Source organism: Bizionia gelidisalsuginis, assembly GCF_008086185.1.
Classification (GTDB): Bacteria; Bacteroidota; Bacteroidia; order Flavobacteriales; family Flavobacteriaceae; genus Bizionia; species Bizionia saleffrena.
In genome coordinates this window covers 1-57,671 of sequence record NZ_VSKN01000007.1, presented here as the reverse complement: position 1 = coordinate 57,671, position 57,671 = coordinate 1, and the positions used below count along the sequence as shown (strand labels likewise).

Sequence of the window (57,671 nt, the reverse complement as noted above, 5' to 3'; positions counted from 1 at the left end):
AGGTAGGCTGGTATATGCGCAGTGTGTATGCAAAAGAACATTTAATTAAGGAGCAGCACAACCCTAGTTACTTAAGCTCTGTAGAGTTTCGTTTAGAGCAATTAAAACTAAGTAACGATATTAACGAAATCGCTAACTATGCCGATGTTTTAATATTTGTTATTCCCTCTGCTTTTATCTATTCAGAATTAGAAAAATTAACGGTCGACATCACCAATAAAACAGTCGTTTCGGCAATAAAAGGTATTATTCCAGAAACTGGTTTGCTTTTAGGCGAGCATTTTCATGACACCTATAATGTACCTTTCGAGAACATCGCTGTCATTGCTGGCCCTTGCCACGCAGAAGAAGTCGCTTTAGAGCGTCTTTCGTACCTCACCATCTCGTGCGACGACGCTACCAAAGCGCAATACATTGCCAACGCCCTGTCTAGCGATTATATTAAAACAAAAATTAGCGACGACGTCATTGGTACCGAATACGCCGTTATGCTTAAAAATATTTATGCCATAGCCGCCGGTATTGCTCACGGATTGGGCTATGGCGACAATTTCCAAAGTGTGTTAATGAGTAACGCCATTCGCGAAATGAAGCGTTTTATAAAGAAAAAACATAAAATGAAACGCAACATTAACAACTCGGCGTACTTAGGCGATTTGCTCGTTACTGGTTACTCTTTATTTTCTAGAAACCGTATGTTCGGTAATATGATTGGAAAAGGCTACACCGTAAAATCGGCACAAATGGAAATGAGTATGGTTGCCGAAGGCTATTATGCTACCAAAAGCGCTTACTTAATTAATCAAAATAATAAAAAGAAAACCAAAATTCATATTATAGACGCCGTTTACAATATTCTATACCAAGGGAAAGATCCTAAAAAAGAATTTATAAAACTCGCCGACAAACTCGATTAGTAACACCTTAAACCGATTTACATTTGCTTTTTGGGCGTTACCAAAGGTCGGGCTTTACGCTCCAATCTTTTGGCTCGTCCCACGCCAAAAGGATTTCTGCCGCAATCCCTAACGCGGAGATTTACGTAAAACGAGACTGTTTTAGGGTTTAAGATTATCATTAATTATTTAAAACTTATTTTAAAAGATTTAGACTTTCTTTTTAATTAGTCCTACTACTATTAAAGCAATGCCCGCCCCTAATAAAAACCCAGTAATAAAGTCGATGCCGTCACTATCGAAATAAAAGCGTACAATAGCGCCTACTACCACTAAATTAAACCCAATAGCGCTTATTTTTTTCATTCTCTGTGTTTATGTAATTTACGTAACAGCACTGCTCCCATTACTTGGCAACAACACCGCGAGCTTCCATAAGCGGCACCGCTTGCAAGGCCTCTAAATTAATAGTATTCTTTTTAAACGTGTACACCTTATCGAACATCGTGTTGTCTTTAAAATAGGTGACTTTAAATTGATTGTTTAACGTAAATAATTCTTCTTGAATCATTTCAATTTTAGCGTAACTCTTTTTTGGTAGCACCTCTACTTTCTTGCGAAACTTAGACGTTATCTTGCTTTCCGAATAGCCATCGGTAACAATAATTACCATTTCTAGATCGGCATCATTGTCATTAATAATGTAAGCGTTCCAGTCCTGCGTTTTATAAATCGCGTTGTATTCGTTGACAATAGCCACATAAACACCTTCAACTTTTGGAATTTCGATATCTTTTTTCATACTGCAAAAATACAAATTTATTCAAAATAAGGGCTAGAATACGGTACCGTTATTATCGCTCTTAAATGACAGATTATACTATGCTCTAAAATAACGTTTAAAGCCAAGGCGTTAAAAAGAGAATTTTACTTAAAAGCAAGGGCTCCAATTCTTATAAAGCACAACTCAGGAATTAATTTTATATTTATAGCTAGCCTTAGGTGTCCTTCCGCTTTAGGTTACTCTAAGCTCTATAAACACAAGAGCAAATAATAAATATTTTCTAAAGACTTCTATAGCCAAATCCACGTGTGGTAATTCCTTTTTATTGCAAACAGAAAAGAGGGTTTTAAGTATTTTACTACTCAAAACCCTCTTTTATAAATTAAAATAATAGATACACTACCCACGTTAGTGTGTTGCTCTGTAATTTCTTTAATTTCAGTTGTAAACTAATCGATTAAAACATACGCTTTGTAATTTTGGACGTTCAGAATTGAACCTTCCAAAAAATCGCTTTTCTGTTTCTTCATTTACTTATTTCCAACCGCCACCTAAAGCTTCATATAAATTAACCATAGCAATGAGTTGCTGTAATTTACTGTCTACACTATTTAATTCGGCACTTAACGCACTTTGTCTTGCCGTTAATAAATCTAAATAATTGGCATAACCGTTTTTAAGCAATTCTTCAGAATTGGCTTCAGCGTTCTTTAATGCTGCGACTTCCAATTCTCTAAATTCTATTTTTTTAGTTTCAGCTTCGTAGGTGTATAAGGCATTAGACACTTCTGTTCCTGCCACTAATAGTATTTTCTTAAATTGCAGTAAAGCTTGCTCTTGTTGGGCAATAGCCACTTCATTTTGAGTCTTTATTTTTCGCTGATTAAATAACGGTTGCGTTAAACCACCAACAAGCGATGCAAAAAGTGAGTTTGCACTTAATAACTTATCTAATTCCAGACTTTGAAATCCGCCCGTAGCCGTTAATTTAAGCGACGGGTAAAAATTACTACGTGCGACATTAGTCAGCTCAAACGATTGTATTAAACCGTATTCTGCCGCCATAACATCTGGGCGATTACTTAATAAAGTTGCTGGCACTCCCAAACGAATGTCTTCATCGATATCTTGAACGCCTAAAGTGCTTCTTTCAAATTCTTGAGGCCCTTTTCCCAACAAAATGCTCAAGGTATTCTCCATCTTAAAGATTGCCGTTTCTAAGTCTATTTGCAACGCTTTTGCATTATTATATTGTGCGATATTCTGGTCTACTGCTACTTGCGTAACTTGCCCGGCGTCTTTTAGTGCCTTAATAGTAACCACACTACTATCTCGCGTTAAAATTGTTTGCTTAGTAATCTCTAACTGAGTATCTAAAGCCAATAAATTGTAATAGGCGATAGCAATACTAGAAATAAGTTGCGTTTTTACGGCTTGATGTCCTGCAACACTTTGTAAATAAGCCGCTTGTGTCGCCCGCTTATTACTTCTTATTTTACCCCAAATATCTGCTTCCCAAGATAAATTAGCTGTTAAATCAAACTGATCGGTAGAGGTATCCGCCAAAAACGCTCCAAATTGACTGTTTTTAGACAATTCTTGGTGTGTAATACTCGCTCCCGCACTTAGCGTAGGGAAATAGCCCGCTTTGCCTTGTAAAGCATAAGCTTCGGCAGCTGCGAGTTGCTGAAGAGCGATTCTTACATCAATATTATTCTGTAAGCCTTCTTCTATATACTGCTTTAAATACGGATCTGTAAACATCGTGGTCCACGACACCTCAGCCATCGATAAACTATCGGTTGGCAAATTATCGGTACGGTATAACGCTTCCGTTTCTTGTAAAGCTGGTCGTTCGTATTCTTTTGCAACAAAGCAAGAGGTTAACACAAAAGACGCACCTAATAAAAGGACTATATTATATAAACTTTGTTTTCTCATAATTAATTAATTTCTGAAGGTGTTTCATTCGTGTTCTCTACTACTGGAGCACCCGTAAAGCGTTCTTGTAACCATTGGAAAACCACATACAATACTGGTATAATAAATACCCCAACAATGGTTCCTATTAATAACCCTCCAGCGGCACCAGTTCCAATAGAATTGTTTCCTTCTGCACCGACTCCTTTTGCTAAAACTAGAGGTAATAACCCTAAGATAAAGGCGAAAGACGTCATTAAAATAGGACGCAATCTTACTTTTGCACCATCGATGGCCGCATCAACAAGCGACAAGCCTTGTTGTCGTCTTTGAATAGCGAACTCTACAATTAAAATCGCATTCTTAGCTAACAGACCCAACAGCATTATTAAAGCAATTTGAAAATAAATATTATTCTCCAAGCCTGAGAAATAAGTTGTTAAATACGCCCCAGCGACACCAATTGGTAACGATAGAATGACTGCTAATGGTAAAAAATAACTCTCGTATTGTGCCGCTAAAAAGAAATACACGAACAGAATACTAATCATAAAAATAACAGTTGACTGACCAGAAGAGGCAATCTCCTCTCTTGTAATTCCTGAATATTCTACTTTATAACCTTCTGGCAGACTTTCTTTTGCCAGCGAATTAATTTTAGCAATCGCATCTCCCGAACTATACCCTGGCGCTGTAGAACCGTTTACCGTAACAGCGTTAAACAAGTTAAAACGGTTTACAGTTTGCGGCCCATAAGTTCTGTTTAAGGTTACAAATTGCGAAATTGGAGTCATCTCACCACTGGGTGTTTTTACAAACATACTGTTTAAGCTCTCTTCGTCTGTTCTATCTTCCGGTAGCGTTTGTACAAACACGCGGAACTGTTTACCAAAGCGACTAAAATCGGCCACATAATTACCACCAATATACCCTTGCAATGCAGATAAAATTGAACTGGTTGCGATACCGGCTTCTTCGGCACGCTCGATATTTATATCTAACTCTAATTGCGGAAAATTAGTACTGAATGAATTCGATGCGAAACCAATTTCGGGTTGTTGATTTAGCAGACCTACAAATTCGGTTGCTGTCGCATCTAGTTCTGTTAACGGGTTGGCTGCACGATCTAATAATCGCATTTCAAAACCATCAGCACTACCAAAACCTGGGACACTTGGAGGTGTGAAAAACAAAATTTTAGCATCCGGAATCATCGCTGACTTCCCAAATAATTGTCCGATAATAGCGTCTACAGATTCGTCTTCCGTCGTCCGGTCTTCCCACCCTTCAAGAATTATAAAGCCCATTGCATTCGAGCTTCCTTCACCAGAGAAGAAGTTTCGACCACTAATAAACGAAGCGCCTTTAATTCCTTTTATGTTCTTAATGCTTTCGTATAGTTTTTCCGTTACTTCAAAGGAGCGATCTAACGACGACCCTGGAGGCAATTCCGCATTCATAAAAATAACACCACGGTCTTCTGTGGGTACAAATCCTGTACGGATATTATTATTCATCCAGAAAATACCGAAAACACTAATTCCTAATATTACTACTGTAATCCACTTATGCTTTAATAAAAAACCTAATGAAGCTACGTATTTATTGGTTGTCGCATTAAATCCTGCATTAAAAGCATCGTAAAAGCGTTGTAAAACACTTTTCTTTTTATTAGGACTGTCTTTACGTGGTTTTAAGAAAATAGCACACAAAGCAGGTGTTAAGGTTAATGCATTTAATGCTGAAATAAATATAGCAATAATTAAAGTCACCCCAAATTGTTCATAAAACACTCCTGAGGGGCCCTTAATGAAGGTAATCGGAACAAATACCGCCATCATTACTAAAGTAATCGATACGATCGCGCCGCTAATTTCGCTCATCGCCGAAATAGACGCTTTTTTAGCATCTGTATAGCCGCCTTCCAATTTAGCGTGAACAGCCTCGACGACCACAATGGCATCATCGACTACAATACCAATGGCGAGAATTAAAGCGAACAGCGTTAATAGGTTTATAGAATACCCAAAAACATTTAAGAAAAAGAAGGTTCCTATAATTGAAACAGGAACTGCAATCGCTGGTATTAAAGTAGATTTAAAATCTTGTAAAAAGATAAACACTACAAGAAACACCAATAAAAAGGCTTCGATTAAAGTGGTTTTTACTTTTCCGATAGATGCCGTTAAGAATTTATTGGTATCGTAATTAACTAAGTAATCGATTCCTTCCGGGAAATCTTCTTTTAATTCATCTAACTTCTCATAAATATCTTCAATAATATCTTGTGCATTAGACCCTGGCGTTTGAAACACACCAAAGTTTAGTGCTGGAAACCCTTTAGAACGGGATAACGAAGAATAAGAAAACGCGTCAAGCTCTACCTTAGCAACGTCTTTAACTCTTAAATACTGACCGTTACCTAAAGCTTTTACAACGACATTACCATATTCCTTGGCGGTTTTATAACGGCCTTTATATTTTATAACATACTCGAAAGATTTCCCTGCATTCTGACCTAGAGATCCAGCGGCCGCTTCTAAACTTTGCTCATTAATAGCTTGTGTAACCTCTTTGGGCTCTAACTTATAAGCCGCCATTTTTGCTGGATCCAACCAAATACGCATCGCGTAATTTTTAGCTCCAAAAACATTTACCGCTCCCACACCGTTAATACGTTGTAGTTCTGGGATGACATTAATATTTAAATAATTCTGAATATAGGTATCGTCGTATTCGGGGTTTTCAGAATATAAAGCCGCATATAATAATGCTGAATTTTGTTGTTTAGCTGTAATAACTCCTGCACGTGTTACCTCAGATGGTAATAAGGCATTAGCACGAGACACTCTGTTCTGAACGTTTACCGCTGCAATATCTGCATCGTAACCTTGCTCAAAAAACACTTGAATAGAGGCAGACCCCGAGTTACTCGCTGTAGAGGTTATGTATGTCATGCCCTCCACACCATTAATTTGTTCCTCGATAGGCACAATAACACTTTCTAGTATCGTTTCTGCGTTCGCCCCTGGGTAAGACGCATTTACTTGTACCGTTGGCGGTGCAATATCAGGATATTGAGTTACTGGTAATTGGGTTAATCCTAAGACTCCCAAAATAACTATGACGATGGATATGACCGTGGATAATACCGGTCTTTCTATAAATTTCTTAAACATACTTTTACGATTTAAAAACGGTATTAAATGAATTTATAATACTATCCATTGCCATTGGTATAGGTTTTATTTTACTTCCAGGGCCTACTTTATTAATTCCTTTTGCTAATATAGTTTCACCTTCTTCTATACCGCTGTCGATAATATATAATCGGTTGGTTGTTGCTTTTACCGAAATAGTCTTAACTATTAAAGAATCGCCTTGAACACGATAAACGTAGTACTTTCCTTGTTTTTCAAATGTCGATTCTGCTGGAACTACTATAGCATTTTTAAACGTTTTGGGCACTAAAACGGTTCCGCTACTTCCATTTCTAAGTAAACCTGCTTTATTTGAAAACTTAGCTCTAAACGTTATCGTTCCGGTTTGTTGGTTGACATCTCCTCTAATGGTTTCTATCGTTCCTTCTTGTTCGTAAAACGCATCATTTGCTAATTTTAATTTCACTTTCGGGAATTTTGCAATTTTATCTTGATACGATTCCCCTTCGGCTGCAGCCATAAACTCTATAAATTGTTTTTCGTTCATTGAGAAATACGCGATCACATTTTCAATAGAAGAGACATTAGTTATAGGCATAGGGTCTTGAGCACTTACTAAAGCGCCCTTTCTGAAATTTATAGAACCGACAACACCGTCTACCGGACTTTTTACATTGGCATAATTAATATTGGCAGTAACACCGTTATAACTACTTTTTGCTTGTGCTAATCGCGCTTTTGCCGTTTCCAGTTGTACGTTACTAATAATGTTTTTTTCTACTAACGGTCTTAGTTTATCCACCTCAACTTGTGCCGCATTTACATTCGCTTTTGAAGCTTCGGCATCCTGGCTTAAAGAAGCCGTTTCTAATTTGAATAATAACTGACCTTGTTTTACAATTTCACCTTCTTCTACCAATACATTTTTTATGTATCCCGAAATTTTTGGTCTAACATCACTATTTATTTCCCCCTCAATTCGAGTTGGGAAACTATTGTAAGATGTTATCGTTTTATGCCCTACTGTAAACACCGGGAATGGTAATACTTGCGGTGCCTTTTGTTGTGGTTCGTTTTTGCCACAGCTTGATAAAATAAGCACTAAACTTAGCACGACTAGATTTTGTATTGAATTAATTTTCATTGTCTTGGCGTTTATATTTCAGATTTATTATTGTCTATTTTTATTTTTAATTGTCTCATCGAGGCTGATGCTTCGTCTATAAATTGGATATAATCATTATGAAAACTTAAGTCGAAAGTTTCTGCCGGAGTAATTTGCTCTAAAGCATTTATAGATTCCTTGTAACTTTTTACTTCTACGTGTAATTGTTTTTCTTCACCCCAAGTAGAGAGCATATCATCAATCTTTTGTAAAATCTTGTCTGGATTAATTACAAAGTACTTTTTACGATCTCCCACTTTAGTAAAGTACTGTATTTTGCTTAAATCTTGTAGATGATGTAAATGTGTAGAGATAGTACTTTTACTTGCACATAAACGTAAAACGAGATCTTCGAAGGTAGCACCCACTTTTCCTGTAAGAATGATATAAGCTAAAATTCTGGCAGCCACAGGAGCGAGATGCTCTGTGTTTTCCATATGAACCCCCAACTTCTCGACGAGTTCACTTTTCTTGTCACAAATAGGGTTGGTCATTTACGTCTTTAATTTTTTAATAAGAACGCAAAAATACAACACGTTCGGTTTACCCCGAACTAAGCGAAGTTAAAAAAATGTTAAATAAAAAAACCGATATTGCTATCGGTTTTAAGTCTATAATAAAGCTATGAGTACGGTTTATAAAGCACTTTTAAATTGCTCTAAGAAGCGCACATCGTTTTCACTTAATAATCTAATATCGCTAATTTGGTGCAACAGCATCGCAATACGATCTATTCCAACTCCAAAAGCAAACCCTGAATATTCTTCTGGATCGATGTTACAGTTTTTTAAAACATTAGGATCTACCATACCACAACCTCCAATTTCTAACCACCCTGTACCTTTTGTAATCTTATGATCGGTTTCTGTTTCTAGCCCCCAATACACATCGATTTCTGCACTTGGCTCTGTAAATGGAAAGTACGACGGACGGAGTCTAATTTTAGATTTCCCGAACATTTCTGTAGTGAAATACTGAAGCGTTTGTTTTAAATCTGCAAAACTAACATCTTTATCGATATACAAACCTTCTACTTGATGAAAGAAACAGTGAGAACGGGACGAAATCGCCTCGTTTCTGTAGACACGTCCCGGTGAAATAGTACGAATAGGTGGTACGTTATTTTCCATATAACGCACTTGCACAGAACTGGTGTGCGTACGCAATAAAATATCGGGATTGGTTTGAATAAAAAACGTGTCTTGCATATCGCGTGCCGGATGGTATTCTGGCAAGTTTAATGCGGTAAAGTTATGCCAATCGTCTTCTATTTCCGGACCTTCACTAACGTTAAAACCGATATTAGAAAAGATATCGATAATTTGGTTTTTAACTATAGAAATAGGATGTCTTGCTCCAATAGAAACAGGATCGCCTGGTCTTGACAGGTCGCCACTAGAAACAGCTTCTTCTGAATTTGCTAACCCTTCTTTTAAGGTGTTAACTTTATCTTGGGCCGTGTTTTTTAACTGATTTATGGCTTGACCAAATTCTTTTTTCTGATCGTTTGCCACATTTTTAAACTCGGCAAAATACGTATTAAGGAGTCCTTTTTTGCCTAAAAATTTTATTCTAAAAGCCTCTACTTCTTCTTGAGACTGTGTTGTAAAAGCATCTGCTTCTGCTATAAGTTCTTTTATCTTATCTATCATAATATCTTGTGATTACCGGTCACTTAGTAATTAAAATGGCTGCAAATTTACTGATTTATTGTGGTTTTTGCGTTAAGGATAGCAGCGATATCCTTTTTGCTTTTTCGCAAAAAGATTTAGCGAATAGCCTGACCCTTTGGGTAACGCCCTAATTGCTAATTTATAAAGTCGTTTTCTACAAAGTAATTTACCAATGCTTCTTTCATTAAAACGCTTTGTTCTCCAGCTTTTAAATGTGGTAATTCTTCTTCTATTGTGTAATGTGGCCAGCCTTCATCGTCGACATAATCGAGTTTGTAATAGCCGTATGGGCTTAGTAATTTACAAATTGCTATGTGCATTAAATCGAGTTTATGGTCTTTTTTAAAGCTGCGATGTAACTGCCCTAATTCTTGTACGCCAACCAGGTAAATTATGGCGTCTAACTCTAACGGATCTCCGTCTGCAAACTGGTTGGATAGCTTTAATACCAGCAATTCCCAGCGTTCTTTTAATTCTGTGTCTCTTGACATATAGTGATTCCTATGTTTAGGAAATTTCTTTAATTATTTATATTCCTTTTACATTCTGGCAACAAAAAACAGTGGTTTTAAGTGCTAAAATGGGTTTCTACAACCTTAAACACAAAGGTATTTGGTTGCAGTGGCAAAGTTAATTTATATTTGTTAAAATTCTGGTGTATTATGAGTGTTATTGATATTGTATTGGCGGCCTTATTACTGTTTGGTTTGGTGCGTGGTTTTATGAAAGGATTATTTGTAGAGATTGCCTCACTGGTTGCTTTGGTCGCTGGGGTTTATGGGGCAATTCATTTTAGTCATTTCGCCGGTTCTTTTTTAGAAAACAAAACAGAATGGGACGAGCAAACCATTAATGTAACCGCATTCGCTATTACTTTTGTGGTGATTATTGTGGTGATTTCTATTGCAGGAAAAGCGTTAACCAAACTCGCCAATTTTGCTGCTTTAGGAATTTTAAACCGCTTACTAGGTGCTGTCTTCGGCGTTTTAAAAATTGGATTGATTCTAAGCATTTTACTTATTGTTTTTAATACAATGAATAATTCTTTGCCCTTTTTATCTGAAGAAGAGCTAGAAGACGCATTACTCTACGAGCCTGTAAAAAGTTTGGCGCCCTTAGTTTTACCGCGTATTATTAAAACTGAAGCCGATGACTTATTTGACGATGAAACAACACCCGAAGAAACACCAGAAACGGAAGTGGAGACCACTTCCTAACTGTCTTTTGGGTTTTACAATGATCGTTCGTGCTTGTTAAACTCAGTCACCCCAAAACTCATTAATTTAAAATAAGTTTGTAGTCGATATCGTCTACAGATAAAAAACCATTGCTTTTTTTATAAAGCATTAGCGCTTTTAACTCTTGTATTTCTTGACGGTTAAACATTAGCACTAAATTCTCTTGCACCGACGGTATAGGTATTTTTCTCTTAATATCTACTTGGGCGTACTTGGTTTCCCAGTACTCACTGTCGACTTCCAATACAAAATGCTGAAATTGCTGAAATTGATCGTTGTCAAACTCAAAATACAAGTTGTTAAATTCTAAATGATACACATCGCAGTTATGGCAAACAGAAAGGTTTCCGCTTTTTCCTTTGGATAATATTTTTAGACTATGGCACATAATACTTGTTTTTAATGTTAATAGCAATCCATTTTTAATTGCTTTTTTTCTTGATAGTAACGCAATGGTTTTTGGTTCTGCGTTTCGCAAATAGCGTTTAAGGTTTCCAATACTCCTTTTTGCATTGCTAGCGATCCGCACAGCATTATAACTCCATTATTTTGAAGTGTTTCTGCTACAAACACCGCGTCATTTTGTAATAAATTTTGAACATACTTCGTGTTTCCAACCCTTGAAAACGCGAGGTGTATTTGGTGTAATTGTTTATTTTTAAGGACAACATCTAAATCGTCTTTATACACGATTAAAGATTCTTGTTCGCGCAACCCGTAATACAAATGGGTGTCGATTTTAGACGTATTTTCGTGCAGCATTCCCACAAAAGGAGCGATCCCCGTTCCGTTTGCAATTAGAAGCACGCGTGTCGCTTTTTCAGGAAAATGAAAGGCCGCGTTATTTATAACTCGTGCTTTAAACACGGTATTTTGCTGAAGTGAGTTGAGATAATTAGAACCAAAACCATTAGCATAATGTTTTACGCTTAGTTGTATATTTCCAGCTACTTTACCGATAGAATATAAACGTTCGCGGTAATCGTTTTCTGGATATACGGCCAATAAATCGCCCGAATTAAATCGCAGATTTTTTGCTGGTTTTAAGGTTACAATAAACGTGTTATCTGGGTTTGTCTTCACTTCTGTTTTACGCACAACTTGCAATGCTTTAGTACGTTTTGGTGGTGCTACTAATTTTTTCTGCGGAATGTGTAATGCTAAACCTGATGCTGTGTTAAAAGAAGAAACCCATTGGTTGAAAGCTTCTAGCGAGCGGTCGTTAATTTTAAACGGCGGCAAAAACTGATGTGCGTGCTGCGCTGTAAACCCACGATCGACATCTAGTGCAAACTGGCAAAAGTCGGGGTAGGCATACGACCCAAAACCCACAACCGAGAAAGACAGAGGTTGTAACTGCTCGGTATTTTTTAATTGCTGTAAAAAGGTATTGGCATTGGTTGGCGGCTCGCCTTCGCCATACGTGGCCGTAAACACAATAATATGTTTTGCTTTTTTAAACGTTTGGTACTTATTAGGTTCTGTGATATAAGCGGTTTTCCCTGCTTTTAATAATTGTTTATAAAACGCATTGGCAAATGGAATAGTGCTCCCATTTTCTGAACCCACCAAAACAATATATTCGCATTTATGTTTTTTAAGCTTGTTTCTCAGTTTCGCTTTTTGGCGCTTTAGCGTCATTGCAAAACCAGAATAGATAAAGAACAGTATGTTTATACTCGCAAACGCTAAAACTAAAGACCAAATAATGCTACCTTTTCCTGTGTGTAAGTTTAAGCTTAACGTTGACAATAGCGTGACTAGCGGATAATTAATTTCTCTTAATACTTCGCCCGTAAATTGGTTCACTACAATTTCCTTGTCCTTTAAATAAATCGTATAAAAATCTTCGACATCTCTAGAAAAAGGGAATTCGACTGATTTTACATCGGTAAGTTTAATGCTTTTAAAAACAGTAAACGCTGCGATATCTTGTTTAGGGCGCTCTGTAATTGCTTCGTAATTTATAGACTGCGAAACGTTACTTTCTGGTAACAGGTTAAATTTTAAAAGCGATAAATAAACACCTGTAGCGGTAATTATTATAATTGGAATTAAAGATAATCGGCCTAAAACGACGTGCCAATATTGCGCGAAATTATCGTTGACAATTTTTCCGAAGATCTTTTTAAAACTGCGCTGACGTTTAAGTATTAAGATAGCACCCGAAACAGCTATTAAAAGGAGTAAAAACGAACACAACCCCACAAAAAAACGGCCAACACCTTTTAAAAACAACGATCTGTGCAAAGTGGTTGCAAATTGAAACACCTTAGACGATTCAATTTTTTCACCGAGAAATTCAGCAGTAATAGGATTAAAATAACCCCTTAAATTTTTGTCATTTTCAGTAATAACGGACGCCGAAACAAAATCGTTGGTATCAATCTCTAGGGTGGTCACTTCGGGGTACGCTTTATTAAATACCGATAGTGTTTCGGCCAAAGAAACCGTGTCAAACCCATCGCTTTTATACGGCTGTATTTGCTCTGAAATGGGCTGAAATGCTAAAACAATTCCGGTAACGGAAGCTAGAAAAATAAAAACAAAAGAAGATACAGCTAGCGCAAGGTGGCTGTATCTCCAAATTGAAATAGTCATATTAAATACCGTTTAATTAGGCATTATACGCACGTAACGTATAAAACCGGTGCCTTTTTGTTTACTTTTTACGGTTTCTGAAGTTAATGGAAACGCGACATCTTTAGTGTAATATTCTTGATCTTCAACAGCTGTTTCAAAACGCACACTGTAACCCGCATCAATTTTAGAATCGTCAATAGCGATAATGCTAATATTGCGGTCACCACCAGCTATTGTCGCTCCGGTTATCGCATCAATATTACCCCGTTTTTTTCCGTAGAATTTCCACCACTCAGAAATATCGTGGTACCACTCGTCATCGTCACCTTGAACGAAAAGTGTTTCCTCATAATCACCTTTAGGATTAATTAAAGACACCACGACGTACGCCGATTCGCCGGTGTAATTCGTCATTTGAATCATACATTTATACGTCGTACTTTCCGAGGGGAGTGTAAAAGATAATAGTCCGAATAGAACCACTCCTACTACCAATAATTGTTTATAAGTCTTCATTATATATCCTATTTTAAAAATTCGATCGCGATATTATTCGCTTTTAAGATTTCGTTTTCTGAGGCTAAATCGTATGCTGTTTCTTCAAAATCGGTTACCGTCTCCTTTTCTGCACCGATAGAGACTAAATATTTAAGAATTTCGGTATCTTTAGCTAACATTGCTGCTTTATGTAACGGCGTTAAACCCTCATTATTTTCAGCATTAACATCGGTATTAAGTCCTGCTGCAAATGTAATAAGTTCTAAATTATTAGAATCTAATGCTAAATGAAATACGGTATTCCCATTTTTTTGAGCCTTTGCAACCTCTAAGCCTTTTGCAGATAAAGCATTAAGTTTACGTTTAAAAGTCTCTTTTCTGGCTGCTGAAAACGACTTCATTAAATAGGGCGTTAACGTGTTGCCGTTAGCATCGGTTACCATAACATCTGCGTTATTAGCGATTAAGAAATTGACCACTTCTGGCGTATTTTGAGCTACCGCTAAGGTTAATGCAGATTCTCCTTTTTTATTTTTATGATTAATGGCGTTTACGTGTTTAAAAAGCAACTGAATAACATCTAAGTCATTCCGTTGTACAGCATTAAAAAAAGCGGTATTACCAGATTTATCTTCTTGATTTACATCTACTCCTTTATCAATAAAATAAGTAAGAGTTGCACTCTCTTTTGTTCTAGAAGCTAAAGCGTGTAAAGGTGTTTCTCCAGTGTCTGTCGTTACATTAGGATGTAACCCTACGCTTTCTAAATAATTAAAAACCTCTACACCGTTTGTTGTAGAGCGCGTGCCTTGACTTGCTGTAATAAAAGCATTATCGTTACCTGTAATACCTCTGGCTACTAATTGCTTCAACAGCTCTATGTTTCCGCTTTTAGCTACATAGTTAAAGAGACCGTTACCTTTAGCATCGACACTATTAATAGGTAATCCTTTTTTTGTGAAGTACTCTATTAAAGTAAAATCTTTAGCAGAAGGCGCTACTAATAACAAGGCATTTGCACCGTAAGGCGTTAGGTCTTTTTTAAGATTGGCACCGTTTGCCAAACATAAATCGTACACTTTTGTGTTGGTTTGACCAGATCCGGCTGCAAAATTAAGGATTGTACTTCCTTTATCGTCCAAGATATCTGTTTTTGCTCCTTTACTTAAAAGGTGTTTCATTAGCTTGACGTTTCCTTTATAAGCCGCCCAGAAAATATAAGTTCTTCCGTCGTGCGTTAATTTGTTTACCTTATTTCCGTCTAAAGCGACACTATGTTTTATAGTTTTTAAAGGCGCGTCTTGCAAAATAGCGTAAACAACACCATTAAACGACCGTCCATTGAATTCTGAAATATCGTTTCCTGCTTTAACTTTAGCGTCAACCATTTCGATTGTTGGATTTGTCTTCCAAAAATCTTGGCTTAAAAAAGCGTTTTCTTGTGCTTGCGCTGCACACCCTAAAATTAGGGTTAAGGCAACAGCTAATTGTTTTAAATTTTTCATCGTACTATTTTACAAATGATTCTATAACTGGATTAATTTGCTCGGCAGTTTTATAATTCTCTTCATCAAACAAATATTTAAATAATACTTTATTATCAACTTTTTCTTCAAGCGACAGATTAGTATTTCTTTCGAAAACAGTATCCCATTTCGCCCGTACTACGGCCCACTTCTCCGCATTTTCTTTCCAATACTCTTGTGCTGCAATGCATTTACTATCGGCTACTTTTACGTATGCATTGTGTCCTTTTTCCTGCGCTATAACCACATCTTCTTTTCCAGTTTCGCGTAAGACCTTATTATTATCTTGATCGTGAACCCAACCGGCATCTGTAATTTCGTGTCTGTTTGTTCTTACCGTTACATTGTAGTCGCTACGTTTTGTGTATTCTCGTCTTGGTAACGGAGCTGCCGTTGTGTTTTCCCAATAGCTTTTCCCATCAACGTGTATCCAAGAGGCTGAGCCCTCATAACGCGGACTATCATCCACTTGAAACACTTTTTGCGTCCATTGTCCTTTAACATCCTTTTTTGGAAGTGTTACAAAGTCCCATTTATTATCGTGGTTGTATGTGTATAACTCTGTGTTTTGAAACCCCCAATCTTGTCGCCAATGTTTTACGATATAAGGCCCTTGCTTCGTCTCTACAATTAACAAATGTTGTAATACAATCTCATCTTTTTCATCTTTAACTAACGCTACCCATTCCAAACCTCTATCGTGTTTTACTTTGGAAGGCACATAGGTAGAATCTTCAACATACTCAAAAGTTTCGGCAAAATTAAAAGACACGTCGTAGCATCCGCACATATCCTTTATGGCTTTTTGATCTTGTTTTTTCTTGTTCTGAGCATTTACATTAGTAATAAATGCGATTGCAAGTAGTGTGAAAATTGTTAACTGTTTCATTTAAATGGTCTTGAATTATGTGTTTAAAAAAAAGTTGAAATTCCTTATTCTTATTTAGAATGAATTAAAATAAGGTTCTATATTTGCAGCAAATATAAAGTAGAATGAGTCTAAATAAAAATTATCTGGTGCTTTTTTTGGCACTTCTTTTAAGCGGCATTTCTTTTTCTCAGGAGGCTGATAAGGATTCCACAGAGGTTGAAGCACTTAAGGAAGTTGTAATCACCGGACAGTACAATCCGCAGTCCATAAAAAAGTCTGTACACAATGTTACCGTAATAAGCAGAGCGCAAATAGAGAATCAAGCCGCAAATAATTTAGCCGATTTATTAAACTTTAATTTAAATTTAACAGTAGTCCCTAATAGTCAAACCGGAAAATCTACGGTGTCTTTCTTCGGATTAGACTCTCAATATTTTAATATCTTAGTAGATAATATTCCTTTAGTTAGCGACAATGGCCTGGGAAACAACATCGATTTAACCCAAATTAATCTTGACGATATTGAGCGTATCGAAATTGCGGAAGGTGCAATGGGTGTGGAATACGGTGCCAATGCTGTTTCTGGAGTAATAAATATTATCACCAAAAAATCTATTGCCACAGAATGGGACATTAACATCTCTGTTCAAGAAGAAACCATAAGCGATGAATACGAGTGGTTTGATCAAGGCAGGCATATTCAATCGGTAAGTGTGGCGCATAATATTAACGAAAGACTAATGGCTCGTGTGGGTTTTAACCGCAACCAATTTGCAGGTTTCTTTAATAACAAACAAGGCCAAGATTATTATAAAAACGATGGATTACGCGGTTACGATTGGCAACCGAAAACACAAATTAACACCAACTGTTTATTACATTATGATTCTGAAAACTTTACTATTACCTATAAATTTGAATACTTTAATGAAATTCTTAGTTTCTACGATGCTTCAGTAAGATCAAATATAGATGTCGATGCCCAAACGCGTAATCCTTCAGCAACAGACAGAATATTTACGACCAACAGGTTTATAAATAATTTAAATCTAAACGGGAAACTTGATGGTGGAGCAAACTATAGCGCTGCCTTCTCATATCAAACACAAAAACGCGATTTAAACGAATTTAATTATTTTATTCTTTCTGGAAACCAATCCAACGAAACCGACAACACCTACCAATCTAGTGAGGTGTTTTTCACAAAAGGACGTATAAATAATCTTATACAAAGTGATTTTTATAACTTTGAATTAGGCTACGAAGCACGTTATATAAAGGGCTACGACACGCAAGCCTCGGGAGATATTACGCAGCTTGAAAAAGAAAATTCGCAAAGTAATTACGCCTTATTCGCCTCTACAGAATTAAACCTCACCAACGCGTTTTTAATACGCCCAGGCGCTCGGTATGAATACAACTCGAAATTTAAATCGCAAGTATTAACCTCTTTAAGCGCACGCTATTTGTTAAATAACGGTTTCGAATTACGCGGTAATGTAGGAACCTCTTATAGAACCCCAAACTTTGAAGAGTTGTACTATTATTTCGTGGATTCTAACCACGATGTTCAAGGCAACGAGAACTTAAATCCAGAAAAAGGATTTTCTGCATTTTTAAATCTAAAGAAAAGAAGTTGGTTTACTAATTTCTCATTGATTAACGCCGTAAAATTAACCTATATAGATGTTGACGATAGAATTGATTTAGCGATTGTAAATACAAGCCCTTTGCAATACCAGTATATTAATATCGATGCTTATAAACTATGGAGTCTAAGCTCTCAAAACACGATTAAAAATGGAAATTGGGCATTTAATTTAGGGGCAACATTACAAGGGACTTCTAGAATTGCAAATAACGAGATTAATGCGCAAAACAATTTCTTATACTCCTTTCAAGTAAATACTAGCGGAACGTATGCCATAAAGCAATGGAATACGGCATTAACCGTATTGTTAAAATACAACGGTGAACAGAAAGACTATGTAGCTTCTGGAATGGATACCAATGGGGACTCTGTGTTTTCAAAATCTAAAACAGAAGGCTATAGCTGGCTAGATGCGTCCATAAAAAAATCATTTCTAAACCGTAAAATACAAGCCACTCTTGGTGGCCGAAACCTACTAAATGTTACTAATGTTAATATAAGCACTGCCGCTTCTAGTGGTGCTCACGAAGCATCAAACAGTTCGCTTTTATTAGGTTATGGACGATCTTATTACTTAAAACTATTATATAATTTAAATTTTTAAAACTCAATTACAATGATTAACAAATTTTTTACTCTATTCTTATGTACCTCAGTACTCGCCTTTACAAGCTGTAGTAGCGATGATGATACCATAACAAACTCCGGCCCTATCGCTATAATTGTTGAAGGCGCTTCTTTATCTCCTCAAATTGGTGGACCCAATGAGCAAAACCAAGTATATATTGATTTAAGCACCAATGTCTCTACAAATGTACAACGAGATACTTGGGATTTAGGTTTTTACTCTGGTGACGAATTTAGAGTCACCATTAATGGTTCAATTTATATGGCGACTGCAGCGTTAGCATCTACAGATATCGATGCTATTAATTCGAGTAACGCCGAGGTTGTAGACCTTCAGCCAGGTGTTAAGGTAGGAACATACGATGCTATAAGCGGAACATACATTGATGGCCCAAGTGGTGCTATCGACGCAACAGCTATTAACGAAATTTCTAGTGTGGAAGCTGATAATTCTGTGTATTTAGTAAACTTAGGCAATACAGTAGGCACGACTGCTCCTGCTACCGGAAGTGTTGCTACTAAAGGTGACCACAGAGGATGGAAAAAAATTAGAGTGCTAAAAAGTGGTAACGATTACATTTTACAATACGCAGACTTAGACGCAACAACACATCAAGAAGTAACCATTTCTAAAACCTTAGGGTACAATTTTACACATTTTAGTTTTGATACAAACAGCATTATAAGCGTAGAGCCGGCACAATCAGAATGGGATCTAAACTTTACGGTTTTTACGGATGAAATTACCGGCTACGGTGCTTACGGCTACAGTGATTTTGTAGTAATTAACGCGAAATCTGAGGTTGAAGCTTATAAAATAGATGGTGAAACCGAAGGCTTAACTTACTCAGAATTCACTAAAGCAGATGTGGTAAATGCTAATTTTTCTGAGGACCAACGTGCTATTGGAGGGAATTGGAGAGCTGGAGGTGGTCCAGGGCAGTTACCTGCACTTTATGATACCGTCTTTTTTATACTAAAAGATTTTGACGGCAACGTATACAAAATTAAATTTTTAAGTATGTATAACGATGCTGGAGAACGTGGACACCCACAATTTGTTTATAGTTTATTACAATAGTCTAAATAAACAGAGTTAGGAAAAAGAGCAGTTCGCTGCTCTTTTTTTTAGCATAAAACTAAAACTTAGAATCATTCTAAATAATATAATTATGAAAATACAATTACACACAAATTTACTAATTTTACTATGCTTTAGCCCTTTGGCGATGATGGCACAGACTTTTAATTCACTTCAAACCACATTACCCGCTTTAGCAAACTCTGTAATAGCTATGGGGGACGCCGATAATGATGGCGATTTAGATGCTTACCTATCTGGAGTTAACAATCAAGACATAACCGTTGGTGGACTATATATCTATAATGAAGGGCAATATGAATTAGTAAGCTCTAGTAATTTACCAGCAGTATCGAATGGGTCGGCACGTTGGGCAGATTATAATAACGATAGTTTTTTAGATCTTTTAATTCAAGGTTTTAATACAGAATCTGAAGGTTATACTAAAGTTCATATTAATAATGGAGACAATACATTTACGGCTTTAGAGCAAGATTTGCCTCCTATGTATTTGGGGGAAGTTGCTATGGTAGATATTAATAATGACAATTTAATAGACATCTCTCTAACTGGAATTGAAACAGAAACTTGGACATTCGTTACGAAGTTATTCATCAACAATGGTGATAATTCAGTTACAGAATTGATTAATCCCATCACAATTCCTGGAATGAACTTTGGTAGAATTAAGTGGGCAGATTATAACGACGATAATTTTAACGATTTTGTATTAAGTGGATACAACACCACAGACGGCGAGTTTTTTACACATATTTACACCAATAATTCCGATAATACATTTACCAAATCGAATATAAACCTTCAACAATGTTGGTTAGGCGATACGGAATGGGGAGATTATAACAACGACGGACACATCGATTTAGTTATTTCGGGAGCTGGTGGCACAAGTGGGGCCGAACGATTTACAGAAATCTATAAAAATAATGGAGATAGTACGTTTACCAATATTGATACGAATATCCCAGGTGTTTCCCATAGCTCTATAGAATGGGCAGACTTTAACATGGATGGTAATTTAGACTTATTTATAACCGGGTCTAGCGCGACTCCCGGCGCAGGAAGTTACGTTTACCATATATTTAACAATATGGGTGAAGATAATTTCACGCAAAGCAATACTGCCATACTATCAGCGTCTTATTACGGTGATGCTGCTGTTGGAGATATTAATAACGATGGAAAACCAGATGTTGTTGTTACAGGTTTAAACGAAAACAATAATAAAGCGACCTCGGTGTTTTTAAATACAACAACAGATTCTTTGACTTTTACTGAAACAAGTACAGTGGTAGATAACTTTTTCTACCCTTCTACTGATTGGGGAGATTACGATAACGATGGTAATTTAGATTTAATAATCTCTGGTGCAATAGACACAACAGGAGATTATTCTCCCAATGAAAGCGCGGTACGATTATACAAAAACAATAATGGTGTTTTAAGCGAAATAAGCACTCCTACAATTACCAATGTACATCTTGGGTTTGTAAAATTTATAGATATAGATAATGATGGTGATTTAGATTTACTTGTTTCTGGACAAAACTACTCCGATTTAACCTCTTATTTTTTTACAGTATATGAAAACGTTAACAATACATTTGTTACAAAACAACAACTAGAAGGCGTTATTTTAGGCTCTATAGATTTTGGTGATTACGATAACGATGGCGATTTAGACCTTTTAGTAACTGGAGGATATCAAGCGTCTACTGGCGCATCTTCTTTAACCCGAATTTACACTAATACAGATGGTACGTTTGCAGACGCTAGTGCAGGTTTCATTGGTCTGCAAAATGGAAACGCACAATTTGGAGATTTGGACAACGATGATGATTTGGATATTTTGGTAATGGGGTTAGACGAAAATTATAGTCCGACTTTAAAAACGTATTTTAATACGAACGCCATATTTACAGAACAACAGAATTTACCTGGTCTATATTACGGAAGTTTTGCACTTGGCGATTTTGATAATGATGATGATATAGATTTCTCGGTAATTGGAGATGATATCAACGGTGATTATAAAGCAAAAATTTATAGTAATACAAACGGCACGTTTACCGAATTCACCACTTTGGCAGGAATGGATGTTTCTAGTGGAACAACTCCAATTGCTTGGGGTGATTATGATAATGATGGTGATTTAGATTTAGTCGTTTCAGGCTCTGATGTAAATTACAACGATGTCACAATTTTATATAAAAACGAGAATAATGTATTTACACAAACCGATGAAGGATTAACAAATCTTGGAGGTGGCACAAGTTTATTTTGGGCTGATTACGATAATGATAACGACCTAGATATTTTAATTTCAGGCTTCTTTGACGATGCTAATTATGCCTCTAAAACTGTTTTGCATACGAATACAACGCCAACAGCAAACTTGAAACCAATCGCACCAACAAATTTATCTAGCGTAATTAATCCAAACAACTCGATAACATTTATATGGGATAATGGCACAGACGATCACACTCCAGAAAACGGATTGTATTATTGGTTAACTATAGGTACAACACAGAATGGACAAGAAGTAGCTTCTTATAAAGTGCACGGTAATTCTTGGACACTAAATAATTTAACAGCCTCTAATTATTATTGGTCGGTACAGAGTGTAGACACCTCTTTTATATTGTCTGATAAAGCTGAAGAAGGCACATTAACCACAACAGCTTTTGAAGTGAAAAACCCAAGCTTTAAGATGTTTCCAAATCCTTCCGTAAATAAGCAAGTAAATATTACTTTTGATTTTCTCAAGCACACAAATACATCAATTGCTATCTACGATATTTCAGGGCAAATTGTTTATGAATCTTTTTTAGAGAACACTAATAATATACTTAATTTATCATCGCTTGCAAGTGGAGTTTATGTCATAAAATTAGCATCAAACCAATTTCAAACGATTAAAAAACTAATACTGCGATAATTACTATTTTATAATATAATACTCTTTAAGAAGAAAATAGCCACTCTATTCTGAGTGGCTATTTTTTAATTTAATCCAAATGATAGATTTCTCTAATTTCATCGAGTATCTTTTCGAAATCAATTTTTAGGTCTATTAATTTCCCTGAATGAATATCGAATACCCAACCGTGAACAATTAAATCGCGATCTCTAATCGCTTTTTGTATGGCGGCAGTTTTAATTAAATTAACACATTGCTCTTGTACGTTCAACTCCACTAAACGTTCGTATTTTCTCACTTCATCCTCAATAGCATTCAACTCTTTATTATGCAAACGGTAAACGTCCCGAATACTTCTTAACCACGGATTTAGAATGCCTAAATCGGCAGATTGCATTGCTGCTTTTACCCCCCCACAGCCGTAATGCCCACAAACTACCACGTGCTTCACTTTTAAATGAGAGACTGCATACTCTACTACAGACATCGCATTTAGATCGGTACCCATAAACATGTTAGCAATATTACGATGTACAAAAACATCGCCAGGACCTAAGCCCATAAGTTCTTCTGCCGTTACACGACTATCAGAACATCCTATAAAAAGCAGCTCAGGGTTTTGGCCCGATCCTAACTTATCAAAATAAGCACTATCTTCTTCTAGTTTATTTTTAATCCACTCTTTATTGTTATCAAATACATTTTTTAATTTCATAATCTTATTTTTTTAGTATCGGTCTTTTACATTATCTTTTATCCATTTCATACAGCTTTTAAAATTTTTAAAGATGTGTTCTTCGGAAACAAAATCTGGAATGATATCTATTCGTTCCATCATATAACGTGGTTGCTCTAGTAAATTTACAAAAACGACACGAATTTCTTTCTGTTTTAAATCTTGCAACATTTCTTCTAAAGCATACAATCCCGATTGATCCATATATGGCATACGTCCTAAACGTAATACTACCGTTGTAGCGGTTGCAGGGATTTGTAAATACAATTGTTGAAAATCACTTGTGGAGCCAAAAAATAATGGCCCTTTTAAATGTTTAATAAAAACTTCTTCCTTTAAATGTTCTGGAAATTCTATCTCATCGGCCCAAACTTCTTCTTTTAATGGTTTCACATCTGAACTAGCTGCTGTTAAGTCTCCTATTTTCTTCATAAACATCAGCGATGCTATAATTAAGCCAATCCCTACGGCATAAATTAAATCCCAAAAAGTAGAAAGCAATAAAACAATGAGCATTATTAAGACCTCCGAACTTAATTTTAAGCCTAACAAACTCATATCTTTTGGCAAATATGGAATAGCTTTTAAACCTTTATAATCCATAACACCAATACCCACAGTTATTAAAATACCTGCTAAAACGGCTGCCGGAATTTTAGAGGCTACGGGTCCTAAAGCCAATAAAATAAATAGCAATAAAACACCAGCAATCATACCAGATAATTTTGTTTTACCCCCAGATTTAATGTTTACAACCGTTCTAATTGTCGCACCCGCCCCAGGAATTCCGCCAAAAAATGCCGCCACACTATTACCAATACCTTGCCCTATGAGCTCTTTATTAGGTTTGTGTTTTGTTTTCGTCATATTATCGGCCACAACACTCGTCAACAAAGAATCGATAGCTCCTAATAACGCCAAAGTTAATGCGGTAAAAATATATGGGGTAATGGTTCCTAAACTAAATTCTGTAAAAATGTCTACACGCGGAATTGGGATGCCGCCAGGGATCTCTTCAATAGGTCTATAATCCAAACCAAAACCGAAAGCAATACCCGACATAATCACTAGGGCAACCAAAGTACTCGGCACTTTAGTTGTGATTTTTTTAAATCCGTAGATTATTATAATCGTTCCTAAAGCCAGAATCACCTCTAACCAAAGTATGTTATTTAAAGCTCTTGGTAGCGCCTTAATTGCGCCGATAACTCCAGACGTTTCTTTTGCTGCAAGAGTTTCAGATTCCTTTATAATATCTGCCTCTGTAATAGATTCTGCATTTTTAATGGTCGTACTAAAATCTTCTAAGACTAAAACACCGTTGTTGGCCTCTTCTTTTAATAAATTCTCCAAAATAACCGCTTCGGCTTGCGGTTTAAACTGATTTACAAAATCCAAATCTTCTTTAGGGTAATATCCTAAAGAGGGTAAAATTTGTGTAAGTAAAATAATGACACCAATGGCCGTCATGAATCCAGAGACTACGGGGTAGGGTATGTATCTTATATATTTACCGAGGCCTAAAACACCGAGCCCTACTTGCATTATTCCCGCTAATAGAAACACGGTTAAAATAGCAGGTAAAGCCTTTTCTAGACTCCCATCGTTAGCAGCAATTATTCCTGCAATAATAACCATACTTACCGCAGTCATCGGAGCCGTTGGTCCAGAAATTTGCGTACTAGTACCACCAAATAAAGCGGCAAAGAAACTAATAAATATAGCGCCGTAAAGTCCTGCGCTTGGCCCTAATCCAGAAGATACGCCAAAAGCTAGAGCTAATGGCAAGGCGACTATACCGGCAGTAATACCACCAAAAGCATCTCCCTTTATATTTGAAAATAAATTTTTCATTCGTTTTTAATCCTTAATTTATATGAATTTATAATTAATTACTTCATATACGTTTAGTGACTATCTTATTTATTTGAATCTTTTAAACAAGAGCGACACGTATAGAGTGCCAAAACCAAAATGCATTAAAGCCCGTGCTTTGCAGTCATTTTAAGATTTTGTGCTGTCGTAAAAATTATAAATACTCCGGAGGTGGAGATATAATATTAAGGTTTGGTTTCGAGTAGTTTTTAAAGCGATAAAGAATATGGGCTTTCCCTTTTGCTAACTGAAATGTTAATAATTCGTTGGTTTGACTAAGCTGAAATACGACACTATTCTTAAAAATATTATTTTGTTCTTCTTCTTCAGTAGCATTATAAAAACCAGAAACATCAACGGTATCATTTATAGCTACTATAACAGTGGGCGTAACAAGAAACCCCACAAATAGGAATACAAGAATAATAGAAAGTGACAGTTTAGGCATATATCATTATTACAGGCTATAAAAATAGTTAAAAACAGCTTATTAATGTTACTTAATCTATAAAGTTATTTTACGTCTTTTTTTTATGCTACTGGTTTCCCATCGGTTAGCTTTATTTTATTCCAACCGTTTAAAGTATCTACTCTTTGAACTTTGGTTTATCGGGTTACGTTAATATTTCTTAATTTCTTGGGTTCGGCTCTGTTTTAGATACGTTCTGGTTGTCAATTGTTAAGCCTAAAACTTACAAAAACATGATGAAGTTAAACACATAATTAGCGCTACCTTATTTGTTCTAGTTTATGAATAAGAATTGTCTATATTCATAAAGGTAACAGACCCCGTATTAATATCGTACATCGCTCCAACAATTTTAATGTCTCCACAATTTTGCATTTCTGCTAATACAGGGCTTTCTTTAACAATTCTCTCTATAGTTAACTCTACATTTTTTGCGGATACGTTATCTACAAATTTCAAGTTTTTAGAGTTCCGTAAACCAGAGTCTTCTGGATAAATCACAGCGTTTACAGCTGGTTTTATTTTACTTAGCATTTTGGTTAAATTTCCTAGTTTTGCATTATCGCAAGCACCTTTTATTGCACCGCAACTGGTGTGCCCTAGAACAACAACCAGCTTTGTTCCTGCCAATTTACAGCCAAATTCCATACTTCCTAAAATGTCTTCGTTTACAAAATTTCCTGCAATACGAACACTAAAAACATCTCCTAAACCCTGATCGAAAACTAGTTCTGCCGAGACTCTAGAGTCTATACAACTTAAAATGGTAGCAAATGGAAATTGCCCATCACTAGTATCGTTAACTTGCTCTAATAAATTTCTATTCGCTTTTAAGTTATTTTGAAACCTTTCATTTCCTTCTTTCAAAAACTGTAAGGCTTTTTTAGGCGTCATTGTTGCCTGCGTTTCTTTGGTATGTACTTTCATATTATACGTGTGTTTTTATTACTTTTTAGTTATGCTGATTTTGGTCTTAGTGTAAAAAACTCTAGATAACTAGATGGGTTTTCTACCACTACCAATTCGGAAATAAGCTGAATATTTATGTTCCTTGCTTTTGCTTTATAGGCAAAATCGTCAAGAATCTCAATAATATCGTGATCTAAATATCTTGTTTGTCTTACGTCTAGTTGTAAACTAAAATTTTCAGGAATACGATCTAACTCTTTTAAAATCGCTCCTTTATTAAAGAATGTAACTTCTTCTGCTAGAGTTATTTTTAATTTTTTAGCTCCGTTACTATTATCTTCTATATGTAAAAAGTGCGAATTTTGGTAGCTTTTAATTAAAATCACAACAACACCAACGGCTAATCCTAAGGAGATACCTATTAATAAATCGGTAAAAACAATACCTCCAACAGTTACTATAAATGGGATAGATTGTTTCCACCCTAAATTAATCATCTTTAAAAATAATGAGGGTTTTGCGAGTTTATAGCCAACCACTAATAGAATAGCAGCTAGGACAGATAATGGAATCATATTCAAAAGCCTAGGAATTAACACAACAGAGATTAATAATAACAGCCCGTGAATAATAGCAGACATTTTACTGACTCCTCTAGCTTGAATATTTGCAGAACTTCGAACAATAACTTGAGTAATTGGTAGACCTCCAACTAACCCAGAAATAATATTTCCGATGCCTTGCGCCAATAATTCTCTATTTGTAGGTGTTACATTCTTATTAGGATCTATTTTATCTGTCGCTTCAACACAAAGTAATGTTTCTAAACTAGCAACTAAAGCGATAGTAAATGCAACAACCCAAACTTCTGGATTTGTAATCACTGAAAAATTCGGAAATCTAAATTGTGCTATAAAAGAAGCCGCGTCTTCTGGCACAGGAACACTTACCAAATGGGATTTATCAATACCTAAAAGCGCATTAGACCGAGTTAGAGTATAGAAAATAATACCTAATACAACTACCACTAAAGGGCCTTGGATTACTTGAAACATCCTTCCTTTTTTAGATAAAATTTTATCCCAAAATATTAAAATACTCAACCCTATAATTCCTATGAAAGCCGAACCTGGTGAAATATGATTTATAGTACTTATAATTCCGGAAAAGGTGTTCTCACCATCAAGCTGAAAAAACGCAAAATCGCCTTGAGGATCTGATTCGTAACCAAAAAAGTGTGGGATTTGTTTTAAGATAATAATTACCCCTATACCAGTAAGCATACCTTTAATAACAGAAGAAGGAAAGTAATACGCAATAATTCCAGCTCTTAAAATTCCTAAAATTAATTGAATAACTCCTCCTAATACAACGGCGACTAGAAAATTCTCATAACCTCCTAAAGTACTAATAGCGGTTAACACTATAGCCGCAAGACCTGCTGCCGGACCGCTAACCCCTATTTTAGAACCACTTAAAGCGCCAACGACGACTCCTCCAATAATACCTGCTATTACTCCTGAAAAAAGTGGCGCACCACTTGCTAATGCAATACCTAAACACAAAGGTAAAGCCACGAAAAACACGACTATACTCGCTGGTAAGTCGCTTTTAATTGTTTTAAACATAAAAATATTGTTAATTAAATAATAAAAATAAATAGCCATGATATAGGCTTAAAAAGCTATACCGAAAGCAAAAAAATACATATAAAATTAACTGTGTTCCGGAGGAGGAGAAATAAGATTTAAATGTGGTTTTAGATAATTTTTAAAGCAATACTTAGAATTCACTTTAACTTTTAAACCCTGAAGAAGATCGAATTCGCGATCCTCAGAAGTATGTACAACCTCAAAAGTTTTAGATTTCGAATTTTCTTCTTCTTCATTGACACTAAATAACAATAAAACGTTTGCTGAATCATCCAAAGCCACAATAATTGTAGGCATCATAAGGAAACCTGCAAATAGGAGTGTAAAAAAGAATGAAATTAATTTCTTAGACATAAATTGTTATCGTGATAGTAGGACACAAAAATAAAAAACAGAAATAAAAGAACCGTTAAATATTCCTTAAAATTCTTTAACGTCCTCTTTTTTTATCCAACCCATTTTACCATCGGTTAGCTTAATTTTATTCCAATCGCTTAGAGTATCTAATATTTGCACCTTTGTTCCTTCGTGTAGCGTAAAGGCTTCTTCACTTCTTGGATTTGGTTCTGTTTTTATACTACTTGATACCGCAAAAACAATGGCTGGATTATCTTCTTTAGCTACGTTATAGTTATGAACTGCTAACCCTAAAGTAATGAAAACGAGTAGTGCAGAAACCAAACTTCCGGTAAAAAGAAAACGTTTTATAACTGTTGATTGTGAGAAATAATACACTAAAAACAAAGCAACTCCTAAAACAACAAAACCAATTGCCGTTTTAGCCCAACTGTTATAAGAAAGTTTTTGGGTGAGATTTTTTACATATTTTACTAATCCCACTTCTGGAATTACGGCAATCGCATCAATAGTCATATTTTTTGCAAAGGCCATATTGTTTTCAATATCCGTATCGTTTGGTGCGAGTTGCTTCGCCTTTTCGTAATAATAAATACTTGGGGCAATATGGTTGGATTTGTAATGCGCGTTGGCCATATTAAAATACAACGCCGCCGAATGTTTATTACTTGTTTCTAAAACAGCGGTGTATTTATCTAAAGCCTCAGCATATTTCCCATCGTTGTATAACGCATTGCCTTGCTCAAAAAGCGCACTGCTTTGTGCTAGAGCCAAACTACTAACAAAGAGTATTATAATAAAAAAGATGTCTTTCATAATTCTAGAAAACATTAATAGTATCTAATAGTGTCGCTTAATAAATTTATTTTATCTGCTTGTCTATGGTATGTATTGTTCGCGCAGCTTTATCGTAATCTTGCTGCATTGCTACATTTGTAATTGGTGTGTAACGTGCCAATTCGCAATTCTCTAAAAGCGTATCGAAATCTAAAATAACTGCGCTGTCCACTTGTTTCCCCTCTAATAATTCTTTACTTTTTTCTTTACTAAACGCGTTATTTTCAATATTTAGTCTCGCTTTTAAATAGTTGTGTAATGCTTTTTCTAAAGCCACGTAAAATGCTTCTTTATCACCCAATGCTTTTTTAGCGTCACTTAAATAACGCTTCGCTAATTTATCGGCTTTTCTTAATCTATTGCCTACAACATCGTTTACGCGTTCTTCTTTTTTTCTTCGGAAGACTATCGCGAACGGAATAGCTAATAGAGGCGCCAATAAACCGGTCCAAAACCCTGTAGAGTTAAAGAAATCATTGGTTTCTTTTGAAACCAATTGCGCCTCAGTTTTAACAAACACAAACTCATCGTTGTTTAAAATAAAGCGTTGGTTTGGTGCACCTTCAGCTACAATATTATTATCTGAAGCACCGTAAACAGGCCCTTCAATAACGTTTACAATAGCCTCATTAGAAGAAATACGCTTATAACTTTCCGTTTTTAAATCGAAATAAGAAAACGATATACTTGGTATCGGGTACTTCCCTTTATACTGCGGTACAACCGTATAAGTATCTGTAATAGAACCTTGCATTCCGCTTAAATACGTGTTTATTTTTTCACTATATTCTGGCTCATAAACTTCTAGCGAACTTGGTAAATTAAGTTTTGGCAGCTGAAATAATTTCAAGTTCCCTTTACCCGAAACTGCCACTTTTGCTTGCAAAGATTCGTTCGCGTTTAAAGCGTCTTTAGAGGTGGTAACATTAAAGTTAAATTCACCAACAGCACCACCAAAATCTAAGGGTTTTCCGGTTTCCGGAAGGGGCTTTACTTTAATTGTTCTACTTCCTGCAGACACGGTTTTATGCACTTGAGACATTAAACGACCACCAAAAATATCACGACGGTTTGTTGGGATATCAATCGTTAAGTTTAAACTTAAGGGCTCAATTTCTAATGTTCCTGTTTTTTGTGGATATAATACAGCTTTTCTAAGAATAACATAGCGGTAGTCTTCTCCTTTATATTTTCCGTTTTCTATTTTAAGCCCTTTTATTTCTATATTCTGACTCCAGAAGTCGTTAAACTTCGGACTATTTATTTCTCTCCAATTACTTACTCCCGTGTTTGTAGAGACGTAAAGTTTGTACACTACCGTTATGGCTTCGTTTAAATATGGCGTAGTTTTAGATACTTCTGCAACTAAATGAATGCTGCCTTCTGGAATGGTTTGGGCAGTATTAGGATCGTTGGGTCTGCTTACGGCACTCGTTACCGCAATCGCTATTACAGAGGTTGAGTACGTTTCGCCCTCAATTTCTATCGTTGCTTGCTCAATCTTATAATTTCCTTGTTTTTTTGGCGATAAAAAATAGCTGTAGGTTTTTTTAAAAGTACGCTTACCGTTAATCCATGAATTACTAACCGATTGGTTGGGGCCTCCAATAATATCAAAATCAGCAAAACTTGGCGGACTAAAGTTATCGCCATTCTGGTTCATACTAAAATCGACACGCAAACGCTCGTTAACGCCTAATTTCTTCTTACTCACACGCGCTTCAAATTCTACTTGAGAGAATACAAAACTCGTGCTTAGTAAAAACAATAGTACAGTAATGTGTTTAAATAATTTCATTTGTTATGTCTTTGAACTCTTGTTAATACAAGACTTACAAACTATCAATTTTTATAGTTACCAATCTTTTTCGGTTTCTACTTTTGCACCTTTGGCTTTCTGAGCGTTCATTTTTTCCTGAACTTTCTGTTCCTCATTATTCATCGCTTCTAGCAGATTTTTTATTTGCTGTGGCGACATTTGGCCAGGCTGCTGTTGCGGTTTTTCTTGCTCCTTCTTATCATCGCCTTCTTCGCCCTTATCCTCTTTTTCGTCGTTAGGCTTAGCGTTATCCTCATTTTCGTTATCGCCGTCCTTTTTATCTTGATCGCCCTCATTATTGTCGTTTTCTTTATTTTGGCCGTCGTCTTTATTCTCCTTTTTGTTTTCGTCTTCTTTTTTGTCCTTATCCTTATCGTCTTTATCGTCTTCCTCTTCTGGCGGCTTTTCGTCTTTAGCACAGTCTTTAGCCAACGCTAAATTGTATCGCGACTCGTTATCTGAAGGATCATTTCTTAAGGCATTTTTATATGCTTCAACCGCTTCTCTGCACTTTTCATTCTTCATTAAAATATTCCCAATGTTATGGAATGCTTTATGTTTCTCAGACTTAGACACTGTATTTTTAATAGCCTGTTGATTGCGGTATAGCGCTTCTTCAAAATTCCCTTCTTTATAATAGGTAAGGCCTAAGTTATAGGCTCCAACAACACTTTGTGGTTCTTCCGATAGGGCTTTGCGATATTCCATTTCTGCCAATACGAAATCATCACTGCTAGCCAGTTCATTAGCTTCGACAACTAAACCATTTGCTTTTTTAATCGCTTTTTGCTTTGCCTTATCTGCATCTTGCGCGACCACACTGGCAAAACATAAAAACAATAAGTATAATAGACTGTGTTTCATAATTAATTTTGACACGAAAAAGATTCGTTTTTTGCAATTCATAAAGTTATTAAACTACTCTGATGCTTATAGTTAAAGATTTTATAAATTCTCGTTAAATAAGTTTAATTTCTTCAGCCATACTGTTTTGCGTTCTAGTAAAAACACATCGAGAAATAACAGTAAGAACCCTAAACCTAAAAACCATTGAAATTGGGACTCGTAATCCGCAAACTGCTTTGCTTCGAACTCTGTTTTGTCCATTGTATTTAAAATAGTTCTAATTTCTGACACCACTTTATCGGTATTATCACCTTTAATATATTTTCCATCGGCTTGACTAGCAATAGACTTTAACGTGTTTTCGTTAAGTCGTGTAATTACAGTTTCACCTTGTCTATCTTTTTTATACCCTTGTAAAACTCCGTTTCTTCGGATAGGAATTGTACCTCCTTTGGTGGTACCAACGCCAATAGTATAAATACGAATGCCTTCTTCTTTTGCTTCCTCTGCTATAGCGCTTGAAGAGCCTTCGTGATTCTCTCCGTCTGAAATAATGATAAGCACACGGTTAGTTTGCTCGTCGTCGTCGTAATAGGTTTTAGATAACTCTATCGCCTCATTAATCGCTGTTCCTTGCGATGACATCATATCGGTATTCATATTTTGAAGGAACATTTTAGCTGAACTATAATCTGTTGTAATGGGCAATTGCGGAAACGCTTTTCCGGCGTAGGCTATAATACCTACACGATCACTTGCCAAATTGTTTATAATTTGCGTCGCTAATTGCTTCGTTTTATCCAATCGGTTTGGTGCAATGTCTTCGGCCAACATACTTTTGGAAACATCGATCGCAAATACAATATCGACGCCTTCACGTTTAACGGTTTCGAGAGTAGATCCTGCTTTAGGATTGACTAGTGCAATGGCAAAACAGGCGAATGCCAAACAGAGAATACTTATTTTTAAAACCGATTTAAACAACGATTTATCTGGACTTAATCGGTTTAATAGTTTTTTATCTGCAAACTTACGTTGTGTATTTCGTTTCCAAAGTTGAAGCGCTAAAAACACCACGATAATTACCGGAATAATTAACAGTGCCCAAAACCATATTTTTTCTTCTAATTGAAACATTTATAAGTGGTGTTTTGTATGTATTTAAAATTAAATAAAACTTCTAAAAACGGTAAATCTTAAGAAAAACTCTAACAGTAAAAATAATCCTGCGATATACACGAAAAATCTAAATTTTTCTTGATAGTTATAATACTTAAACTCTTCAATATCTGTTTTCTCTAGCTTATTAATTTCGTCGTAAATCTCTTGTAATTTCTTATTATTTGTTGCTCTAAAATATTCTCCCCCAGTTGTTTGGGCTATTTCTTTTAGTAAAACCTCATCAATCTCAACTTTTACTCTTCCATATTGAAATTGTCCATTAGGCCGCAAGGCTACAGGCGATAGCGCCATACCGTTACTTCCAATTCCAATAGTATACGTTTTTATTCCAAACTCCACAGCCAATTCGCTCGCAATCTTAGGATTGATTGTACCTGAATTATTAACTCCATCGGTTAATAAAATAATAATTTTACTTTTTGCCTTACTATCTTTTAAACGGTTTACGGACGTTGCCAACCCCATTCCTATGGCGGTACCGCCTTCAATTATTGTATTATATTTAATATCGCTTAGTGCGCGAAGTACAATGCTTTTATCGCTAGTAATGGGTGTTTTTGTATACGCTTCTCCGGCATATTCTACAATACCAATACGATCGTTTGGGCGTCCCTTTATAAACTCTGAAGCCACGTCTTTAAGTGCTTCTAATCGGTTTGGCTTTAAATCTTTAGCCAACATACTGGCCGACACATCTATAGCAATAACAATATCTATACCGCGAGTGTTTTTTGTTTTCGTGGACACGTCTACCGTTCGCGGTCGTGCTAAAGCCACTATGATAAAGCCTAAAGCTAATAACCGAAACACGAATAACAAATGCCTAAATTTTGGCAGTAGAGAGCCCGATGCCTTAAACCCTTTTAAAGTCGATATTTTAAGCTGCGCTGTTTGTTTTTTATGTTTTAAAACATACCATAGCACAGCTATTGGTAGTGTCAAGAACAACCAGAAAAAGGCTTTATTTAAAAATTCTATTCCTTCAAACATTATTCAGCTTTTGGTTTTAATTCTATTGAATTTATTATGCGCTCTACAATTTCCTCGGTGTAATCATCATTGTTTTTCCAAGTAATTCGCACTTGTTGCAGTATATTCTGACTCGTAAAACTTAAAATGACGTATTTTCCTTTTTCTGTTTTACCAGATAGTATTGTCGGCAAATCGGCCGTACCAAAGGCTTTTAAACCCTCGGCACCTCTTGGTGTTACAAATTTCTCTTTATTAAGTACAATATTAATAGCGCCGCTTTGTTCCCAATCTTTTAAACCTTTATCTACTGCTTTATTTAAATCGATTTTAGGTTCCTGCTGTTCCTGTTGTGTTTGCTGTTGTGGCGCTGTATATTTGGTTGTGCTTACTACAATATTTAGATGTTCAATTAAGCCTCCATAGCTAAACATCGTGTTTTTAACTTGCTCTTTCAATTCGGAAGGCGTTTGCGCTTCACTACGTTTTAGCACTTTAGGCGTAGAAATCGTTAAAGGCGGAAAACCATATTCGCTAGTTACCCAATTACCTTCTAAAAGTGTTTTACTTTCGTTACCAATTATGGTATCTTTAACATAAGTAAAACCGTAAGTGGCAATAAAACCAATTAATGTTGCTAATATTAAAGCTAAAGATAGCACTACCGTGAGCACCACTTTTTTCTTTTTTTTACGTCGCTCTTGTTCTTCTTTATAACGTTTATCTTTTAATTTCTCTGCTTCGGTAGGTTCCGGAAGGGCACTTTTTACTTGATCGATTTCTATATCTATCGTTTTCCTGTCTATTTCAGCTAACGCAACATCTGGAGCCGATTTGGCAAATTTTACTAAATCGGCACGCTTTAAAATGGTTTCAATATTTCTAATATCGTTGTTACTTAACTCAATCTGATTACCCTCTTTTAATAATTTTAAACGATCTACTAATTCGTCGGTAGTACTTTCCAAAGCACGGTCGTACACTTTTTCATCTAAATATTTTCTAATAATAAAAGTGAGCTCTGAGTAATATTCTTTTAAGTTTTCAGTTTGAAGATAATTACTATCGTCTAATTTCTTTAACGCCATTTTAGCGCGATCGTAAGGTGGAAACAAAGCTATTTCTTCGGCTTCGGTTAGCGGTTTTTTCCTCCAAATAAACCAATACATTAAATACGCAATTACCGCGATACTAGCGATAGTGATAAAGCCATATATCCACCAGTTTCCAACGGCTTTTTCTACAGCTATCATTGGTTTTATATCGTACAATCCTTGTTTTGTAGTATCGATAACAACCGGATAAACCTCAATTCTTAACGAATCGGTAAAAACTGTTGTATTGTTAATAATTATTTTTTGCTTCGGAATAGTATACGCGCCAGAATCGAATTGCGTTAATCCGTATTTTTTAATTAATAAAAATGTCGCTTCTCGCTTAGTCGTATCGATAGCGTAAGATGAAATCATTTCTAGAGGCGAAAATGTCTGACCTTCAGGAAAAACAACCAATGCTGATGAATCGGCTTTAACTTCGATTTTATAAATAATTTCTTCGCCAATTTTTATGGATGTAGAATCTATTGAATAAGACACTTGAGCATAAGAAGACAAGGAGAAAAGCACAATGAAAAAGGTTAAAACACTGGCTTTTTGTTGTTTTATAAAACGATTTGTCATTTGTAATTTTAAAGTCATCATCTGTTTATCCTCTGCGTTTAAAATAGCCTAGTAATTTTTTTACATAGCTTTCGTGTGTCGCGCAGCTTATGGAACCTGCGCCAGATTTTGAAAAACTGTTTTTATAATAATTTTCTTTATCGTTGAAAAACGCACCGTACTCGGTTCTTACTTTTTTCGATGCTGTATTAATGTATTGTAAGGCTCCTGTTTCGGCATCTTCCATTTGTACTAGCCCCAAATTAGGAATTGATTCTTCACTTTTATCATACACTCGAATACCAGTAATATCGTGTTTTTTGGCGGCTATTTTTAACGTTTGGCTATACTCTTCAGCGATAAAATCACTCAAAATAAAAACAATGGCCTTTTTCTTCATAACGTTATGTAGAAACTTTAACGCTTTAGCCACATCGGTTTGTTTGCTTTTAGGTTTAAACTCTATCAGTTCTCGTATAATTCTTAACACGTGAGAACGTCCTTTTTTTGGTGGAATATAAAGCTCAATATCATCTGAAAACAAAATAAGACCTATTTTATCATTATTCTGAGTTGCCGAAAAGGCTAAAGTTGCTGCAATTTCGGTTGCCATTTCATTTTTAAATTGTTCTTGTGTTCCAAAAGCATTCGATCCAGAAATATCAACAACAAGCATCATTGTCAGTTCGCGTTCTTCTTCAAAAACCTTAATATAGGGTTCATGATACCGTGCGGTAACATTCCAGTCTATATTCCTTACGTCATCACCAAACTGATATTGTCGTACTTCAGAAAAAGTCATACCTCGTCCTTTGAAGGTAGAATGGTATTCCCCTCCAAAGAGATGATCGGACAACCGGCGTGTCTTGATCTCAATTTTACGTACTTTTTTTAGTAATTCTTTAGTATCCATTATAAGTGAAGTCCTTAAAAACTCAGGATTCTTAAATCGTTTTTATCTTATTACTGTGTGCGGTTATAGCTCTTTCGAGACTTTAAGAAGACTAAATTTAGGGTACCTCAATAACATTTACAATTTTACTAATAATGTCTTCTGAAGTTATATTCTCGGCTTCGGCTTCGTAAGTAAGCCCAATTCTGTGACGTAAAACATCGTAAACTACGGCTCTTACATCTTCTGGAATAACATACCCACGGCGTTTAATAAACGCATAGCATTTTGCTGCAGTAGCTAGGTTTATACTTCCACGAGGTGACGCCCCAAAAGTGATAAGTGGTTTTAACTCGTCTAATTTATATTGTTCTGGGTACCGTGTCGCGAAGATAATATCAAGAATGTATTTCTCAATTTTTTCATCCATATAGACTTCACGCACCACTTCTTGTGCTCTTAATATCTGTGCTACTGAAACAACAGGGTTCACTTTCTCCCAAGACCCTTTTAAATTGGCTCTCATAATGAGTTGTTCCTCGTGTTGTTTGGGGTAATCTATTACTGTTTTTAGCATAAAACGATCGACTTGTGCTTCAGGCAACGGGTACGTTCCTTCTTGCTCTACCGGGTTTTGCGTTGCCATAACAAGAAACGGCTTATCTAAAATATACGTTTCATCGCCAATAGTAACTTGCTTTTCTTGCATCGCTTCTAACAATGCCGATTGCACTTTTGCTGGCGCCCTGTTTATCTCATCTGCTAATACAAAATTAGCAAAAATAGGGCCCTTTTTTATCGAGAAATCATTCTCTTTCATATTATAAATCAGGGTTCCAGTAACGTCTGCCGGTAATAAATCTGGCGTAAACTGAATTCTACTAAAACTGCCATCTACGGCTTGAGCTAACGTATTAATAGCTAAAGTTTTTGCTAATCCTGGAACTCCTTCTAATAAAATATGGCCACGACCTAATAAGCCTACTAATAACCGCTCGATCATGTGCTTTTGTCCAACGATTACTTTATTCATCTCTAGCATTAATAAGTCTACAAAAGCACTTTCTCTTTCAATTTTCTCATTTATAGATTTAATATCCACTGTACTAGTTTCTTCTATCATTTCCTTAGTTTTTAAAAGTCGCATTTAAGTTCTGCAAATTGTTCATTTTTTTAATGACACCGTGTTAATAATTGGTTAAAAATTACTGTGATAATAGCCAATTATATATTAAATAGTTCTTATTTTTAAACAATCAATAACAATTGGTAATAATCACTTCATAATCTTAAAACAGAATACTTTTACTATTTTGGGTTTACAATTTAAAAAAAACAAACGCTTTAATGCTATAGGTTTATTGTTTTTTTAGCATAATTACAACCTTTCTTAGTATCCTCAACATTAATAAAACAAAAATAATGACTAAAACAGCCTTAATTACAGGTGCTACTAGTGGAATAGGACAAGCCACAGCTCACGAATTTGCAAAGCACGGCATCGCATTAATTGTATGCGGAAGACGACAAGATCGCTTGGACGCTTTACAAAAAGAACTGGAAAATCACTGCCGAGTTCATACCTTAAATTTTGACATCACAGATAGAGAAGCTGTCTTTAAGGCCATAAACAGTTTACCTGAAGATTTTAAAATCATCGACATTTTAATTAACAACGCAGGAAACGCTCACGGATTAGACCCAATTCAAGACGGTAATTTGGACGACTGGGACGCGATGATGGATAGTAATGTTAAAGGATTACTCTATGTGAGTAAAGCTGTGATTCCACAAATGACCGAAAGACAATCGGGGCATATTATAAACATTGGGTCTTCGGCAGGAAAAGAAGTCTACCCAAAAGGTAACGTGTATTGCGCAAGTAAACACGCTGTTTTAGCATTAACTGAAGGCATGCGAATGGATTTAAATCCTTTCGGAATAAAAGTCGGCGCTATAAACCCAGGTTTAGTAGAAACCGAATTTTCGCAAGTGCGTTTTAAAGGCGACCACAGTGCTAACGATGTTTACAAAGGCTTCGCTGCATTACAACCAGAAGATATTGCCGATATTATTTATTTTGCAATTACCAGACCACCACACGTAAATATTGCCGACTTATTAGTATTACCAACAGCGCAAGCGAGTGCTACTTTGGTAAAAAAAGAGTTGTAACTTACTCGTCATATCAACCAAAAGCACAGGTAAGAACTCACGATAGCCACCTCCTTAAGATTATGATTAACAAACGTTTACTTATTAAGAATCTGCTCGCTCATAACGACGAGAACAGTTTTTATGATAAAAAACGTAAAATTGATATTAGCCATAAAGAAGGTAAAGCTAAGTTTCTTAAACACGTGTGCGCCTTAGCGAATAGCAACCCAAAAAACAACTCGTTTATTGTTATTGGGATTGAAGATGAAGACAGCGCTATTGTTGGCGTTGATTTTTTTGACGATTCTAAAATCCAAAATCTGGTTAATGCCTACTTACACAATCCGCCCATTATACAGTACGAAAATGTATCGTTTCCACATTTATCTGAAAATAAAGTAGTAGGATTAGTAACTATTCGAGCAGCCGAAGGTTTAACCTCGCTTAGAAAAAATATCTGGAAATATTACGGTGGCGCTGTCTTTTTTAGAGAAGGCAGCATAAGTATGCCCAAAGTATTTAAAAGTGATATTACCGATGTAAACTCTAAATCGGTTTTTGAAATAGAGAAGCATTCGCAGAACACTATCGGGTATACTCTCGATGGTGTTTTCGATTTTATGAATAAACGTAAAGATTACAATCCGCAATACAAAGTGTTTAAAGAGTATTTCGTGGTATGCTGGGCTGCGGAAGAGAAGAAAACAGTAAACGAATTGTACCTCTCACGAGTGGATATAGAACTCATTAATGAGCAAGTCCGTTTGTTTTATTCTAATTTAGACAAAGTATCTATTACGATGACGGAGGACAGCTTTAAAATTATAGAATATGTACATTTAGGGCTTCAGGATAACTTTAAACATTACCCTTTGGAAGAAACCCTCATTCAATTTAACGACAACCTCAGCTACTCTATAGAGTCTCTTCTCGTTTTTGAAGCCCCGCAATTCGATAAGAAAATTCTGCATCATATTTACAACATTAATAATGCCCTAATAGACCGTTTAAAACGAAACGCTACACTTAATCAAGAAGAAGAAAAAGATTTATTAAATCTACCCGCAACCTACCTTATCTGCTATTTAAATTTATTTCATGAAGCCATCGATAAACTTGAAGAAGCTAAACCGTATTTAAAATCTCATAGTACCGCCGTATACTCACATTACAAGGATGCTGTTAGGATTCTAAGGAAAGTAAAATACAGTTAAATTAAATCGTTACCAGCTATACAGTTTTTATTACCAAACACACATTAGCATAAATTATTCATATACACATTTACTATTTTTACAGAGCTATTAATCAACTTTACAAACCTTGTTTCTCCCAGAAAAATTTGGCATTGAAGCAGGGTTTACATTACAAAAAAAGAGTTCGGTATTTTAAATACTGAACTCTTTTGTCATTTATTCCGGCAGCTTTTAACTACTGTCCCTTATCTAAAGCGTCTTGCCGTTCTTTTAATTTTAACCATTGGCCTTCGTGCGCTAATTTTGCTTGCTCCGGCCAAGTGTAGGGTTTATGAATTTCGAAACGCTTACCTCCAGCTCGTAAAACTTCCGTACACTTTTCTACGCTACACTGCGATAAAGCAAGCCAAGTTTTTACATTATGAGCATGAAATAATTCTGCGATTTTAGGCCCGACGCCTTCAACAATTTTTAAATCGTTGTGTTTTACAACCTTGCCTAAAGCTGCTTTTGCAGCGACAGCATCAAAGGTTGATGTCGTTGTTTGTGATTGCGGTTTTTCATTTGGTTTAGCCCTTGCTTTGGGACTTGCTGAATTTGAAGCCATAAAACTAGAATCAGCCCCTGAATTTCCGACTCCCGATGGTTTTCCTGCCGGTTTTGCAGCGGTGATCCTATTTGCTTTACACGCCTCTAAATCGGCTTCTAGTTTGGCAATTCTATTTTTATAAATATCGGTATTAGGTCTTTCCGCTTGCGGGGTTGTTCCACCAGAAATCTTACCTATTAAATATCCAAATATTGCACTTAAAAGCCCTACTATTAAAGGAATTAATATACACCAGTTCATAATTTTTATGGTTTTTAGTTAATGGTTACTACTACTCTTCGGTTTTTAGAGCGCCCTTCTTCGGTATCATTACTCGCAATAGGAGCATCTGGACCTTTTGAAGAGGTTTCAATTTTAGTTTCCGAGATGAAATTATCTACAAAATAGTCTCTTATAAATCCTGCTCTTTTTAATGCTAAATCGATATTATTTTGTCGATCGCCAGTATTATCTGTATGCCCGATCACTTGTAACTGTACGTTTACAGATTTATCTATAAGTCGCGATATTTTGGCTACTTTTTCACGCTGTGCTTCAGAGAGGTTTATAGCTGTATTCCCAATGTTAAAATACAGTATTAAAGGGTCTTCTTTTATGTCCTTTTGGAGTTTATTTAATTCGTCCTTTAAGCTCGTATCGTTTTCAGCAAGTGTAGACACTACATACTTTAAAGGGCCAAAGAAAGCATTCTCTTGATTGGGCACCATATCTTCATTTAATTCTCCATAGGTATTTATAGATCGTGAAGAAACACCTTGCGATATTAAATAGCTTTTTACAGCGTTTGCGCGCGCCAAACCTATATCCGGAAAGGCGGTAGGATTCACTTCATCGCCGCGATAGAATCCAGTAATTTCTGCCGTCTTTAAAGAATTCTCACTTAAAAAAGTTGACAATCTATCGACTTCTCGTTTTAATCCTTCAGCGACTGGTTTTAGCACTATGGCATTCGAAAATCTGAAATTAAAATTAGCCATTGACGTAAATGATACTCCACTTTTATTGTCTACCATCGAGAACTCACTTTTGGTTGCTGGTTGCACTTCTTCTTTTGCCACTATCGTCTCCGTAATTACCGGAAGCGCCTCTTCGTCGCCCAAAGTAGAACAACATAAATTATAAAACAGAAAAGTACCCAAAGCAATGGTTAGAAAAAGACCTAAGATGTACGTTGATTTTTTACTCATTTTCGCAGTTGTTTTTAAGTTACTGACTATTAAGTTATTAAAAATATTGACATAAAATCAACTATTGTTTTAATGTTTCATTAATATTCGACCAATAACACTATTACATAGGCAAACGTTTATTATAAAGCTATCATAACAAAAAACCCGCAGCTTTCGCTGCGGGTTTTTCAATATATTATGAATCTAAATACTACAAATCGAATTTAATACCTTGGGCAAGAGGTAAATCGTCAGTATAATTAATTGTATTGGTTTGGCGTCTCATATATACTTTCCAAGCATCAGACCCAGACTCACGTCCACCACCTGTATCTTTTTCACCACCAAAAGCACCACCAATCTCGGCTCCCGAAGTTCCTATGTTTACATTGGAAATACCACAATCTGATCCTTCTACAGATAAGAATGCTTCTGCTTCGCGTAAATTATTTGTCATAATTGCAGACGATAATCCTTGACCCACACCATTTTGCAAGGCTAAGGCATCGTGTACATCTCCAGAGTACTTAATTAAGTATAATACTGGTGCAAATGTTTCGTGTTGTACAATTTCGTAATCGTTTTTAGCTTCAGCAATTGCTGGTTTTACATAACAACCAGACTCGTAACCTTCACCTGAAAGCACGCCACCTTCAACCACGACGTTACCGCCTTCTTCTACTACTTTATCTAACGCAGCTTGATACATTTTTACGGCATCTTTATCGATAATTGGTCCTACGTGATTATTTTCATCTAAAGGATTCCCGATACGCAACTGCCCGTAAGCTTTTACTACAGCGTCTTTTACTTTATCGTAAATAGATTCGTGAATAATTAAGCGACGTGTAGAGGTACAACGTTGTCCTGCAGTACCAACAGCGCCAAATACAGCACCAATAACCGTCATTTTAATATCGGCATCTGGAGTCACAATAATAGCGTTGTTTCCTCCTAATTCTAATAATGATTTCCCTAAACGACCTGCTACTTCTTGAGCAACACTTTTACCCATTCTAATCGACCCTGTTGCCGAGAGTAGAGGCATACGTTTGTCTTTAGACATCATTCCACCAACCTTATGATCGCCATTAATTAGGTTACTAATTCCTTCTGGTAAACCATTTGCTTTAAAGACTTCGGCTGCTATATTTTGACAAGCGATACCACATAACGGTGTTTTCTCACTTGGTTTCCATACGCAAACATCTCCACAAACCCACGCTAATGCCGTGTTCCAAGCCCAAACTGCCACTGGAAAGTTAAAGGCAGAAATAATACCGACAACTCCCATTGGATGGTACTGCTCGTACATTCTATGTCCTGGACGTTCTGAGTGCATTGTTAACCCATGTAATTGTCTAGATAAACCTACTGCGAAATCGCAGATATCGATCATTTCTTGAACCTCGCCTAGACCTTCTTGGTACGATTTACCCATCTCGTAAGACACTAACTTACCTAAAGCCTCTTTTTTCTCTCTTAACTTATCTCCAAATTGACGAACGATTTCACCACGTTGTGGCGCTGGCATTGTTCTCCAATCTTTAAAAGCTGAAGTTGCAGCATCCATAACTTTATTGTAATCTGCTTGAGTCGTCGCTTTTACTTTAGCAATTAATTTTCCATCTACTGGAGAATATGATTCAATAAGCTCTCCATTAGAAAAACTATTTGATCCCGTAGAGGATCCTTCATTTATGTCTTTTACACCTAATTCACTTAGTGCTTCTTTTATTCCGAAATCAGCTAAATTTGCTGCCATATTTAATTGTTTTTTACGAATTATTAAATTATCAATGCGAATATAGTAATAATTAGCCGTTTATCAGGGCATCGCTATCTTAAAAAAAACCTAAGCTTTACTTTTTAAAAAGGACGTGTTATTATTCAATTTTACACTATATTATCTCGCTTAAATTATAGCATAAAACAAATACTATCGGTTACACTACGAATTCTTGCGAGTCCAAATACAATTACTAAAAAAGTGTTTTTTATAACTCTAATTTATTTAGTTTTATAAAAAATTTTAACCAATGTCTATCAAATCCGTTTTTAGCCTCCTTCTTTACGTCCTCTTTATGTTTTCTTGTAAAAAAACACCTGTAGAAACCGATAATTTATTCAAATTTAGAGATTATATAAGCTATACAACCTCGGGTAGAGTTTCAGCTTCGAGCCCTATAAAAGTAAACTTAAGCAATCCTGTGGAAGGTTGGGAAACAGATAAAGAACTACTAACAGACGACATTTTCTCTATACAGCCAAACGTGTCGGGCACATTAGTGGCCAATAATTCACGTACTTTTTCTTTTATTCCAGACGAAACTTTAGCGGCAGACACCGAATATGCCGTAACCATTTTTCTAGGAAAAATTTATAAAGAGCTCCCAGAAGAGTATAATAGTTACACGTTCCAGTTTAAAACCATCGCACCAAATTTTAGTATTGTAACAAACGAATTACAATCTTATAATGAAGAATGGCAATACCTACTGGGTGCCGTAAAATCTGCCGATTATATTGCGCTTAAGCAAGCAAAACAATTGATTGAAGCGTCGCAAAATGGTAAAAAACTAAACGTAGAATGGAATGAATTAAGCCAACCGGCAAAATATTTTGAATTTAAAATTGATAGCATACATCGCGAAATTGACGACACTAAAATAGTTTTAGAATGGAACGGAAAGGCTATTAAAGCAGATAATAACGGTGAAAACACCGTGTTAATTCCTGGTATTAATAATTTTATCATCACAAAAATTGATGTGATTCAAGAGCCGGAGCAATATTTATCGATTAACTTTTCTGATCCCTTAAAAAAACAGCAAAATTTTAATGGGTTAATTAGTATTCAAGATAGTAAAAACCCTAAATATATTGTCGATGGTAATATTCTAAAAGCCTATCCGCAGTCTAAGATTAACGGAGATTTTCAAGTGGAGGTGTTTCAAGGCATACAAAATACCGATGGTTATAAATTAAAGCAACCGTTTTCTGAATTGATTTCTTTTGAAGAGGTAAAACCCGAAGTTCGTTTAGTAAATAGCGGCGTTATTTTACCAAATTCTGAGCAGTTAAAATTTAATTTTGAGGCGATTAACTTAAAAGCTGTTGATATTCGAGTTATTAAAATCTTTGAAGATAATGTGCTTCAATTTTTACAAGACAATAATTTAAAAGACAGCAATAACTACGCGATTCGACACGTCGGCCGCCGCATTGCGAAAAAAACGATAACACTTATCGAGGACGGCCAGCCCAATCTTGGTAAATGGAAAACCTATAGCGTGGATTTATCGACATTATTTAACGCGAATCCTGGTGCCATATACCGAGTGGAAATCAGTTTTAAAAAAGACTATTCGCTTTACGATTGTAACGTGACTAATAATATAACCAATCTCGAAAATAACGAAGATTATTATAACACGTCATACGACGACGACTATAATAATTACGATGAATTAAGCCCTGATGAAGAAAATCTGCGGGAAGAAAACTATTGGGACAACCTAGGCTACAGCTATCGCAACGATAGTTATAATTGGAGAGAACGCGATAACCCTTGCCACGATTCATATTACAACCAAGATAAGGTTATCGCTCAAAATCTGATTGCTTCAAACCTTGGTGTAATTGTAAAAAAAGGAGCTAATACTAATTACTTATTCGCAGTTACAAATATTTTAAATACCGACGTAGAACCCAATGCACGCGTAACACTCTATAACTTTCAGCAGCAAAAAATAACGTCAAAAAAAACAAACACAGTGGGCATAGCTTCTATCGCCACTAAAAGTCGTGCAGCCTTCGCTATTGTTACTAAAGGAAAAAATACGACTTACATTAAACTGGACGATGGAAATTCGCTATCCCTATCTAAATTTGATGTTTCGGGAAACCAGTTACAACGTGGCTTAAAAGGTTATATTTATGGCGAACGCGGCGTTTGGAGACCTGGAGATTCTATTTACTTATCGTTTATTCTCGATGATAATGCGAACGCAATACCAGAAGGGCATCCTATAAAAATGGAAGTAACCAATCCTAACGGAAAGTTAGTCTACAAAAAAATAACCGCTAATAACGTGAATAGTTTTTACACGTTTACTATACCCACAACAACCGATAGTAAAACCGGAAACTGGAATGCCAAAGTGAGCGTTGGTGGCGCTCACTTTTACAAAGCGTTAAAAGTAGAAACCGTTAAGCCCAACCGTTTAAAAATTAAGATCGATTTTACAGACGCGGTGTTAACAAGCAGCAAACCTCTTAACGGTACGTTGCAAGTAAATTGGTTGCACGGCGCAGCGGCGAAAAGTGTTAAAGCAGAAATAAAAGCGAAATTCAGTAATGCGTATCAGCCATTTCCTAACTATAAAAAGTATGCGTTTTCAGACCCTTCGAGAACTTTTTCTTCGGAAGAGCTTTCCGTATTTGAAAGTCGCGTTAATGCCGATGGATTTGCGAAAATTGAAAACTCACTTTCAGTAGGAAAAAATGCCCCCGGAATGTTAAACGTTCAATTTTTAGTGCGTGCTTTCGAGAACGGCGGCGATTTTTCAATGGATGCCTTTACTAAAAAATATGCGCCTTATAAATCATTTGTCGGTTTACAATCACCTGACGGAAAAGCGTACGGATCCTTTTTTACAGATGAAGACAAAACGTTCGATATTATAACTGTAAACAGCCAAGGAAAACCCATACAGCAAAACAATTTAGAAGTAAAAGTTTATAAGGTTGAATGGCGTTGGTGGTGGAATTCATCTGAAGATAATTTATCAAAATACACGTCCAGCTCTTACCATAAACCATTTATGGAAACGACAGTAAACACAGATGCCAAAGGAAAAGCGAGTTTTAAAATTAATGTTCCCGAAACGGAAAGCGGCCGCTATTTAATTCGTGTTTTCGATCCTAAGAACGGTCACGCCACCGGAAGAACTGCTTATTTTTATAAAAATTGGTGGTCTAAACAACCTAGCGGTGATAAGGAAGCAGCAAAAATGCTAGTTTTCGCTGCCGATAAAGAAAAATACAACGTGGGTGAAACAGCAAAAATCACTTTTCCTTCAGGGACTGCTGGCCGCGCTTTGGTCAGTATAGAAAATGGTACCGATGTTTTAGACTATAAATGGGTAGAAACTGAACACGGTGAAACAGTTGTCAATATTCCAGTAACAAAAAATATGACTCCCAATGCATTTGTAAACATCTCCTTATTACAACCTCACGCCAGCACAGCAAACGATTTACCATTACGCTTATATGGCGTTATCCCGCTTCTAGTGGAAGATAAAAACACGAAACTAGAGCCTATAATTAAAATGCCAGACGTCTTGCGCCCTAAAGAAGATTTCACGGTAACCGTCTCAGAAAAAAACAATAGAGCGATGACGTATACGATTGCGGTTGTAGAGGAAGGTTTACTCGATTTAACGCGATTTAAAACTCCAAATGCGTGGGATGCTTTTTATGCTCGCGAAGCATTAGGGGTAAAAACATGGGACATTTTCGACGCTGTTATCGGTGCTTACAGCGGTAGTATAGAACAAATTTTCGCTATTGGTGGAGATGGTAATGCCCTTGCTGGAAAAGCAAAAAAAGCCAACCGTTTTAAGCCCGTAGTTACTGTTTTAGGCCCGTTTACTTTAAAAGCTAATGACAAGAAAACGCACACGATTAAAATGCCAAATTATATTGGCGCTTTGCGTACTATGGTGGTTGCCGGAAACACAGAAATGGAAGCTTACGGAAGTGCCGATAAATCTGTAGAAGTTAAAAAGCCTTTAATGGTTTTAGCAACGTTACCACGAAAATTAAGCCCAGGAGAAAAAGTAACCCTACCCGTAACGGTTTTCGCTATGGAACCACGCGTTAAGAATGTAACTTTAAAACTTAAGCTTAGCAACGGTATTGCAGTCGTTGGTGAAGCAACAAAAACGCTATCTTTTGCTAAACCAGATGAAAAAATGACGTATTTTCAATTGGACGTAAGCAAGGCAAAAGGCACTAATACTGTAGAAGTTATTGCTTCTGGAAATGGCGAAAAAGCATCTTACATTGTAGAGCTTGATGTTGTAAACCCAAACCCGATTACTTCTAAAGCATTGGATCGCACTCTAGAAAAAAGAGTTTCGGAAGAATTAAACTTTGAAACCTTTGGCGTTATAGGCTCAAATTTTGCTACAGTAGAATTTTCTACGATGCCTCCAATGGATTTCACACGACGTTTACAGTTTTTAATTCAATATCCACACGGGTGTTTAGAGCAAACAACATCGGCCGTTTTTCCGCAGTTATATTTAGAAGCTATTTTCGATTTACCTATAAAAAGAAAACAAGAACTTCACTCTAATATTAAAAGTGCGATAAAACGGTTAGGGAATTTTCAGCGTCCAAATGGCGGTATGAGCTACTGGATTGGAGAAAACTATGTTAATGATTGGAGCACAAGTTATGCCGGCCACTTTATGATTGAAGCCGAAAAGCAAGGTTATGTGTTACCAATTACTTTTAAAAACAATTGGTTAAAATATCAAAAAGAAACCGCTAGAAATTGGAGACCGAGCTATAAAACACCTAACAGCGACTTAGCACAAGCGTACAGATTATATACCTTAGCTTTAGCCGGAAGTGCCGATTTAAGTGCTATGAATAGATTAAATGAATTTACAGAGATTTCAAACGAAGCGAAATGGCGCCTAGCCGCGGCCTATGCTTTAGCAGGACAAATTGAAGCGAGTAATACCATTGCCAAAACGACGACTATTGAATTTCAATCGCCTAAATACAACTATTACACCTATGGCTCGGCAGATAGAAATCGCGCAATGGCTCTGGAAACTATGGTGCTTACAAAAGATAAAAGAAGGCACGAATTGGCCAAATATCTCGCAAAAAACTTATCTAGCGATCGCTGGATGAGTACCCAAACAACGGCTTATAGTTTGATGGCAATGGCAAAAATGGTTACAATCAATGGCGGGAAATCGTTAGACCTACAATACACTATGAATGGTAAAACAGAAACGATTAAAACCAATAGCGCAATTGCCCAGCGTGAGTTAGCAGTTAAAGACGGCGCAAATTCTTTAAGTTTTAAAAACAACCAAGAGAACGTGGTCTATGTTCGTGTTTTAAATTCCGGTAAATTACCATTAGGCGAAGAGCACATAGAGCAACGTGGTCTGAGTGTCGATATCGCTTATAAAGATCTAAAAGGAAATAGCATTATTATTGATAATTTAAAACAAGGTGAAGATTTTATGGCGACGGTAACGGTAACTAATCTAAAAGATGAAACAGTAAACGATATTGCCTTAACCCAGATTTTTCCATCGGGATGGGAAATTGTAAACACACGTTTTACGGCTTACGGAAATAGCATTACTAGCCAAGCACGTTACACAGACATTCGTGATGATCGTGTCAATTTCTATTTCGATTTGCCTAGCAAAGGAAAATCTAAAGGCACAAAAACATTTAATGTGTTACTTAATGCCTCCTATTTAGGCACTTATTATTTACCGGGTGTTCAAGCTGAAGCAATGTACGATAATGAGTTTTTAGTTCGTGGCGCAGGAAAATGGATCTCAGTAGAAAAATAAAGAGCAAATAAAAGGACAGTGAAAAATAGCCTTTGCTTTTAAAGCAACGGCTATTTTAGTACAGACAGAATATATGAAACGCCTTATATTATATGTAAAAAGACACAAACTAAAAGCAATAGTGCTAGCACTCCTTTTAGTGTCTTATTATTTCTGTTTGCCAAGAACGCTATTTAAAGACCCTACGGCGACGGTTATTACAAGTGCATCCAATCGCTTATTAGGGGCAAAAATAGCTAGCGACGGACAATGGCGGTTTCCAAAAAGCGATAGTGTGCCCGATAAATTTAAAACGTGTATTATTGCTTTTGAAGACGCGTACTTCTATCAGCATCCCGGTTTTAATCCTGTTTCCATTGCAAAAGCACTGAGGCAGAATTTAGAATCTGGCAGTGTAAAACGTGGTGGAAGCACCTTAACACAACAGGTGATTAGACTCTCACGTAAAGGACAATCGCGGACCTATTTCGAAAAAATTAAAGAATTAATTTTAGCAACGCGATTAGAATTAAAGTATAGTAAAGAAAGTATTTTGGCCTTTTATGCCAGTTATGCTCCTTTCGGCGGAAATGTCGTAGGTATAGATGCGGCTTCTTGGCGTTATTTTAATAGGAATGTAGAAGAACTCTCGTGGGCAGAGAGCGCTACTTTAGCCGTTTTGCCAAATGCTCCTAGCTTAATTTATCCTGGAAAAAACCAAAAATTGCTTTTAAACAAAAGAAATCGACTTTTAAAGAAACTACTTAGTAATAATAGTATTGATAGTTTAACTTACAGATTATCTATCGCTGAAAGATTACCACAAAAACCTTATCCGCTGCCACGGATAGCACCACATCTCCTTCAGAAAGTAGCCAAAACACATCGTGGTGAACGTGTGCAAACAACTATTAACAGTAAATTCCAAGAGCAAACTAACGCGATTGTTTCCAAACATTATAATATATTAAAGCAAAATGAGATTTATAATATTTCAGTGTTAATTTTAGACGTTAAGACACGACAAGTACTAACCTATGTTGGTAATGCACCCACCGATAAAAAACATCAAAAAGATGTTGATATTATAGACAAACCGCGCAGCACCGGAAGCATTTTAAAACCTTTTTTATACGCGGCTGTTTTAGATGCTGGCGACTTGCTCCCCAATACCCTAATTGCTGATGTGCCCACAAACTTCGGGAATTATGTTCCGGAAAATTACAACAAAGAATTTGACGGGGTAGTGCCCGCAAAAAAAGCATTATCGCGGTCACTAAATGTACCTTCGGTCTTAATGCTTCAAGATTTTGGGTTAGATCGCTTTTACCATTATTTAAAAGCTTTGAAACTTCGGGATGTAAAATACAATGCTAACCATTATGGATTGTCTTTAATATTAGGAGGCGCAGAAAGCAATCTATGGGATTTATGTAAAAGTTATGCCAACTTATCCTCCACATTAAATCATTTCAATGCGAGCTCTTCAGAGTATTTTTCGAATGAATTTTGCGAACCTACTTTTTTAGCTTCAGAAACTATAGATTTCGGAAAAAAATCGTCTGAAAAAACCCTGTTCGATGCCGCTTCTATCTATCTCACTTACGAAAGTTTAAAAGAGGTTAATCGCCCGGAAGGCAATGAGAGCTGGGAGTTTTTTGATGATTCGAAACAGATTGCTTGGAAAACAGGAACCAGTTACGGTTTTAGAGATGCCTGGGCCATTGGCACCACCAAAGATTACGTGGTTGGCGTGTGGGTTGGTAATGCGGATGGCGAGGGACGCCCCGGCTTAGTAGGTGTGCAATCTGCAGCCCCTATTCTTTTTGACGTGTTCGATGTAGTACCACAAAGCGAATGGTTTTCTACACCTTACGACGAAATGCGGGAGGTAAAGATATGTTCTAATAGCGGCTATCGCGCGTCCACTATTTGTCCGGACACTGAATTGAATTTTATTCAAATTAGCGGACTTAAAACAAGAGCTTGCCCCTATCACATTTTAATTCATTTGGATGAAAAGGAACAGTATCAAGTTAATTCTTCCTGTGAAAATTTAGACAAAATAACTCATAAATCGTGGTTTGTATTACCTCCTTTAATGGCGTATTACTACAAAACTAAAAACCCTTTCTATAAAGCTTTACCAGCGTTTCGAGAGGATTGCAACACAAATAGCGCCGCGTTTATGGAGTTTATTTACCCTAATGAATCGACAACTGTATTCCTTCCAAAAGACTTCGATGGAAACACCAATCCATTGATTTTGAAAATTGCCCATTCAAAACCAGAAACCACAATCTATTGGTACTTAGATTCCTCCTTTATTGGTACAACAAATGACATCCACGAAAAAGCGATTATTCCTGAAGAGGGATCCCATAATTTAACAGCCGTAGATGCATTCGGTAATGAAATTAACAGACACCTGGTAATAAGCTTATAAGACCTCGTATTTACACAGTAATACAGACGGTTACTCTTAACAATCAAATTCATTTCAACGAAAAAAAATACATTACATCTATTCTTATATTTTATGTGCCACATTTAACATATCTTTAAGCCTATTTTATAAACCGTATATAAATTAAATTGTACTATATAATGAGAAAAATTACTCTTCTGTTGTTATTACTTTGTTTTGGGTTATCGCTTACTGCGCAAACTTATATTCAAGAGGATTTCAACACCAACATTCCAGCAACATGGACCATTACAGATGCCGGCTCGGCAACTGGAGACTCTTGGGCCTCGGGCTTACAAGCAGGACAATCGTTAGACGGCACTAGTGGTGCTTTTGTAGACAGCGACGCTGCTGGGTCAGGTGTAACACTTGAGGAAACCCTTACCACGCCAGTATTTGACGCTTCCGGGGCTACCGCTTTGTTTTTAGACTTTAGTCAATATTTCAACTCCATAGGTGGTGATTTTGCAACTGTTGAAGTTTTTGACGGTACCAACTGGATAGAAATATTAAATCAAACTACGAATGTTGGGTCCTACGCCACACCTGATGAGCAGCACATAGACATCACACAGTACGCTAATGCTGCGATGCAAGTACGATTTTTTTATAATAACGCTGGGAACTGGGCATGGTACTGGATGATTGACGATGTCACTATATATAATGCTACTTGCCCTAATCCAAGTGATTTCGCTTTGGTTACGGCGAACGCAACGGAAGCCAATTTTTCTTGGACTGCCGGAGGCACCGAAACCAATTGGGAAGTTGCAGTACAGCCTGTTGGCACCGGAATCCCTACAGGAAACGGAGCTTTAACTACTACAAATACTTATACCGCAACCGGATTAAATCCGGCTACTAATTATGAGGGTTATTTAAGATCAGATTGCGATAATGGCGATCTAAGCATTTGGGTTGGCCCAATTAACTTTAATACGGAATGTGTTTCTTTTACAGCACCTTATACTCAAGATTTTGAGAACGCAGGAGCAATTCCTTTATGTTGGACAATGAGTGGCGGGGAAGACTGGCAGTTTAGTGATAACCCGGGAACTAACCATATTGGTAACAATGGAACACTTACAGGTAACACTATTTCTAATGGCCATTTTGCATGGGTAGATTCTTCTGGAGAACAAGGCCCATCAACATTGACAACACCTATAATAGATATTTCAGGATTAATAACACCTTCTATTTCTTTTTATTTAATAAGTAATAACGAAGGTTTTGCAAACTCACAATTAGACGTTGAGGTTTGGGATGGTGCTGCTTGGAATTTAATGGCAACATACAATACGAATACAAGTGGATGGGAAAAGAAAACCATCAACATAAGCACGTTAACCATCACAGGTGATGTGCAAGCACGTTTTATTTTCTCTGAACCAACTCCAGGAGACTTTTACGACGATATTGCTATTGATGACGTTACTTTCAACGAGTTACCAACTTGTGTAAACCCTTCGAATATTTCTGTATCGAATACGACTGCAACAACTGCAGATATTGCTTGGATTTCTAATGGTTTAGAAACAGATTGGGAAATAACAATTCAAGCTGCGGGAACAGGACTTCCTACTGTAGATGGAACTGCGACAACAACAAATCCTTACTTAGCTACAGGACTATCACCTGCAACAAACTATGAGGTCTATGTAAGATCTGTATGCGGTGCAGAGAAAAGTGACTGGATTGGACCAAGTAACTTCGCTACAGAGTGCGCATTATTTACCGCTCCATATACACAAAATTTTGATAATGGTGGTAATATACCTTTATGTTGGACTATGAGTGGTGGTGAAGATTGGAACTTTGATAACGACCCTGGTTTTAACCATATAGGAAACAATGGTGCTATGGCAGGAAATACAGCATCAGGCGGATATTTTGCATGGGCTGATGCCTCTGGAACAGATTCTCCTGCAACATTAATGAGTCCTTTGGTTGACGTTTCTACCCTAACGACACCTGCACTGTCATTCTTTCTTATTAGTCATAATGAAGGTAATACAAATGCTCAATTAGACGTTGAAGTTTGGGATGGTGCTGCTTGGAACCCATTAGCAGTTTATAATACGAACACCAATGGATGGGAGTTAATCATATTAGATATTAGCACTTTAACCATTACCGGTCCTGTGCAAGCACGATTTATATTTTCTGAAGTTATTACACCTAGTGATTTCTATGACGATATTGCTATTGACGACGTTACTTTCGATAATCTTCCAACGTGCTTATCTGTTACTGATTTAACATCTAACAACTTGTCTTTAACATCTACAGAATTAAGTTGGACAGAAAATGGAACAGCAGCAAACTGGAACATCGAGTATGGCCCTCAAGGTTTTACTCCAGGGACAGGTACTCTTTTAAATACAACAACTAATCCTACTGTTTTATCAGGCCTTACTGCCGATACATTTTACGATTTTTACGTACAAGCAGATTGTGGTGCTACAGACGGTACTAGTATTTGGATTGGTCCTGGATCATTCTTTACGGGATATTGTGAATCTATACCTGCATCTAACGATGGCACAGGGGTTGGAAATGTAACCATTGCGACTACGGCCTTCCCTAGTTTAGGAGATGTTACGTACGAAAACCACACAACGCCCGCGGTTACTGTTTTTCAAGGTGTCAACACTAATCTTCAAATTACTTTTGAAACTGGCTATACTTACGACACCTATATCTGGATAGATTTTGATGACAACCTAGTATTCGATGCTGGAGAACTTGTTTATCAAGGAACTTCTACAAACGGCAATCCTGCAACATTGGATGCCTCTTTTATTATGCCTGCAACAGCGCCAATAGGGCAACACAGAATGCGTATTGCAACTGCTGATTCTATGACTACTCCAAACCCATGTTATAATGGGTCTTATGGCGTAACTCTTGATTTCACCGTAGACATACAGATGTTAACTTGTACACTACCGGAAGCTACATTTACTATAGTGCCCGATTGTGATAACGATCAAATAACTGTAGATGTAGACGTAACTAGTCTTGGAGATGCAACAACCTTAACGATTTCTAACGATTTCGACGGGACAACAACTACGGTTTCTACCTTAGATGTTTTCCCTATTGGGCCATTCCCGCTTAACCAGAATGTTAATATATATGTAACGAATGATCAAAATACAGACTGTGTTATTGGTAGTGGCGTTTTAAACTTACCAGCATGTGCTCCAGATAACGACGATTGTATTAACGCAACACCTTTCTTAGCCAATGCAGATGCTACATGTACAAATAATGTATCAGGCACTTTATTTGGTGCTACGGAATCTACCCAAGCAAACGATTGTGGAGGTACGACAAACGATGATGTATGGTTTAGTTTCGAAGCAGTTTCTACAGATCACGCCGTAGATATTAGCAACATTCAAGGTTCATTTTTTATAAACTTTGGCGTTTACGAAGGTACAGATTGTAGTGCTTTAACAAATATAGACTGCGGATTTACAGATGCGTTAATTTTAAACAACCTTACAATAGGTAATACCTATTATATTAGAGTTCATTCTGAGTCAGATGTAGATTATCAAGACATTACTTTCGATTTATGTGTTTATACAGTTCCACCTGCTATTATAGCAGATGATACAACCTACACTGTAGAAGAATTAGTTGAAGATATATTAGTAAATTCTCCATGTTCTACAGTATCCAATATTACTTGGTCTACTGGAACAGATTTTACAGATGTTAATGGAATTGGATACTTTGAAGCCAACGGCTCTTCTTTCCCTTTTGAAAGTGGAATTGTAATGTCTACAGGAAACGTTCTAGATGCAGCTGGTCCTGAGACAGGATTAACTTCTGGAGGATCTTTTGGCTGGCCAGGAGATTCAGACTTAGAATTAGCTGTTGGATTAGCTCCGGGTAGTACTGGAAATGCTTCGATAATAGAGTTCGATTTTACACCTTTAATAGACGAAATGTCTTTCGATTTTATTTTTGCATCTGAGGAATATGGAACATTCCAATGTTCTTATTCTGATGCTTTTGCTTTCTTATTAACAGATTCTGTTACAGGAGTTACTACAAATATTGCAGTAGTTCCAGGAACGACCACTCCTATAGCTGTCACCACTATCAGGGATGCTGCTTTTAATGGTAACTGCACATCGGAAAACCCATTATTATTTGGTGACTTCTATGGCGGAGGAAATGGCTTAGACCCGAACTTAAGTCCTACAAATTATAGAGGAAGTACAGTACCACTTACCGCTTTTTCTACTGTAGTACCTAATCGCGAATACCATATTAAATTAGTTATTGCAGATTTTCAAGATAATTCTTATGATTCAGCAGTATTTTTATCAGCTAGTAGTTTCCAAATTGGAGAAGTAGACTTAGGTGCAGATATTTTATTAACAGATGGTAACGCTATTTGTGAAGGCGATGCAGTTACTTTAGATGTAGGAGTCCCTATTCCAGCTAACACTGTAGTGACTTGGTATACTTTAGCTGATGGTATTCAAGAACCTATTGCCGGAGAAGACGGACCAACAGTAGAGGTGACTGAAACAGGAGTATATATTGTAGAGCTCGTTTTTAACAATAACTTTTCTTGTTTTGCATCAGATCAAATTATAGTGGAGTTCTTCCCTAACCCAATTGCTAACGACTCACCTATCATTTATGGTTGTGATTCTAGTAATGATGCTATAGCAACATTCAATTTAACAGTTAATGACGCTATTATTATAGGAACGCAAACAGACATTGTATTAAGCTATTACTTAACAGAACAAAACGCAATAGACCAAATAGACCCTATTACAACGCCAACAGCTTACGATTCTACAGCAACAACTATTTATGTTTCTGCCGAAGACACAGCAACGGGTTGTACAGGAGTAGGTTCATTTGAAATCGATTTAGCACCTAAACCTGTATTAACACAGCCGCAAGATGTTCAAGGTTGTGATGATGATGGCGATGGTTATTCACTATTTAATTTAACGGTTAACGAAGCAAGTATTATTACTAACGCTTCAGATTATATCTTTACATACCACATCACTTTAGCTGATGCTGAAACAAATACCGATGCTATTCTTGACCCTACAGCATTTGATTCAAATCCAACGACTGTATATGTAAGAGTGGAGGATGCGACTTCAGGTTGTTTTGAAACAACTACTTTAGGTTTAATTCTTGCCGATGCACCAGAGACTACTTTCGACTCTAATAATGTTTACGAAGTATGTCCTAATGCCTCTAGCCCTATTACGGTAACTGCTACAGGTGTTAATTACAACGCTTCGGAAGTATCAGTTACATGGTATAACGAAGGTGTATTAATTCCAGGAGCGAACAGTTTAGCTTTAAGTACAGTATTAACGCAAGGAACATATACTGTAGAAGTTTCATTCATCGCGTCTGGTTGTACTACAAGCGAAGACGTAGAAGTTTACGAGTTAGAAAATTGTATTATTCCACAAGGTATATCGCCAAACGGAGATAATAAAAACGATTTTTTCGACTTAAGTAGTTTCGATGTACAAAGCTTAGAAATCTTTAATAGATATGGGACCAAAGTATATTCTAGAGCAAACTATACTAACGAATGGTTTGGTCAATCTAAAGATGGTGATGAATTACCAGTAGGTACGTACTACTATG

Annotated in this window: 40 protein-coding genes (1 of these 40 running past the window's edge); 10 read left to right on the top strand and 30 right to left on the bottom strand. The window is 36.4% G+C overall.

The window, feature by feature from the left end:
* Nucleotides 1–917: the 3' portion of an NAD(P)H-dependent glycerol-3-phosphate dehydrogenase gene (locus ES677_RS06925; RefSeq protein ID WP_148380856.1), read on the top strand. Its footprint begins 85 nt before the window's first position; the window shows 917 of its 1,002 coding nt (coding positions 86–1,002); its start codon lies beyond the left edge, outside the window; the stop codon is at nt 915–917.
* A 189-nt stretch (nt 918–1,106) separates the two neighbouring features.
* Here ES677_RS06925 and ES677_RS15275 read toward each other — a convergent pair whose 3' ends face one another.
* The 8 genes from ES677_RS15275 to ES677_RS06890 all read right to left on the bottom strand — a co-directional run bounded on the left by ES677_RS15275 (nt 1,107) and on the right by ES677_RS06890 (nt 10,090).
* Nucleotides 1,107–1,262 (bottom strand): hypothetical protein, encoded by a 156-nt coding sequence (locus ES677_RS15275; RefSeq protein ID WP_170234429.1) that lies wholly within the window; start codon nt 1,260–1,262, stop codon nt 1,107–1,109.
* Nucleotides 1,263–1,302: 40 nt separating this feature from the next.
* Nucleotides 1,303–1,698 carry a hypothetical protein gene (locus tag ES677_RS06920; protein ID WP_148369261.1) on the bottom strand — a complete coding sequence of 132 codons (396 nt, stop codon included), beginning with the start codon at nt 1,696–1,698 and terminating at the stop codon, nt 1,303–1,305.
* A 516-nt stretch (nt 1,699–2,214) separates the two neighbouring features.
* Nucleotides 2,215–3,621, bottom strand: coding sequence for an efflux transporter outer membrane subunit (locus ES677_RS06915; protein WP_148380855.1), 1,407 nt, complete (start codon nt 3,619–3,621; stop codon nt 2,215–2,217).
* A 2-nt stretch (nt 3,622–3,623) separates the two neighbouring features.
* A complete protein-coding gene (locus ES677_RS06910) occupies nt 3,624–6,779 on the bottom strand; it encodes an efflux RND transporter permease subunit (RefSeq protein WP_148380854.1) in 3,156 nt (1,051 codons plus the stop codon).
* Nucleotides 6,780–6,783: 4 nt separating this feature from the next.
* Nucleotides 6,784–7,905: an efflux RND transporter periplasmic adaptor subunit gene (locus tag ES677_RS06905; protein ID WP_148380853.1), complete on the bottom strand. Its 1,122-nt coding sequence runs from the start codon at nt 7,903–7,905 to the stop codon at nt 6,784–6,786.
* 11 nt (nt 7,906–7,916) lie between these two features.
* Nucleotides 7,917–8,420, bottom strand: a complete 504-nt coding sequence (locus ES677_RS06900) for a GbsR/MarR family transcriptional regulator (protein ID WP_148380852.1) — start codon at nt 8,418–8,420, stop codon at nt 7,917–7,919.
* Between the two features lie 141 nt (nt 8,421–8,561).
* Complete coding sequence (gene pheS / locus ES677_RS06895) at nt 8,562–9,578, bottom strand: phenylalanine--tRNA ligase subunit alpha (protein WP_148380851.1); 1,017 nt, start codon at nt 9,576–9,578, stop codon at nt 8,562–8,564.
* Nucleotides 9,579–9,733: 155 nt separating this feature from the next.
* A complete protein-coding gene (locus ES677_RS06890; protein ID WP_148369249.1) occupies nt 9,734–10,090 on the bottom strand; it encodes a hypothetical protein in 357 nt (118 codons plus the stop codon).
* A gap of 171 nt (nt 10,091–10,261) precedes the next feature.
* On the opposite strand from ES677_RS06890, the gene ES677_RS06885 reads away from it, so the two are divergent.
* Nucleotides 10,262–10,816: a CvpA family protein gene (locus ES677_RS06885; RefSeq protein WP_148380850.1), complete on the top strand. Its 555-nt coding sequence runs from the start codon at nt 10,262–10,264 to the stop codon at nt 10,814–10,816.
* A 61-nt stretch (nt 10,817–10,877) separates the two neighbouring features.
* Here the strand turns inward: ES677_RS06885 and ES677_RS06880 are convergent, their stop codons facing one another.
* From ES677_RS06880 to ES677_RS06860, 5 genes are read right to left on the bottom strand one after another with little or no spacing between them, the layout of a single operon-like run.
* Nucleotides 10,878–11,225, bottom strand: a complete 348-nt coding sequence (locus ES677_RS06880) for a DUF6686 family protein (RefSeq protein WP_148369247.1) — start codon at nt 11,223–11,225, stop codon at nt 10,878–10,880.
* 17 nt (nt 11,226–11,242) lie between these two features.
* Complete coding sequence (locus ES677_RS06875) at nt 11,243–13,438, bottom strand: PepSY domain-containing protein (protein ID WP_148380849.1); 2,196 nt, start codon at nt 13,436–13,438, stop codon at nt 11,243–11,245.
* A gap of 12 nt (nt 13,439–13,450) precedes the next feature.
* Nucleotides 13,451–13,936, bottom strand: coding sequence for a DUF2271 domain-containing protein (locus tag ES677_RS06870; RefSeq protein WP_148380848.1), 486 nt, complete (start codon nt 13,934–13,936; stop codon nt 13,451–13,453).
* Between the two features lie 8 nt (nt 13,937–13,944).
* Nucleotides 13,945–15,423, bottom strand: a complete 1,479-nt coding sequence (locus tag ES677_RS06865) for an ankyrin repeat domain-containing protein (protein ID WP_148380847.1) — start codon at nt 15,421–15,423, stop codon at nt 13,945–13,947.
* Nucleotides 15,424–15,427: 4 nt separating this feature from the next.
* Nucleotides 15,428–16,333: a DUF6607 family protein gene (locus ES677_RS06860; protein WP_148369241.1), complete on the bottom strand. Its 906-nt coding sequence runs from the start codon at nt 16,331–16,333 to the stop codon at nt 15,428–15,430.
* Nucleotides 16,334–16,437: 104 nt separating this feature from the next.
* Here ES677_RS06860 and ES677_RS06855 point away from each other — a divergent pair, with 104 nt between their 5' ends.
* The 3 genes from ES677_RS06855 to ES677_RS06845 all read left to right on the top strand — a co-directional run bounded on the left by ES677_RS06855 (nt 16,438) and on the right by ES677_RS06845 (nt 22,636).
* A complete protein-coding gene (locus ES677_RS06855; RefSeq protein ID WP_148380846.1) occupies nt 16,438–18,570 on the top strand; it encodes a TonB-dependent receptor plug domain-containing protein in 2,133 nt (710 codons plus the stop codon).
* A gap of 12 nt (nt 18,571–18,582) precedes the next feature.
* The gene (locus ES677_RS06850; protein ID WP_148369237.1) at nt 18,583–19,674 is read left to right on the top strand and encodes an HmuY family protein; all 1,092 of its coding nucleotides are present in this window, start codon (nt 18,583–18,585) and stop codon (nt 19,672–19,674) included.
* Between the two features lie 91 nt (nt 19,675–19,765).
* Nucleotides 19,766–22,636 carry a T9SS type A sorting domain-containing protein gene (locus tag ES677_RS06845; protein WP_148380845.1) on the top strand — a complete coding sequence of 957 codons (2,871 nt, stop codon included), beginning with the start codon at nt 19,766–19,768 and terminating at the stop codon, nt 22,634–22,636.
* A gap of 70 nt (nt 22,637–22,706) precedes the next feature.
* Here the strand turns inward: ES677_RS06845 and ES677_RS06840 are convergent, their stop codons facing one another.
* The 14 genes from ES677_RS06840 to ES677_RS06775 all read right to left on the bottom strand — a co-directional run bounded on the left by ES677_RS06840 (nt 22,707) and on the right by ES677_RS06775 (nt 37,942).
* Nucleotides 22,707–23,333, bottom strand: coding sequence for a carbonic anhydrase (locus ES677_RS06840; RefSeq protein ID WP_148369234.1), 627 nt, complete (start codon nt 23,331–23,333; stop codon nt 22,707–22,709).
* A 12-nt stretch (nt 23,334–23,345) separates the two neighbouring features.
* Nucleotides 23,346–25,208 carry a SulP family inorganic anion transporter gene (locus ES677_RS06835; RefSeq protein WP_148380844.1) on the bottom strand — a complete coding sequence of 621 codons (1,863 nt, stop codon included), beginning with the start codon at nt 25,206–25,208 and terminating at the stop codon, nt 23,346–23,348.
* A 175-nt stretch (nt 25,209–25,383) separates the two neighbouring features.
* Complete coding sequence (locus tag ES677_RS06830) at nt 25,384–25,677, bottom strand: hypothetical protein (protein WP_148380843.1); 294 nt, start codon at nt 25,675–25,677, stop codon at nt 25,384–25,386.
* Nucleotides 25,678–25,977: 300 nt separating this feature from the next.
* The gene (locus ES677_RS06825) at nt 25,978–26,625 is read right to left on the bottom strand and encodes a carbonic anhydrase family protein (RefSeq protein ID WP_148380842.1); all 648 of its coding nucleotides are present in this window, start codon (nt 26,623–26,625) and stop codon (nt 25,978–25,980) included.
* 29 nt (nt 26,626–26,654) lie between these two features.
* Entirely contained in the window at nt 26,655–28,235 is a 1,581-nt protein-coding gene (locus ES677_RS06820; RefSeq protein WP_148380841.1) for a SulP family inorganic anion transporter, read from the bottom strand.
* 87 nt (nt 28,236–28,322) lie between these two features.
* On the bottom strand, nt 28,323–28,613 hold the full coding sequence (locus ES677_RS06815; protein ID WP_148380840.1) for a hypothetical protein: 291 nt from the start codon (nt 28,611–28,613) through the stop codon (nt 28,323–28,325).
* 66 nt (nt 28,614–28,679) lie between these two features.
* Nucleotides 28,680–29,432, bottom strand: a complete 753-nt coding sequence (locus ES677_RS06810; protein WP_148380839.1) for a tetratricopeptide repeat protein — start codon at nt 29,430–29,432, stop codon at nt 28,680–28,682.
* A gap of 46 nt (nt 29,433–29,478) precedes the next feature.
* The gene (locus ES677_RS06805) at nt 29,479–31,251 is read right to left on the bottom strand and encodes a BatD family protein (protein ID WP_148380838.1); all 1,773 of its coding nucleotides are present in this window, start codon (nt 31,249–31,251) and stop codon (nt 29,479–29,481) included.
* A gap of 57 nt (nt 31,252–31,308) precedes the next feature.
* Nucleotides 31,309–32,136, bottom strand: coding sequence for a tetratricopeptide repeat protein (locus tag ES677_RS06800; RefSeq protein WP_148380837.1), 828 nt, complete (start codon nt 32,134–32,136; stop codon nt 31,309–31,311).
* An 81-nt stretch (nt 32,137–32,217) separates the two neighbouring features.
* Nucleotides 32,218–33,255, bottom strand: coding sequence for a vWA domain-containing protein (locus ES677_RS06795; protein ID WP_148369224.1), 1,038 nt, complete (start codon nt 33,253–33,255; stop codon nt 32,218–32,220).
* Between the two features lie 30 nt (nt 33,256–33,285).
* Nucleotides 33,286–34,290, bottom strand: coding sequence for a vWA domain-containing protein (locus ES677_RS06790; protein WP_148369222.1), 1,005 nt, complete (start codon nt 34,288–34,290; stop codon nt 33,286–33,288).
* Nucleotides 34,290–35,966 (bottom strand): hypothetical protein, encoded by a 1,677-nt coding sequence (locus ES677_RS06785; protein ID WP_148380917.1) that lies wholly within the window; start codon nt 35,964–35,966, stop codon nt 34,290–34,292. Before ES677_RS06785 ends, ES677_RS06790 begins: the two co-directional genes overlap by 1 nt.
* 7 nt (nt 35,967–35,973) lie before the next feature.
* Entirely contained in the window at nt 35,974–36,840 is an 867-nt protein-coding gene (locus ES677_RS06780; RefSeq protein ID WP_148369220.1) for a DUF58 domain-containing protein, read from the bottom strand.
* A gap of 97 nt (nt 36,841–36,937) precedes the next feature.
* Nucleotides 36,938–37,942: an AAA family ATPase gene (locus ES677_RS06775; RefSeq protein ID WP_211357867.1), complete on the bottom strand. Its 1,005-nt coding sequence runs from the start codon at nt 37,940–37,942 to the stop codon at nt 36,938–36,940.
* Between the two features lie 299 nt (nt 37,943–38,241).
* Here ES677_RS06775 and ES677_RS06770 point away from each other — a divergent pair, with 299 nt between their 5' ends.
* Together ES677_RS06770 and ES677_RS06765 are read left to right on the top strand one after the other, a co-directional pair.
* Nucleotides 38,242–38,994 carry an SDR family NAD(P)-dependent oxidoreductase gene (locus ES677_RS06770; RefSeq protein ID WP_148369218.1) on the top strand — a complete coding sequence of 251 codons (753 nt, stop codon included), beginning with the start codon at nt 38,242–38,244 and terminating at the stop codon, nt 38,992–38,994.
* 62 nt (nt 38,995–39,056) lie between these two features.
* Nucleotides 39,057–40,190, top strand: a complete 1,134-nt coding sequence (locus ES677_RS06765; protein WP_148380836.1) for an ATP-binding protein — start codon at nt 39,057–39,059, stop codon at nt 40,188–40,190.
* Between the two features lie 217 nt (nt 40,191–40,407).
* On the opposite strand, the gene ES677_RS06760 is transcribed toward ES677_RS06765, so the two are convergent.
* The 3 genes from ES677_RS06760 to amaB form a co-directional block, all read right to left on the bottom strand.
* Nucleotides 40,408–41,022, bottom strand: coding sequence for a hypothetical protein (locus ES677_RS06760; protein ID WP_148380835.1), 615 nt, complete (start codon nt 41,020–41,022; stop codon nt 40,408–40,410).
* 14 nt (nt 41,023–41,036) lie between these two features.
* Complete coding sequence (locus ES677_RS06755; protein WP_148380834.1) at nt 41,037–41,969, bottom strand: OmpA family protein; 933 nt, start codon at nt 41,967–41,969, stop codon at nt 41,037–41,039.
* Nucleotides 41,970–42,162: 193 nt separating this feature from the next.
* Nucleotides 42,163–43,716 carry an L-piperidine-6-carboxylate dehydrogenase gene (gene amaB, locus ES677_RS06750; RefSeq protein WP_148369211.1) on the bottom strand — a complete coding sequence of 518 codons (1,554 nt, stop codon included), beginning with the start codon at nt 43,714–43,716 and terminating at the stop codon, nt 42,163–42,165.
* Between the two features lie 274 nt (nt 43,717–43,990).
* Here amaB and ES677_RS06745 point away from each other — a divergent pair, with 274 nt between their 5' ends.
* The 3 genes from ES677_RS06745 to ES677_RS15655 all read left to right on the top strand — a co-directional run.
* Nucleotides 43,991–49,570 carry an Ig-like domain-containing alpha-2-macroglobulin family protein gene (locus ES677_RS06745; protein ID WP_148380833.1) on the top strand — a complete coding sequence of 1,860 codons (5,580 nt, stop codon included), beginning with the start codon at nt 43,991–43,993 and terminating at the stop codon, nt 49,568–49,570.
* Nucleotides 49,571–49,643: 73 nt separating this feature from the next.
* A complete protein-coding gene (pbpC, locus tag ES677_RS06740) occupies nt 49,644–51,995 on the top strand; it encodes a penicillin-binding protein 1C (protein WP_148380832.1) in 2,352 nt (783 codons plus the stop codon).
* Between the two features lie 161 nt (nt 51,996–52,156).
* Nucleotides 52,157–57,671, top strand: a 5,515-nt coding sequence (locus ES677_RS15655) for a choice-of-anchor L domain-containing protein (RefSeq protein WP_246124390.1), incomplete at its 3' end; no start/stop codon positions are given.

Excerpts from the sequence above, each read along its gene's own strand:
- ES677_RS15275 (WP_170234429.1), bottom strand. The coding sequence starts at position 1,262 with ATGAAAAAAATAAGCGCTATTGGGTTTAATTTAGTGGTAGTAGGCGCT.
- ES677_RS06920 (WP_148369261.1), bottom strand. The coding sequence starts at position 1,698 with ATGAAAAAAGATATCGAAATTCCAAAAGTTGAAGGTGTTTATGTGGCT.
- ES677_RS06915 (WP_148380855.1), bottom strand. The coding sequence starts at position 3,621 with ATGAGAAAACAAAGTTTATATAATATAGTCCTTTTATTAGGTGCGTCT.
- ES677_RS06910 (WP_148380854.1), bottom strand. The coding sequence starts at position 6,779 with ATGTTTAAGAAATTTATAGAAAGACCGGTATTATCCACGGTCATATCC.
- ES677_RS06905 (WP_148380853.1), bottom strand. The coding sequence starts at position 7,905 with ATGAAAATTAATTCAATACAAAATCTAGTCGTGCTAAGTTTAGTGCTT.
- ES677_RS06900 (WP_148380852.1), bottom strand. The coding sequence starts at position 8,420 with ATGACCAACCCTATTTGTGACAAGAAAAGTGAACTCGTCGAGAAGTTG.
- pheS (WP_148380851.1), bottom strand. The coding sequence starts at position 9,578 with ATGATAGATAAGATAAAAGAACTTATAGCAGAAGCAGATGCTTTTACA.
- ES677_RS06890 (WP_148369249.1), bottom strand. The coding sequence starts at position 10,090 with ATGTCAAGAGACACAGAATTAAAAGAACGCTGGGAATTGCTGGTATTA.
- ES677_RS06885 (WP_148380850.1), top strand. The coding sequence starts at position 10,262 with ATGAGTGTTATTGATATTGTATTGGCGGCCTTATTACTGTTTGGTTTG.
- ES677_RS06880 (WP_148369247.1), bottom strand. The coding sequence starts at position 11,225 with ATGTGCCATAGTCTAAAAATATTATCCAAAGGAAAAAGCGGAAACCTT.
- ES677_RS06875 (WP_148380849.1), bottom strand. The coding sequence starts at position 13,438 with ATGACTATTTCAATTTGGAGATACAGCCACCTTGCGCTAGCTGTATCT.
- ES677_RS06870 (WP_148380848.1), bottom strand. The coding sequence starts at position 13,936 with ATGAAGACTTATAAACAATTATTGGTAGTAGGAGTGGTTCTATTCGGA.
- ES677_RS06865 (WP_148380847.1), bottom strand. The coding sequence starts at position 15,423 with ATGAAAAATTTAAAACAATTAGCTGTTGCCTTAACCCTAATTTTAGGG.
- ES677_RS06860 (WP_148369241.1), bottom strand. The coding sequence starts at position 16,333 with ATGAAACAGTTAACAATTTTCACACTACTTGCAATCGCATTTATTACT.
- ES677_RS06855 (WP_148380846.1), top strand. The coding sequence starts at position 16,438 with ATGAGTCTAAATAAAAATTATCTGGTGCTTTTTTTGGCACTTCTTTTA.
- ES677_RS06850 (WP_148369237.1), top strand. The coding sequence starts at position 18,583 with ATGATTAACAAATTTTTTACTCTATTCTTATGTACCTCAGTACTCGCC.
- ES677_RS06845 (WP_148380845.1), top strand. The coding sequence starts at position 19,766 with ATGAAAATACAATTACACACAAATTTACTAATTTTACTATGCTTTAGC.
- ES677_RS06840 (WP_148369234.1), bottom strand. The coding sequence starts at position 23,333 with ATGAAATTAAAAAATGTATTTGATAACAATAAAGAGTGGATTAAAAAT.
- ES677_RS06835 (WP_148380844.1), bottom strand. The coding sequence starts at position 25,208 with ATGAAAAATTTATTTTCAAATATAAAGGGAGATGCTTTTGGTGGTATT.
- ES677_RS06830 (WP_148380843.1), bottom strand. The coding sequence starts at position 25,677 with ATGCCTAAACTGTCACTTTCTATTATTCTTGTATTCCTATTTGTGGGG.
- ES677_RS06825 (WP_148380842.1), bottom strand. The coding sequence starts at position 26,625 with ATGAAAGTACATACCAAAGAAACGCAGGCAACAATGACGCCTAAAAAA.
- ES677_RS06820 (WP_148380841.1), bottom strand. The coding sequence starts at position 28,235 with ATGTTTAAAACAATTAAAAGCGACTTACCAGCGAGTATAGTCGTGTTT.
- ES677_RS06815 (WP_148380840.1), bottom strand. The coding sequence starts at position 28,613 with ATGTCTAAGAAATTAATTTCATTCTTTTTTACACTCCTATTTGCAGGT.
- ES677_RS06810 (WP_148380839.1), bottom strand. The coding sequence starts at position 29,432 with ATGAAAGACATCTTTTTTATTATAATACTCTTTGTTAGTAGTTTGGCT.
- ES677_RS06805 (WP_148380838.1), bottom strand. The coding sequence starts at position 31,251 with ATGAAATTATTTAAACACATTACTGTACTATTGTTTTTACTAAGCACG.
- ES677_RS06800 (WP_148380837.1), bottom strand. The coding sequence starts at position 32,136 with ATGAAACACAGTCTATTATACTTATTGTTTTTATGTTTTGCCAGTGTG.
- ES677_RS06795 (WP_148369224.1), bottom strand. The coding sequence starts at position 33,255 with ATGTTTCAATTAGAAGAAAAAATATGGTTTTGGGCACTGTTAATTATT.
- ES677_RS06790 (WP_148369222.1), bottom strand. The coding sequence starts at position 34,290 with ATGTTTGAAGGAATAGAATTTTTAAATAAAGCCTTTTTCTGGTTGTTC.
- ES677_RS06785 (WP_148380917.1), bottom strand. The coding sequence starts at position 35,966 with ATGACTTTAAAATTACAAATGACAAATCGTTTTATAAAACAACAAAAA.
- ES677_RS06780 (WP_148369220.1), bottom strand. The coding sequence starts at position 36,840 with ATGGATACTAAAGAATTACTAAAAAAAGTACGTAAAATTGAGATCAAG.
- ES677_RS06775 (WP_211357867.1), bottom strand. The coding sequence starts at position 37,942 with ATGATAGAAGAAACTAGTACAGTGGATATTAAATCTATAAATGAGAAA.
- ES677_RS06770 (WP_148369218.1), top strand. The coding sequence starts at position 38,242 with ATGACTAAAACAGCCTTAATTACAGGTGCTACTAGTGGAATAGGACAA.
- ES677_RS06765 (WP_148380836.1), top strand. The coding sequence starts at position 39,057 with ATGATTAACAAACGTTTACTTATTAAGAATCTGCTCGCTCATAACGAC.
- ES677_RS06760 (WP_148380835.1), bottom strand. The coding sequence starts at position 41,022 with ATGAACTGGTGTATATTAATTCCTTTAATAGTAGGGCTTTTAAGTGCA.
- ES677_RS06755 (WP_148380834.1), bottom strand. The coding sequence starts at position 41,969 with ATGAGTAAAAAATCAACGTACATCTTAGGTCTTTTTCTAACCATTGCT.
- amaB (WP_148369211.1), bottom strand. The coding sequence starts at position 43,716 with ATGGCAGCAAATTTAGCTGATTTCGGAATAAAAGAAGCACTAAGTGAA.
- ES677_RS06745 (WP_148380833.1), top strand. The coding sequence starts at position 43,991 with ATGTCTATCAAATCCGTTTTTAGCCTCCTTCTTTACGTCCTCTTTATG.
- pbpC (WP_148380832.1), top strand. The coding sequence starts at position 49,644 with ATGAAACGCCTTATATTATATGTAAAAAGACACAAACTAAAAGCAATA.